Below are 57671 nucleotides of genomic sequence, written 5' to 3'. Positions count from 1 at the left end.
CAGTCCGGATTATGCCGAGCGCATCGAGCCGCTCGGCGACAAGGCGCGCATTCTCCGCATCGACGCCGGTCCCGAGGAGTACATCCCCAAGGAGCAGCTCTGGGACCATCTCGACAGCTTCATGGACAACCTGACCGCCTTCCTCAACGAGCAGGGCCGCTGGCCGGACGTGGTCCACAGTCACTACGCGGACGCCGGCTATGTCGGGGTGAGACTGTCCAATCTGATCGGCGCGCCTCTAGTCCACACCGGGCATTCGCTGGGTCGGGACAAGCGCCAGCGCCTGCTCGCGGCCGGGCTGGACAGTGACCAGATCGATGCCCGCTACAACATGCTGCGCCGCATCGACGCGGAGGAAACCGTGCTGGCGAGCGCCGAACTGGTCATCACCAGCACCCACAACGAGATCGAGGAACAATACGGCCTCTACGACTACTACCTGCCCGAACGCATGCGGGTCATCCCGCCCGGTACGGATCTTAAGCAGTTCCACCCGCCGTCCGGGGAAGATCCACCGATTCGCTTCGCCTCCGAGGTCGAACGTTTCCTCGGCGCGCCCGACAAGCCACTGATCCTGGCGCTTTCGCGCGCCGATCATCGCAAGAACATCGTCGCCCTGGTGGAAGCCTACGGAGACTGTCCGCGACTCCGCGAACTGGCCAATCTGCTGATCGTCGCCGGCAACCGCGACGACATTCGGGATCTGGAAGAGGGCGCGCGCACGGTGCTGACCGATATCCTCATCACCATCGACGCCCACGATCTCCATGGCCGGGTCGCCATCCCCAAGCATCACGCCGCCGACGAGGTCGCCGAGATCTACCGTCTGGTCGCGCGCTCGGGCGGCCTCTTCATCAACCCGGCCCTGACCGAGCCGTTCGGTCTGACCCTGTTGGAGGCCGCCGCGAGCGGACTGCCGCTGGTCGCGACCGAGAACGGCGGACCGGTCGACATCATCGGCAACTGCGAGAACGGTCTGCTGGTCGATCCGCTCGACCGGGGCGCGATCGCCGAGGCGCTCCTGCGCATCCTGGAGGATCGCGACACCTGGCGGGCCTACTCGGAGAATGGCCTCGCCGGGGTGCGCGAGCATTATTCCTGGCAGGCGCACGCCGAAACCTATCTGGGTCTGATCGGGCCGCTGAGCGAGCGCCGCGAGACCATCCCCGACACCCCGCCGATGCGTCGCCGCATGGTCTATCGCGACCGCGCGCTCTTCACCGATCTCGATCAGAGCCTGCTCGGTGATCCCGAGGGCGTCGAGCAATTCGTGGCCATGATGCACCAGAACAAGCGCTGCTCGAACTTCGGCATCGCCACCGGACGGCGCCTGGACTCGGTCCTGATCGAGCTGAAACGCCACCGCATTCCGGTGCCGGACGTGCTCATCACCAGTCTGGGATCGGAGATCCATTACACCGCGCGCCTGGTTCCGGACGACTTCTGGAACGAACACGTCGACCATCTCTGGAAGCCCGGCGTGGTGCGCCGCGCGCTGGCCGAGGTGCCGGGGCTCGTGCCCCAACGCAAGCTCCAGCAGAGTCGTTTTAAGATTTCCTATCACTACGACCCCGTGGTCGCGCCCTCGGTCGAGGAGATCGCGACCCGGCTGCGTACCTGGGACCTGAGCGTCAACGTCATCCACGCCTTCGGTCAGTTCCTGGATATCGTCCCGATCCGCGCCAGCAAGGGCCAGGCGGTGCGCTACGTCACGCACCGCTTCGGCATCCCGCTGGAGCATGTACTGGTGGTCGGCGGCTCCGGGGCCGACGAGGACATGATGCGCGGCAACACCCTGGCGGTGGTGGTCGCCAACCGCCATCACGAGGAACTGTCCCAGCTCTCCGAGATCGACAACATCTATTTCGCCGAGCAGGCGCACGCCAAGGGCATCCTGGAGGCGATCGAACACTATGATTTCTTCCACAGTTGCCGCGTTCCGGAGTCGACCACATGAGCCGCCCCCTGCTGCTCTGCACCGACCTGGACCGCACCCTGATCCCGAACGGGCGCGAGCCGGAGTCGCCCGAGGCGCGACCACTTTTCCGTCGTCTGGTCGCCGACAAGGCCGTGACCCTGGCCTATGTCACCGGCCGCCATCGCGCGCTGGTCGAGGAGGCCATAGCCGACCATGAACTGCCGCGGCCCGACTATGTGATCGGCGATGTCGGCACCAGTCTCCATGCCTTGGAGGAGGGCGTCTGGCGCCCGGTTCACGCCTGGGAGGACGCGATCGGTGGGGCCTGGGCCGGCGCCGGCGCGGCGCGCATCCAATCGCTCCTGACCGATCTCGCCGAACTCAGGCTCCAGGAGCCGGACAAGCAGGGGCCATTCAAACTGAGCTACTACACGCCGGCCGACCTGGATCCGGAGGCGCTGCGCGCGCGCATTCGGGAACGCCTGGCCCCGCGCGCGATTCGCGCCAACCTCATCTGGAGCATCGACGAAGCCGCCGAGGTCGGGCTGCTCGACGTCCTGCCCGAGAACGCCTCCAAGCTCCACGCCGTCGAATTCCTGATGAACCGGCTGGGTCGGGATACGACCAGCACGCTATTCGCGGGCGACAGCGGCAACGACCTGGAGGTTCTCGTCAGCCGCATCCCCTCCGTGCTGGTCGCCAACGGGCACCCGGACGTGCGCGAGCAGGCCCGGCGGCGTTCCCATGAACAGGGACTGGAAGATCGACTCTATTGCGCCGTCGGCGGCTGGCGCGGAATGAATGGCTGCTATGCGGCGGGAATCCTGGAAGGCGTCGCCCACTTCCGGCCGGATCTGGCGGAGCGGCTGACGAGTGAATCGGGCTGAGCTCTTCCGAGGGTCGCTTGGCCGAGACGGCCGAACCCCGATGCGTAGGATGGGCAAAGCGAAGCGTGCCCATCCTCTACGCTCCGAGGCTCAAGATTCAGGGATCGTCACGAGGTTATTTCATCCTTTTTGCTCTTACCCATGATGAATCTCCTTCGTGAAAATAGATGGTTCCATGAATTTCATCGTCACTGATCACTTCAAAATCTCCTCGCCCGCCAACCTCATCCATTTCATCCTGGCCCATCCATGAATATTCGATTCTCGGATTCTTTTCCCCCTTAGATTCCTTGAAATCCATATCGCCTTGCACGTAACCAAACATGAATGAACCGTGATTATTCGCGTCGAATTCGAAATAACCAGGGCCTTGCTCGTCAATAAAGTGCAAGTCCCATTGTTCCATTTCGGTGATTTTCCATTTGCCAAGAATCTGTTTCATTATGCGATCCCCAATGTAAATGACGGGTGTCGGATCGAATGACAAACTCGGTCGGCCTGGAGATGCCGGGGAGAGAAGGGGCCTGTGACGGCCCCGCGATACACGCCGGGCACGAGGCTTCGCCCGATCAGGTGACGACGTCCGGCTCCTCGCGTCCGGTGCGGGCGACGATCTGGGCCAGCTCACGGGCGATCAGGACCAGGGGCCGCATGGCTTCCTGGGTTTCCTGCTGATGGCGCGCCGGGTCGGGCTCGAAGTATTCGAGGTAGACCCTCAGGGTCGCGCCGGCCGTGCCCGTGCCGGACAGGCGGTAGACGATGCGGGCGCCGCTCTCGAAGCCGATGCGGAGGCCCTGGTGCTCGGAGACGCTGCCGTCGATGGGGTCGGTGTAGGCGAAGTCATCGGCATAGCTGACGGTCTGGTCGCCGAGTTTCCGGCCAGGGAGGTCGGGGAGCAGGCGACGCAGATGGTCCATGAGTCCCTCGGCGCCGGCCAGCTCGACCGCTTCGTAGTCGTGACGGGTGTAGTAGTTGCGTCCGAAGCGGCGCCAGTGGTCGATAACGATCTCGGCGACCGATTGCTGGCGCACCGCGAGCAGGTTGAGCCAGAAGAGCACCGCCCAGAGTCCATCTTTTTCACGCACATGATCGGAGCCGGTGCCGAAGCTCTCCTCGCCGCAGAGCGTGATGCGGCCGGCGTCGAGCAGATTGCCGAAGAATTTCCAGCCGGTCGGAGTCTCGAAGCACTCCACGCCCAGGAAGTCGGCGACCCGGTTGGCGGCCTGGCTGGTCGGCATGGAGCGCGCGATCCCGCGGATGCCGCTGTGATAGCCGGGCGTGAGGTGCGCGTTGGCGGCGAGCACGGCGAGGCTGTCGCTGGGGGTGACGAAGAAATCCCGCCCGAGGATCATGTTGCGGTCGCCATCGCCATCGGAGGCGGCGCCGAAGTCGAGCCCGTCCGGTCCCAGGGTCAGCGCGACCAACTCCTGGGCGTGGGCGAGGTTGGGGTCCGGATGGTGACCGCCGAAATCCTCCCTGGCGATGGCATTCATCACGGTGCCCGGCGCGGCGCCGAGGCGGTTCTCCAGGATCGCGACCGCGTAGGGGCCGGTGACGGCGTGCATGGCGTCGAAACGCATGCGGAAGTGACCGGAGTTGAAGAGCTGGTGGATGGCGTTGAAGTCGAACAGCGCCTCCATCAGCTTCGCGTAGTCCTGCACCGGGTCCATGACCTCGACCGCCGCGTCGCCAAGCTGGAGGGTGCCGAGCTTGTCCAGATCGATCGCCGGGGCGTCGAGCGTCAGATAGCGGTCGATGGTGCGGGTGCGCTCAAAGATGGCATCGGTGACCGACTCCGGCGCGGGTCCGCCGTTCGCGGAATTGAACTTGATGCCGAAGTCCTCGTCCGGACCGCCGGGATTGTGGCTCGCGGACAGCACGATGCCGCCCTGGGTCTTGTACTTGCGGATGACGCAGGAGACCGCCGGGGTGGAGAAGATGCCGCCGCGCCCGACCAGGATCTTGCGCACGCCGTTCGCGGCGGCCATGCGCAGGATGATCTGGATCGCCTCGCGGTTGAAGTAGCGGCCATCGCCGCCGACGACCAGGGTGCCGCCATTCAGCTCGGTCTGGGTGTCGAAGATGGCCTGGACGAAATTCTCCAGGTAGCCCGGCTGCTGGAAGACCTTGACCTTCTTGCGTAGCCCGGAGGTACCGGGGCGCTGGCCCTCGAACGGGGTGGTGGCGATGCTGTGCGTTTCCATCTTCAAACCCTTGACTTATGGTCGAATAGCCTTCACTGAGCGGCCAGCGTAAGGCTTCGGGAGTTGGCAACGCGCGCCAGTGGTTTCGGCGTCACCGAACAATGGGTTCGGCCGCGCCCTGAACCCGGACGGCCGCGCGGCCCAAGCGGATGATTGTATCCCCCATGGCCCATGCGACAATAGCGGATCACCTCAAGCGAGGCGGCCAGGCGCCGCCTCATCATCAATCCTTTTCGTCAGAACCCAAGGTAACGACACAAGATGACAATCGAAGCGCACAAGGAAACATTGGAATTCAAGGCCGAGGTGAGTCAGGTGCTGGATCTCGTGATCCGCTCGCTCTACTCGAACAAGGAGATCTTTCTGCGCGAGTTGGTCTCGAACGCCTCCGACGCGGCCGAGAAGCTCCGCTTCGAGGCGCTGAGCGACGACGGGCTCTACGAGGGCGACAGCGAGCTGCGGATCCGGGTGACCATGGACCGCGAGGCCGGCACCCTGACGATCTCCGACAACGGCATCGGGCTGGGTCGCCAGGAGGTCATGGAGACCATCGGCAGCATCGCCAGCTCCGGCACCCGCCGCTTCATCGAGAGCCTGTCCGGCGACCAGGCCAAGGACAGCAAGCTGATCGGCCAGTTCGGCGTCGGCTTCTATTCCGCCTACATCGTGGCCGACAAGGTCACCCTGACGTCACGCCGCGCCGGCCTGGGCGCCGAGCACGGCGTGCGTTGGGAGTCCGACGGGCGCGGCAGCTACACCCTGGAGACGGTCGAGAAGGCCGGACGGGGCACGGATGTCACCCTGCATCTGAAGGAGGACGAGAAGGAGTTCCTGGATAGCTGGCGGCTGCGCTCCATCATCGGCAAGTTCTCGGACCACATCGCCCTGCCGGTCGAGATGGTCAAGGAACTCTATGGCGAGGAGGCCGAGCAGAAGAAGGACGAGCCGCCCGAGTTCGAGCAGGTCAACCGTGGCACCGCGCTCTGGATGCGCAACAAGTCCGAGATCACGGAGGGGGAGTACCACGACTTCTACAAACACGTCTCGCACGACTTCGAGCCGCCGCTGTCCTACGCCCACAACCGGGTCGAGGGCACCAACGAATACACCACACTGCTGTTCGTGCCCAAGAAAGCCCCCTGGGATCTCTTCGACCGCGAGCAGAAGCACGGCGTCAAGCTCTATGTGAAGCGCGTCTTCATCATGGACGAGGCCGACAAGCTGATGCCGCACTACCTGCGCTTCGTCAAGGGCGTGGTGGACTCCGACGACCTGCCGCTCAACGTCTCGCGCGAGCTGCTGCAACACAACCGCAAGATCGACACCATCCGCCAGGCCAACACCAAGCGCATCCTGGGTCTGCTGGAGACACTGGCGAGCGATGAGCCGGAGAAATACGGCGCCTTCTGGGACGAATTCGGCAAGGTGCTCAAGGAAGGGCCGGCGGAAGACTTCGCCAACAAGGAACGGCTCGCCGCGCTCATGCGCTTCGCCACCACCCACAGCGACTCCAACGACCAGCGCGAAACGCTTGACGGTTACATCGAGCGCATGAAGGAAGGTCAGGACAAGATCTACTACATCACCGCCGACACCCCGGTCGCCGCCCGCTTCAGCCCGCATCTGGAGGTCTTCCGCAAGAAGGGCGTCGAGGTGCTGCTGCTCTCCGACCGGGTCGACGAATGGCTGGTCAACCATCTGAGCGAGTACAAGGGCAAGTCGCTGCATTCGGTGGCCAAGGGAGATCTGGACCTGGGCGAACTGGCCGACAAGGAGGAAAAGGAAGCCAAGGAAAAGGCGGCGGCCGAGCACGGCAGCCTGCTCGAACGCCTGAAGACGGCGCTTGGCGAGCGGGTCGAGGCGGTCCGTCCCAGCACCCGGCTGGTCGACTCACCCGCCTGTCTGGTGGTCGGCGAGGACGACATGAGCGCCAATCTCGCGCGGGTACTCAAGGCCGTCGGTCAGAGCGCCCCGAATACCAAGCCGACCCTGGAGATCAACCTGGATCATCCGCTGGTCAGGCGTCTGGAGTCCGAAGCCGACGAGGCGCGTTTCGGCGATCTCGGCCTGATCCTGTTCGACCAGGCGCAATTGGCCGAGGGTGGTCAACTCGACGATCCTGCCGGTTTCGTCGGGCGGCTGAATAAGCTGATGTTGAATATGATGATCGCTGGCGGCTGAGGCGGGAGGCCGGGCGTCCCCGGCGTCTTCGGGGACGCCTTCATCCCGAACCCGGCTGGTCGACGCGCCTGACGATGAGTCTCGCGCCTTCCGCTGGCCGCGGCCGTGCCGAAACCCCGCGGCTCGGCCAGGGAGGGTCGTTAGGGGACGATTGACGGCGAGCGCTTATGCCGCGCTCATGTATCGAAAGCGACTCGAATCGCGGATGAGCCCAATGGCATGGGATGCCCGGAATGAGTAGTCCCGCCCAAGAATACCGTGGCACACTCCGGTCGCGATCATTTTTCACTGATGGAGAACACATTATGCGCATCGTCCTACTCGGCGGCCCCGGCGCCGGCAAGGGAACCCAGGCGGGTTTCATCAAGGCCCACTTCGGCATCCCGCAGATCTCGACGGGGGATATGCTGCGCGCGCACGTCAAGCAGGGTACCGAGCTGGGCCAAGCGGCCAGGAAGATCATGGATGAGGGCGGCCTGGTGTCCGACGAGATCATCATGGGCATGGTCAAGGAGCGGATCACGGACGACGACTGCCGTAACGGTTTCCTGTTCGACGGCTTCCCGCGCACCCTGCCGCAGGCGGATGCCTTGAAGGATGGCGGCGTCATGGTCGACGCGGTGGTCGAGATCGATGTCCCGGACGAGGAGATCATCAAGCGCATGTCCGGCCGACGGGTGCATCTCGCCTCCGGTCGTACCTATCACCTGGTCTTCAATCCGCCGAAGGTCGAGGGTCTGGACGACGAGACCGGCGAGCCCCTGATCCAGCGCGAGGACGATCGCGAGGACACCGTCATGGCCCGGCTCCGGGTCTATCACGATCAGACCGAGCCGCTGATCGGCTACTACTCGTCCTGGGCGACGCGGGGAGGCGAGGGCGCGCCTCACTACATCAAGGTCCAGGGGATCGGTACCGTCGAGGAAATCCGGGCGCGCATCATCGATCAGCTCGACGCGCTCTAGGCTTCCGTGATCGGCCCCTCCGGCGACTGGCCGACCCGCGCCGGTCCTGGTCGGGCCACCGGGGGCCGCTGTTTCTGTTAGTATCCCGCGCCAATATTCATTTACGGGGAGCCGCCATGGCCGTCGTCGAGCTTGATACCGCCAGCTTTGAACAGACCATTCAGGACAACGACTTCGTCATTGTCGATTTCTGGGCGCCCTGGTGCGGTCCCTGTCGGTCCTTCGCGCCGGTTTACGAGAAGGTTTCGGATGATTTCGGCGACATCCTGTTCGCCAAGGTCAACACCGAGGAACACCAGCCGATCGCCGCGCACTTCCAGATTCGTTCGATTCCGACCCTTATGATTTTCCGCGAGCAGGTCATCATCTTCTCCCAGGCGGGCGCCCTTCCGGAGGGTTCCTTCCGCGATCTGCTGACCAAGGCGAAAGAGCTCGACATGGCCGATGTCAAGCGTCAGATCGCCGAACAGGCCAGCACTCAGGCCTGAGCGACCAGGATCGCCGGGCGTCACGCGCCTCGGTCCCGAGTGGGATCGGGCGGGGCGCTCCGCTCCGGGCGGCGGAACCAGATCATGTATCGCATGCTTACCTGAACGACGATGCAGCGCGCCTGTCACCCCTGGGCGACCGCGAGCCTGCTCTCGGGGCGCCCGGACGTGGGTGCCCTGATGAGTTTGTGCGAGGAGAATTTCACCTTCATGGGGCGCCTGGCGCCCGGTCTGCGTCATTATCGCGGGGAGCTTGTCTCCCGCCAGCGTGGGGCCATCGATCTGCATCTGGAGATTCAGGAGCAGGCGCGCTACACCACCCAGGTGCGTCTGACTCACATCTTCGTGGCCCAAGGGTGTTTGGAACCCCGTCCAGATCCCGACGCCTGCCTGCGTGTCTACCATGATGCTCGACAGGTCGAGGTTCTGAACCTCAAGCAATCCGTCCTGCCGTTGCGCAAGGACTACGCGCATCCGGCCCTGGCCGACAAATGGCAGGCCAATCTTTTTCTCTCCAAGTGGCTATTCTTTTGCCTGCGTCAGGGGCATCGGTTCGGCCAGCGTCCGGCCAGCGGACTCCAGTCCGCTCCGGATGTTCCGCCGACTCCCTGCTTCGTTCGATCCTAGCCGTCCGACCGCGCCCATTGATCCAGAGATTCAAGCGCGTGGTTGAAATGGGAAAAATGTTGACTAATTTAGTGTGATAGGGTTCAGGCGGTCCCAGCGCCGATTCGCTCGATCACCATCAACATCCAGCAGGCACCAGAACGATGAGACTATCGACCAAAGGCAGATACGCGGTCACCGCCATGCTCGACTTGGCGTTGCATTCCGGCAAGGGCCCGGTCACCCTCGCGGACATATCGGTCAGCCAGGGGATCTCGCTCTCCTACCTTGAGCAACTGTTCGCGGCTCTTCGAGCCAAGAAACTGGTGCGGGGGGTGCGTGGCCCTGGAGGCGGATACTATCTGGGCCGGACTCCGGAGGAGATCTCGATCGCCAACATCATCTGCGCCGTGGATGAGTGGGTGGAATTCACCCGCTGCGGCGGGCGCGAGAATTGCCGCGAGGGGCAGCGCTGCCTGACCCATCATCTCTGGGATCAGTTGAGCGACGAGATCTTCCGTTTCCTGAGCGATATCACGCTTCAGGATCTGGTCGATCGGGGCGGCTGTTCCAAGGTCGAGGTGGCCGCCCCTGGCCTCGCTCAGGAAGGTGTGCGGCGCAGACAGGCGGCCTGATGTGGCCATCGGCTGGCTGATCCAGGGAAGGTTCCTCGCGCGCGATCCCGCGCCATTCGGGCGCGCCCGGCCTTCGACGGCGCGCGCGGACTCTCACTGAAAAAAAACCACCGTCGGTGGTATGCTTCGCAGCTTGATCCCAGGCGGCCAGGCATCCTATCGGTCCCGACGCCCCTGTCAACCAACCCTTGGCCAGATAATTGATGGGCGCCATGGCAGAGCAGCCGGACGGTTTGATTTCGATTCAAGACTTCGTGCGCTGGGGCGCGAGCCGCTTCAACGCGGCCGGTCTCCACTTCGGGCACGGCACGGACAACGCCATCGACGAGGCAGCTCAACTGGTGTTGAGCAGCCTGCGTCTCGATCCCGGCTTGCCCGCGAGTTTTCGCGACTGCCGCCTTACGCCGGCCGAGCGTGTGCGGATTTCCGAGCTGATCGAGCGCCGGGTCGTCGAGCGGGTTCCCGCGGCCTACCTGATCGGTCGTGCCTGGTTCGCCGGTCTGGAATTCCTGGTCGACGAGCATGTGCTGGTTCCTCGGTCGCCGATCGCCGAGTTGGTCGAGGCCGGCTTCGATCCCTGGATCGATGCCGAGCGGATCGGCCGCGTGCTGGATCTCTGCACCGGCAGCGGCTGTATCGGGATCGCGGCGGCGGCTTATCTTCCGGACGTGGATGTCGATCTGGTGGATATTTCGCCCGAGGCCCTGGCGATCGCCCGCCGGAACGTGGAGCGGCACAAGCTCGAGGATCGGGTGCGGGTGCTGGAATCCGATCTGTTCGACGGGCTAGGCAGCCATCGCTATGACGTGATCGTCTCCAATCCCCCCTATGTCTCGCGCGCCGAGTTCGATGGGCTCCCGGCCGAGTACCACAACGAGCCTCGGCTTGGCCTGCTCGGCGGCGAGGACGGTCTGGATCTCGTGATCCGGATCCTCGACGAGGCTTCCCGTCACTTGAACGAGGGCGGGATCCTGGTCCTCGAGGTGGGCAATTCGGCTCAATTCCTGGACGCCCGTCTGCCGGGCGTGCCCTTCACCTGGCTCGAATTCGAGCGCGGCGGCGAGGGTGTTTTCCTCCTGACGCGCGAGCAGCTCGTCGAGTACCAATCCCAGTTCGAGGAGGCGCTCGCCTCATGAGCCCGAGACGGGCGCGCCGCGTCGACGAGTACGTCGAATGGGTGCGTCTGGCCGTCTTCGAGGTGGACGACCTGCGTGACTGCCTGGAATTCGAGCTGGAAGACCTGACCAGGTTCCCCGCCTTTCTCGACCCGCTCGAGGAGGGGATCAAGGCGGTCCATGCCGCCATGAAGGATGGAAGTTACGTCTTTGGTCGAGAGGATCTGCCGTTCATGGACCTGGCCGGTAAGTACGCGGAAGAGATTCCATTCCATACCCTGCTCAACCGGATCAACGAGACCCATCGCCGTGGGCTCGACCTGGGTGGGGATGATGCCTGAACAGGCTTTACGTGATGTGCCGTTCGGGGGCCGGATGCGCGCCCCGCGGCTGGAGGATTGAACGGTGGAGCAAGGCGTTTCCTTCGACCTTGAGTTGATTCGTCGCTACGACCAGAGTGGTCCGCGCTATACCTCGTACCCGACCGCGGTCGAGTTCGACGAGTCCTTCGACCAGACCGCCTATCAGGCGGCCTGCGCGCGCAGCAACGAAAGCGGACGGCCGCTCTCGATCTATTTCCACATCCCATTCTGCGACACGGTCTGCTTCTATTGCGCCTGCAACAAGATCGCGACCAAGGATCGCTCGCTCGCGCCGCCCTATCTGGAGCGGGTTTACCGCGAGCTGGAGATGCAGTCCGCGCTCTTCGACAAATCGCGTCAGGTGGAACAACTGCACTGGGGCGGCGGCACACCGACCTTCCTCAGCGACGCGCAGATGATCGAGCTGATGGAGGTGACGCGCCGTCATTTCACCCTGGCGGGCGACGATGTCGGCGAGTTCTCGATCGAGATCGACCCGCGCGAGGCCGATGCCGACACGGTCAAGCTGCTGCGGCGCATCGGCTTCAACCGCATGAGTCTGGGCGTGCAGGACTTCGATCCGCGCGTGCAGGAGGCGGTCAATCGCTTCCAGACCGAGGCGCAGACCATGACGGTGCTGGAGGCGGCGATCGCCGAGGGCTTCCGCTCGACCAGTATCGATCTGATTTACGGCTTGCCCTTCCAGTCGGTCGAGAGCTTCGGCAAGACCCTGGAGCGCGTCATCGAGGTCAATCCACAGCGGCTGTCGATCTTCAACTATGCCCATCTGCCGGATCGCTTCAAGCCGCAGCGGCGCATCAACGACGCCGATCTGCCAGCCCCCGAGGTGAAGCTCGACATCCTTCAGTCGACCATCGCGCGGCTGACCGAGGCGGGCTACATCTATATCGGCATGGACCACTTCGCGCGCCCCGATGACGAGCTGGCGCTGGCCCAGCAGGCCGGCACCCTTTATCGCAACTTCCAGGGTTACTCGACCCATGCCGACTGCGACCTGATCGGCATCGGCGTGACCTCGATCGGCATGATCGACAACACCTACGGCCAGAACCGGCGCGAGTTGGCCGAGTATTACGCCGATCTCGACGCCGGGCGTCTGCCGGTCTTTCGCGGCATCGAGCTGAATCGCGACGACCTCATCCGGCGCGACGTCATCACTCGCCTCATCTGTCACTTCCAGCTCGACAAAGGTTCGGTCGAGTCCAAGTGGGGCATCCAGTTCGACGACTATTTCGCCGAGAGTCTGGGCAAGCTCGCTGGCATGGCCGAGGACGGACTGGTCGCGCTCGACGCCGACAAGATCCGCATCCTGGCGCGCGGGCGGCTGCTGGTACGCAACATCTGCATGGCCTTCGACGCCTACCTGGCCGCCAAGACGGGTCCGATCGGGTTCTCCAAGGTCATTTGACGACCCGCCGCGCGATGGATGACTCGCAATCCGTCGACCTGGACATCCCCGCGTGCTTCCGCCACATGGCCAAGCGTCGCGGGGATGCGGTCTGCCTTTTCCATGACGAGGGAAACTGGACCTTCGAGGCCCTGGACCGGGCCTCCGATGGCCTCGCCGCCGCTCTGGCGGAGGCGGGTATCGCCGCCGGGGATCGGATCGCGCTCCTGTGCGGGAATGGTCCCGAGTTCGTCATCGCCTATCTCGGCATCCTCAAGGCCGGCGCGACGGCGGTTCCGCTGAATCTTCTGCTGAACCCCAGGGAAATCGCCTTCATTCTCGATGACTGCGGCGCCAGAGGGCTGGTCTACCAGCAGGCTTTCGCGACCGTCGCCGACTCGGCCATGGAGGGTTTGGACGGGATCGGGTTGCGGATCCGTATCGGCGAGGCGGATGAGTCGGAAGCGGTCCCTTTCGCGGACCTGATCGAGCATCCGGGACCGCCGCCCGAGCGCGCGCTTGGCTCGGGCGCGGGCGAGGGGCTGGCGGTCATCCTCTATACCTCGGGCACGACCGGGCACCCCAAGGGGGCCATGCTCAGCCATGCCAATCTGCTCGCCAACGCGGCCAGCGTCGCGCAAGCCCTGGACTTCACCCAGGACGACCGGGTGCTGGTGGTGCTGCCCATGTTCCATGCCTTTGCCGCGACCGTGGGGATGTTGACACCCCTGTTGCATGGCTTCGCCCTGGTGCCGGTCGCGCGCTTCGAGCCCAGGCTGGTCACCCAGGCCATCGTCCGGCACGGGGCGACGGTCTTTCTTGGCGTGCCCAGTATGTGCGGTCTGTTGCTGCGTCTCGACGAGGAGATGACCGCGCTCTGGCGCGGTGTGCGCATCGGCGTGAGCGGGGGCGCGGCCATGCCCCTGGCCATCATGTCGGCCTTCGAGGCACGTTTCGGTGTGCCCCTGCTGGAAGGGGATGGCCCGACCGAGTGCGGTCCGGTGACCTGCGTCAACCCGGTCCGGGGCGAGCGCAAGCCAGGATCGGTCGGACCGCCGATTCCCAATGTCGAGATGCGGATTCTGAATGCCGAGGGGAGTTCGGTCGCGGCTGGCGAGATGGGCGAGGTCTGCGTCCGTGGTCCCAACGTGATGAAGGGCTACCTCAATCAGCCCGAGGCGACCCGCGAGAGCTTCTTCGGCGACTGGTTCCGGACCGGCGATCTGGGATATCGCGACAGCGAGGGCTACTTCTATCTGGTCGATCGGCTCAAGGATCTCATCATCACCAATGGGATGAACGTCTATCCGCGGGCGATCGAGGAGGTGCTCCACGCGCATCCCGAGGTCGCGGAGGTCGTGGTCGTGGGCGATCCCGACCCCCGCCACGGCGAGGTGCCGGTCGCTCACCTGGCGCTGAAGCCCGGCGCCACCGTCACGCCGGCGGGCCTGCGCGCCTGGTGCCGCGAGCATCTGGGTCAGCATGAGATCCCGCGTCGGTTCGAATTGCGAGAGGCGTTGCCCAGGAACGCGGCCGGCAAGATCCTCAAGCGTGAGCTGCGCCGTTCGGGCGAGCGCGAGCGCGGATTCTCGTCCGCGTCGGCCGACACGGACGAGGGCGCCTCGGACTGATGGTGCTTGGAGCCCCATCGGGCGGCAGGCTATACTGAACGGCTTTTGAGGGTGCGGGCAAGCTGCCCACGCCAGGATTTCGTAACAGGCGGGCTGCTACATCTGGTTGGCGTCCGCGGGAGAGAACCAATGCAAGTGTCGGTGGAAGCGGGCGAAGGACTCGAGCGACGGATGAGGATCGACCTGCCTTTCGAGGAGGTCACCAGCGAGGTCGAGAAGCGTTTGCAGCAGCTCTCGCGGCGGGCCAAGCTGCCCGGCTTTCGCCCCGGCAAGGTTCCGATGAAGTTGCTCCGTCAGCGTTACTCCGAGCAGGTGCATCAGGAAGTCTTCGGCGACATGCTCCAATCGAGCCTCACCGAGGCGTTCACCCAGCAGTCGCTGCGCCCGGCCGGCATGCCCCGGATCGAGCCCGATCTGGATATCGAGGGCGGGCGCGTTGGCTTCACGGCCATCTTCGAGGTGATTCCGGAGTTCGAGCTGGCGTCGGTGGCCGACCGGGTCGTCAAGCGTCCCGTGAGCGAACTCGCCGACAGCGATCTGGACGAGATGCTGGAGCGGCTGCGTGAGCAGCGCAAAACCTGGGAGCCGGTCGAGCGCGCCGCCCAAACCGGCGATCAGGTGATGGTTTCCTTCGTCGGCACGGTCGACGGCGAGTCCTTCGAGGGTGGATCCACGTCCGGGCTCAAGGTCGAACTGGGCGCCGGTCGCATGATTCCTGGCTTCGAGGATGGTCTGATCGGCGTGGGCGTTGGCGAGTCGCGCACACTCGATCTCACCTTTCCGGACCCCTACCAGGCGGCGCATCTGGCCGGCAAGCCGGTCCGTTTCGAGATCACCCTGGATGCGGTGGCCGAGCCGAGCCTGCCCGAGATCGACGCGGAGTTCGTCAAGAATTTCGGGGTCGAGGACGGCGATGTCGAGCGCTTCAAGGCCGATGTGCGACGGAACATGGAGCGCGAATTGAAAGACCGCCTCAAAGCCCGCATCAAGGAGAGGGTGATGGACATGCTCGTCGAGGCCAATTCGATCGACCTGCCCGCCGCCTTCGTGCGCAGCGAGATGGAGTCGATGGCGGGTCAGATGCGCGAGGCCCTCGGCGGCTCCCGGATGCAGTTGCCCGTCGATCTGTTCGAGGTGGGCGCGCGTCGGCGCGTCGCGCTGGGTCTGATCATCGGCAGGATCGTCACGGAGAACAGTCTCGAGGTCGATCCGGCGCGGGTGCGCGAGGAGATCGAGCGGATGGCGTCGACCTACGAACATCCTCAGTCCGTGATCGATTATTACTATGCCGATGCCACGCGGCTCGGGGCGGTCGAGAATCTGGTGCTCGAGGAACAGGTCGTCGATCTCGTGCTGGAGCAGGCGCGGGTGGAGGACGAGCCCGTCCCCTTCGCTCAACTGACCGATCAGGCGTCGTCGAATCCATTCGCCGCGGCCTAGTCCGGCCATCCGTGTGCCCGGTTGTAACGGACTGGGCACGAGGTCAACAACAGAGGTGAAGATCCAATCCATGAGCACACCCCTAAGTCACACCGACTGGCAGCCGCAAGGGTTGGGACTGGTGCCCATCGTCGTCGAGCAGACCGCGCGCGGCGAACGCTCCTACGACATCTACTCGCGGCTGCTGAAGGAGCGCGTCATCTTCCTGGTGGGGCCGGTCGAGGACCACATGGCGAATCTGGTGGTGGCCCAGCTCCTGTTCCTGGAGTCCGAGAATCCGGATAAGGACATTCACCTCTACATCAACTCCCCCGGCGGTTCGGTCACGGCGGGGTTGGCGATCTACGACACCATGCGTTTCGTCCGCCCCGATGTCAGCACCATGTGCATCGGGCAGGCGGCCAGCATGGGCGCCTTGCTGCTGGCCGGCGGGGCCGCGGGCAAGCGCCATTGCCTGCCCCATTCGCGCATGATGATTCATCAGCCCCTGGGCGGCTTCCAGGGACAGGCGACCGACATCGAGATCCACGCGCGCGAGATTCTCTATATCCGGGAGCGCCTGAATCAGATCCTGGCCCAGCATACGGGTCAGCCGATCGAGAAGATCGCCGAGGATACCGACCGCGATCGCTTCATGGATGGCGAGACGGCTTGCGAGTACGGCCTGATCGATAAAGTCATCACCGAGCGTGGCCCCGTCCCCCCCAAGGCTTGATCCCTCCCTTCACCCTGCCGGGGTCGCGGCCTCCAGGATGCCGCGATCCACGCGGATCGCGCGCATCGAATGTGTGATGCCCCGCAAAGCCCTTGCTTAACCGCCTTGCCATACATGTCCAAATGGTTATGATTGAAATGGCCCCGCTTGGGAATGCAGGATTCGCATCCCTTACTGCCCCCCCGGAGACCTATCCCCGATGAGTGGAAACAATCACGGCAAGAGCGAAGAAGGTAAATTGCTCTATTGCTCATTCTGCGGTAAGAGCCAGCACGAAGTCCGCAAACTCATCGCCGGTCCTTCCGTGTTCATCTGCGACGAATGCGTCGAGCTCTGCAACGACATCATCCGCGAGGAGATGCAGGAGAGCGTCGGAGAATCGACCAACCATCTGCCCAAGCCGCGCGAGATCAATGCCCGGCTGGACGAGTTCGTGATCGGGCAGGAGAAGGCCAAGAAGGTTCTCTCGGTCGCGGTCTATAACCACTACAAGCGTCTCGAAGTGGCCGAGGCCAAGGAAGACATCGAGATCGCCAAGAGCAACATCCTGCTGATCGGGCCGACCGGCTCGGGCAAGACGCTGCTTGCCGAGACGCTGGCCCGGCTGCTGAACGTGCCCTTCACCATCGCGGACGCGACCACGCTCACCGAGGCGGGCTATGTCGGCGAGGATGTCGAGAACATCATCCAGAAGCTCCTGCAAAAGTGCGACTACGATGTCGAGAAGGCACAGACCGGGATCGTCTATATCGACGAGATCGACAAGATCTCGCGCAAGTCGGACAACCCCTCGATCACTCGCGATGTGTCGGGCGAAGGGGTCCAGCAGGCGCTGCTCAAACTGATCGAGGGCACCGTCGCCTCGGTTCCGCCCCAGGGCGGGCGCAAGCACCCTCAGCAGGAATTCCTGCAAGTCGATACCTCCAACATTCTCTTCATTGTCGGAGGCGCCTTCGCCGGCTTGGATAAGGTGGTCCAGAATCGCTCCCGCAAGACCGGGATCGGGTTCTCCGCCGAGGTTCACAGTCAGACCGATAGTCGGCAGGTGAGCGAGCTGCTCAGCGCGGTCGAACCAGAGGATCTGATCCGTTACGGCCTGATTCCTGAATTCGTCGGCCGCCTGCCCGTCATGGCGACCCTGGAGGAACTCGACGAGGCCGCCCTGATGCGCATTCTGACCGAGCCCAAGCATGCCCTGGTCAAGCAGTACGCGCGGCTGTTCGAGATGGAAGGCGTGCAACTGGAGATCCGCGATGACGCCCTGCGCCAGATCTCGACCAAGGCGATGGAGCGCAAGACGGGCGCGCGCGGTCTCCGGACGATCATGGAGCAGGTGCTGCTCGACACCATGTATGACCTGCCGTCCATGGACCATGTGGGCAAGGTCGTGATCGATGCGTCGGTCATCGTCGGAGAGAACAAGCCTTTCCTGATCTACGATGGGGTCGAGAAACAGGCGGTGGCGGCGGATTGATCGCTTCCCTGGATCGGGGCTCGGCCGCGACCTTCCCGAGCCTTCTCGCCTGGCGTCGAACCGCCCGCGGGGGGCGTTGAAGAAGATGGCTCTGGCCCCGATTCTGTAAGTATTCCCACCACAGCGACATCCCCGCGTCTTCCCTCGCCGTCGAGCCGTTCCAGGCCGCTCGCGACACCCGGAGGAGTGGGTGTCGACCCAACGAGAACCGGTTTCCATGGCGCACAACGATCCAGCTTCCGATTTCGAGTCACTCAGTCCGCAGGAGGTCCCCGTCCTTCCTCTGCGTGATGTTGTCGTCTATCCGCACATGGTGATTCCGCTGTTCGTCGGGCGGGATAAGTCCATCCGTGCCCTCGATGGGGCCATGGCCAGCGACAAGCAGATCCTGCTCATCGCTCAGAAAAGCGCCGACGTGGACGATCCGACCGTCCGGGATCTCCATGAGATCGGCACCCTGGCCAATATCCTTCAGCTCCTCAAGCTGCCCGATGGGACAGTGAAGGTCTTGGTGGAAGGCAATCAGCGCGCCAGCATCGAGCGCTTCGTGACGACCGAGGATTCCTTCTCGGCGATCATTCGGCCCATGGCGGAGACGCTTGAGATGGACGATCGCGAACAGGATGTCCTGATGCGCTCGGCCATGGCCCTCTTCGATCAGTACGTGAAGCTCAACAAGAAGGTGCCGCCGGAGGTGCTGACCTCGCTGGCCAGCATCGATGACGCCGGTCGGCTCGCCGACACCATGGCGGCCCACATGGCGCTCAAGCTCGACGAGAAGCAGCGCGTCTTGGAGATCGTCGACGTTCAGGCTCGGCTCGAACACCTGATGGGGTTGATGGAGTCCGAGAACGACATCCTGCAGATGGAGAAGCGCATCCGCGGCCGCGTCAAGCGTCAGATGGAGAAGAACCAGCGCGAGTACTATCTGAACGAACAGATGAAGGCGATCCAGAAGGAACTGGGCGAGCTTGAGGATGCGCCCAACGAGATCGAGGATCTCGCCAAGCGCATCGAGGCCGCGGGGATGTCCTCCGAGGCCAAGAACAAGGCGCTGGGGGAGTTGAATAAACTCAAGCTGATGTCGCCCATGTCGGCCGAGGCGACCGTGGTGCGTAACTATATCGACACCCTGGTGAGCGTGCCCTGGAAGAAACGCACCCGGATCCGCAACGACATCAAGGTCGCCGAGGCGGTCCTGGACAAGGATCACTACGGTCTGGAGCGCGTGAAGGAACGCATCCTTGAGTATCTCGCCGTGCAGCAGCGCGTGCGTAAGCTCAAGGGGCCGATTCTCTGTCTGGTCGGACCTCCGGGCGTGGGCAAGACCTCGCTCGGACAGTCGATCGCGCTCGCGACCAACCGTAAGTTCGTGCGCATGTCGCTGGGCGGCGTGCGCGACGAGGCGGAGATCCGGGGGCACCGTCGGACCTATATCGGCGCCCTGCCCGGTAAGATCATTCAGAATCTGTCCAAGGCCGGTTCGCGCAACGCCTTCTTCCTGCTCGACGAAATCGACAAGATGGCCATGGATTTCCGCGGCGATCCGGCCTCGGCCCTGCTCGAGGTGCTGGATCCGGAGCAGAACCACACCTTCGCCGACCACTACCTTGAGGTGGATTTCGATCTGTCCGAGGTCATGTTCGTCGGTACGGCCAATACGCTGAATATCCCGCCCGCGCTGCTCGATCGCATGGAGGTGATCCGTCTGTCCGGCTACACGGAGGACGAGAAGGTCGCGATCGCCGAGCGCTACCTGGTGCCCAAGCAGATCAAGAACAACGGCCTCAAATCGTCCGAGTTGGTGATTCGGGAAAGCGCCCTGCGCGATATCACGCGCCATTACACGCGCGAGGCGGGCGTGCGCAACCTGGAGCGCGAGATCTCCAAGATCTGCCGCAAGGTCGTCAAGGAGGTTCTGCTCAAGAAGCGGGATAGCGCGACGGTCGTCTCATCCAAGTCGCTTGAGAAGTACCTCGGCGTGCAGCGCTATCGCTATGGTCGCGCCGATGAGCACGATCAGATCGGGCAGGTGACGGGGCTGGCCTGGACCGAGGTCGGTGGCGAGTTGCTGCGAATCGAATCGGCGCTGGTGCCCGGCAAGGGCAAGTTCACCTATACCGGCCAACTGGGCGACGTGATGCAGGAGTCCATTCAGGCGGCGATGACGGTGGTACGCTCGCGCGCCGACGCGCTGGGCGTACCGGCCGACTTTCATAACCAGTTCGACATCCACATCCACGTTCCGGAGGGGGCTACGCCGAAGGATGGTCCGAGCGCGGGCGTGGCCATGTGCACGGCCCTGGTGTCCGCCCTGACGAAGATTCCGGTCCGCTCCACGGTCGCCATGACCGGAGAGATCACCCTGCGCGGCGAGGTGCTGCCGATCGGCGGTCTCAAGGAGAAACTGCTCGCGGCCCATCGGGGTGGCATCGAGACGGTCATCATTCCGCTTGAGAACGAGCGCGATCTGACCGAGATGCCGAAGAACATCAAGCAGCATCTCAAGATTCATCCGGTGCGCTGGATCGATGAAGTGCTGGATCTGGCCCTGACGAAACGTCCGGCGCCCATCGAGACCAAGATCGAGGGCGAGGAGCCGGTCAAGGACAAGGAGGATGGGCACGAGGCCGCGGCCGACGGAACCCGCGATCAGAGCGCGAGATTCCATCACTGATGATTGTCGGGGCGCGATCCGTCGCGCCCCCTTTGTTCCAGACCGGGGATTCCCTCGGTCAAGCGACGCTGGCAAGAGCCCCGGCGACTGGTTTTCCGATCGGTCGTCGGGATGTCCAGTGTCGAGATCGGGTCGCGCGACAGCGCTCCGCGACCGGCGGTCTCAATTCGCGGTTGCCTCCCGTGGTCTCTCCGAATAGGATGCTTGGGCGCGATTGAGGCGCCTCTCGGCGGGGGTTTGGCTCGCGTCTCCAGCGTGAGAAACGAAGGGTCGCGATCAGCATGAAGCCGCGGATTCGACGGTGACCAATCAGGCATTAACAGGGGATTTACAGGGGAACTAAATGAATAAATCGGATCTCATCGAAAAAATGGCGGACGCCGCCGACATCTCGAAAATTGCTGCGGCTCGCGCGCTGGATGCGTTCACGGATTCGATCGCGATTGCCTTGAAGGAAAAGGATACTGTATCCTTAATCGGCTTTGGGACCTTCTCCATTAAGGAGCGTGCCGCGCGCACTGGCCGGAATCCCCAGACTGGCGAGGCCATCGAGATCAAGGCATCGAAAACGCCGTCATTTAAGGCTGGCAAAGCACTGAAAGACGCCGTACAATAGTTGCTCGCTTGAAGGGGTGCTTAGCTCAGATGGGAGAGCATCGCCCTTACAAGGCGAGGGTCGCAGGTTCGATCCCTGCAGCACCCACCAGAATTTTGGAGCGGTAGTTCAGTTGGTTAGAATACCGGCCTGTCACGCCGGGGGTCGCGGGTTCGAGCCCCGTCCGCTCCGCCATCTAGCTTGAAATAACGGGGTATCCAATTGGATACCCCGTTCTTTTTTCTACATCCTGTTCAGACTATCGGCCAATCGCCATGCTTCAGACCATCCGCGACCGTGCTCAAGGCTGGATTGCTTGGGTTATCGTCATTCTGATCAGCATTCCTTTCGCCTTGTGGGGCATTCAGTCCTACATGGGGGTTGGCGGAGAGCCGATCGCCGCCACGGTCAATGGTTTCGAGATTCCCGCGCGGGATCTGGACCGGCAGGTCCAGGAGGCGCGATTCGAGCTTCGCGAGCGTCTGGGCGCCGCCTACGATCCGGCTGAATTCGACGACAAGCGTCTCCGTGCGGAGGTGCTCGACAACCTGATCCAGGAAGCCCTGCTGATGGATGTCGTCAGGCGTCTTGGTCTGCGCGCCTCCGATCAGGACGTGCAGATGCAGATCCTGAGTGATCCTTCCTTTCTATCCGACGGACGCTTCGATAAGGAGATCTACGAGCGCTTGCTGGGTTTTCAGGGGATGACGCCCGCGATGTACGAGGCGCAACTGCGTCAAAAGATGACGGCGACGCAACTGCTGCGTGCCGTCTCGGCCAGTGAATTCGCCACGCGTTCGGAACTGGCACTCCATCAACGGCTGATGGGTCAGAAGCGCGAACTGTCCTATGTCCGGTTCCCGATCGCGGATTATCGCTCGGACGCACCGATCGACGAGGCCGAGGTCACCGCCTACTACGAAGCTAACGCGGGGCGGTTCCAGACACCCGAACAGGTCAAGGTCGACTATTTGCTGCTCGATACCGACTCCTTGATGTCCAAGGTCGAGGTAAGCGAGAAGGATCTGCGCGACTTCTACGACGCGGACCGGTCCAGGTTCGTCCAGCCCGAGCGGCGCGGTGTTCGGCACTTGCTGATCAAGGTGGCCGCGGACGCCGACGAGGCCGGCGCGAACGCCGTTCTGGAAGAGATCAAGGGGATTCGCGAGCGGATTCTGGCGGGCGAGTCCTTCGAGGAACTGGCCCGGACCCTGTCGCAGGATCCCGGCAGTGCCGCCAATGGCGGCTCGCTGGGGGTCATCGAGTCCGGGATCATGGTTCCGGCGTTCGATCAGGTGGCGTTCTCGCTGCCGACGGGCGAGGTCAGCGAGGCTGTTCGGACACCCTTCGGATATCATCTTATCCAGGTCACCGAGGTGCTTCCGTCCGAGGCGAAACCCTTCGAGGCGGTACGCGACGAGTTAAGGAGCGAGCTTTCCAAGCAGCGGGCGGAGGGACTCTTCTACGACTTGGGCGAGCGGTTGGCCAACATCTCCTACGAATCGCGCGACAGTCTGGAACCGGCGGCCGAGGAGTTGGGGCTGACCATTCAGCAGAGCGATTGGATCGGCCGCGAGGCGAGCGGTGAGGGCATCCTTGCTCAGCCTAAGGTAATCGCCGCCGCTTTTAGCGAGGACGTCCTGGTCGCGCGGCATAACAGCGACCTGATCGAACCGGAACGCGATCGGCTGCAGGCCGTGGTGTTGCGCGTGGCGGAGCACCGCGAGACGTCCACCAAGCCTTTGTCGGAGGTTCGCGACGAGATCGTCGCGGAATTGAGGGACGAGAAGGCGAAAAAAGAGGTCATGGCGGCGGCCGAGTCCCTGGCGGAGAAACTGCGGGGTGGCCTGGACTGGGCCGAGGGTTCCGCGTCACTGAAACCGGAGGCGCCCGGACTGGTTGACCGCGAGGCCGCCGAGGTTCCGGGAGCCGTGTTGGATACGGCTTTCAAGCTGCCGATTCCGGCCGAGGGGATGGCGAGCGTCGGTACGACGATGATCGACACTGGCGACGCGGCGGTCGTGCGCGTGACGAAGATCCAGGATGGCGAGGTCAAGACGCCCGGCGAAGGCGTTGTCGCGCCCGAGGCGTTCATGCTCACTCAGGTCATGGGACGCCAAACCTATACGAACATGTTGAGGGACTTGGAAGTTCGAGCCGCGATCAAGCGCAAGGCGATCGACGCGGATGAAGCGCTCTGAGCGCTTCCTAAAGGAGCACTAAACCAACTCCCTGGCCACAAGACCAGTTCAGCCAGGGTTTCCCTCATCCTGGCGTTCCCCCCGCGCCGGCTTTGACCCAGGCGCTTCTGGCCAGGCACTTGTCCCGATTGGGCCAGATCGTCTGGGTGCCCCGCGCATCCCTGGCCGTCCAACAGTCCGCCGATGCTTCCGCCCTCACGGCTCCGCGACTTCGATCTGAAGATGTCGTGGGGCCTTGGTTCCAATGCCTGAACAGCCTCCCGCCTGGCTCGTACCGGGCTACAAGAAATAGAGTAAGATTGCCCGTCGCCTTTCCCGGCTGGTCATTGGTGTCAAGGTTCAGGCCGTCCCGAGACGGCGGATTCCCAGGGTCCGGCCGAGTTTCGACAGCCATCACCTTCCGGGTCATGTCGCCGCCTCGGCCCACGGTCTCCGATCGTTGGGCTTCGCCGTGGCCGCGTCCCCAACTATTCCAGAAGAATATGACAAGGCAGAGCATGAGCTACCATTCCATCGTAATGGTCAAACAGGTTCCCGACACGGCCAACATCTCCGGTCAGGTGATGAAGCCGGACGGCACCGTCAATCGCAGCAAACTCCCCACCATCTTCAACCCCGAGGACAAGGTCGCCCTCGAACTGGCGCTCCAGTTCCGGGACCGTTTCGGCGGCACCGTGCGGGTGCTGACCATGGGGCCATTGAAGGCGTCGGATCTGCTGCGCGACTGTCTCTACATGGGCGCCGACGAGGCGATCCTGGTCAGCGACCGCAAGTTCGCCGGCGCCGACACTCTCGCGACCTCCTATGTGCTGTCGGAGGCGCTGCGCAAGCTGGCTCCCTACGACATCATCTTCGCCGGCCGCCAGGCAATCGACGGCGACACCGCCCAGGTCGGCCCGCAGACCGCCGAGAAACTGGGTCTGCCGCAGATCACCTATGCCGAGGCGATCATCGAGGCTCGGGGGCGTCAGATCACCGTCAAGCGCAAGGTCGACCAGGGTTTCGAGGTACTGGAAGGCACGCTGCCCCTATTGATCACGGTGATCAAGGACGCCGCCACGCCCCGGCCCTTCCGCGCCAAGCGGGTCATGGCCTACAAGAATGCCCACACTCTGCTGGAACTGGAGAAGATGGCCGAGGCCAATTCACTGCTCTACGTGGATCAGCTCAAGGATGAGTATGTCTCCAAGGGGCTCTTCATCCCCACCCTGACCGCCGACGACCTGGACATCGACGTCGAGCGTTGCGGTCTCAGCGGCTCGCCGACCAAGGTTCACAAGATCGAGTCGGTGATCCTGGGTGGCGGCGCGCATGAAACCATCCCGGCGACGAAGGATGGCATGTACGCGCTGATCGATCGATTGATGGAAGACCATATCTTCGGATAAGCCCCTATGAGCGACAAACAACAAGAAGTCTGGGTGTTCATCGAGCAGCGTGAGGGCAAGCCCGCCGATGTGAGTTTCGAGCTGCTCTCCAAGGGCCGCAAGTTGGCGGAGAGCCTGAGCGGTACCTTGAAGGCGGTGCTGATTGGCCACGACATGCAGGAACTGGCCGCGGAGACCTTCCGCTACGGCGCCACGGAGGTTCTGCTCGCGGATCATCCGGAACTCAAGCATTACAATACGCTGCCCTACAGCCGCATCCTCAGCGGACTGGTCGACCAGCATCAGCCGCGCATCGTCCTGTTCGGCGGCAGCTTCATCGGCCGGGATCTGGCCCCACGGGTCGCCTCCCACACCCGCAGCGGCCTGACTGCCGACTGCACGGATCTGCAGATCTCCGACGTGACCTATCTGCGCAAGGACTACTCGCAGCTCCTGCTCCAGATCCGTCCGGCCTTCGGTGGCAACATCATCGCCACCATCATCTGCCCGGACTCGCCGGTGCAGATGGCCACGGTGCGCGAGGGGGTCATGGAGAAGGCGCCCCTGGCGCAACCGGTCGAGGGACGCATCATCCAGGTGCCCTATTCGCCCGACGAGGTCGACCACCTGGTGCGCATCATCGACCGGCACCATGAGGAGAGTAAGGTCAATCTCAAGGCCGCCCCGATCATCGTCTCCGGCGGCTACGGCATGGGCAATTTCCAGAACTTCCAGATCCTCTACGAGCTGGCCCGCGTCATCGGGGGCGAGGTCGCCGGCACGCGCGCGGCGGTGGACGCCGGTTTCATCGATCATCCCCGGCAGGTCGGTCAGACCGGGGTCACCGTGCGGCCCAAGCTCTATATCGCCTGCGGTATCTCGGGCGCGATCCAGCACCGCGCCGGCATGAGCGACTCCAACAAGATCATCGCCATCAACGATGATCCCGACGCGCCGATCTTCGGTGTCTGCCACTACGGAATCGTGGGCGACGTGATGCAAGTCATCCCGATGCTCATCGACGCCTACAAGCACAAATTAAAGTAGTCGAGCCATGGCCAACTATTTCACCGACAACACCGATCTGCTCTTCCATTTCAACCGCCTGAAGCTCGAGGAAGTGGTCGAGATCGCCGAGCACGGCTATACCGAGGCCAAGGAATATGACTTCGCCCCGGTCGACTATCAGGACGCCCTGGACAACTACCGCAAGGTGCTGGAGATCGTCGGCGACATCACGGCGAACAGCGTCGCCCCGCAGGCCGCCGCCGTGGACGAGGAGGGGAGCCATTTCGTCGACGGCAAGGTTCAGTATGCCAAGGGCATCCAGGAGGCCCTGGGGCTCCTGACCCAGGCCGAACTGATGGGCTTCACCCTGCCGCGACGTTACGGCGGTCTCAATATCCCGACCACCCTCTACACCATGGCGATCGAGATGGTCTCGCGCGCCGAGGCGTCCCTGATGAACCTCTTCGGTTTGCAGGACATCGCCGAGACCATCAACAAATACGGCACCGAGGAGCAGCGCCAGGAATTCCTGCCGCAGTTCGCCAGCGGCGCGGCCACGGGGGCGATGGCCCTGACCGAGCCGGACGCCGGCTCCGACCTCCAGGCCGTCAACATGCTGGCCTATCAGGACGCGGACGGCCAGTGGCGGCTCAAGGGCGTCAAGCGTTTCATCACCAACGGTAACGCCGAGATCGTCCTGGTCCTGGCGCGCTCCGAGCCGGGCACCAAGGATGGCCGGGGCCTGAGCCTCTTCGCCTGCTACGGCAAGGACAACATCGTCATCCGTCGCATCGAGAACAAGCTCGGCATCCACGGCTCGCCGACCTGCGAAATGCAGTTCAACGACACCCCGGCGCAGCTCATCGGCAAGCGCAAGTTCGGCCTCATCAAATACGTCATGGACATGATGAACGGCGCGCGCCTGGGCGTCGCCGGCCAGGCCCTGGGCATCTCCCAGGCCGCCTACGAGGAGGCCCTGCGCTACGCCAAGGCGCGCGAGCAGTTCGGCAAGAGCATCTACAAGATCCCGGTCATCACCAATATGCTGATGGACATGCGGGTGACACTGGAGAGCGATCGCTCACTGCTCTACGCGGCCTGCCACTGGGTCGACTTGCGCAACAAACTGGAAGAGAAGGCCGACCTGCTCAAGGCCGAGGGCAAGGATTCCACCGCGGAGAACGCCAAGCTCAAGGAGGCGACCCGAGTCGCGGCACTGCTTACCCCCATGGCCAAATATGTGCTGAGTGAGAATTCCAACAGGATCACCTATGACGCCCTGCAGATTCATGGCGGCACGGGATACATGAAGGAGTTCAATGCCGAGCGCCTGACCCGCGACGCGCGGATCACCAACATCTACGAAGGTACCTCGCAACTGCAAATCGTCGCGGCGACCGGTGGGGTCATCAACGACATTTTCGCCGACGACTTCACCGCACGCGAACAAAAGGAGACGTCCGGCAGTCTCGCGCGGCTCGCGGATGAGTTGAAGGAAATGCGGGTACTGTTCCTTGATGCACTGAAATATGTCACGGACAAGACCGACAAGCACTTCCAGAGCATCGCCGCCAAGGAACTGGTCGAGATCTATTCCTATCTCTACACCGGCTGGCTGTTGATGGACGAGGCCGAGGAAGACAGCCGCAAGGTCTTCATCGCCCGCCGCTACATCATCGGCGCCGCGGCCAAGACGCGCCGGAATTGGGACACGATCAAGAAGGATCTGTTCGCCGACCTGCTGCACGCCGAGGATATCCTGATCTGATCCCTAATGACCGGGAGGCGTGGCGTGCCTCCCGGACAATCGACAGCATTAAGCCGGGTACATATCACGTAGCTTACTCCTCGAAAAAGATGTTGCAGAGGTGAGGGTACGCGATGCGTACCCTATTTTGCTGAGTCGGAGCGGTCAGGGTCGGCTTCGACGGGGCCATCGAGCGCCAGCCGGAAGCCGATGAAGCTGTAGCGCGCTTCGGGGAAGTTGCGGTTGCGGTAGGCGGCGCGCACGAGGGCGGGGCCGCTGTTCCAGGCGCCGCCGCGCATGACCCGGGGCGCGTCGATGTGGCCGGGGGCGCAGAGTTGCTCGGCGCCAGCGTAGTCGGCGTCGTATTCCGAGCAGGTCCATTCCCACAGATTGCCGAGCATGTCGAACAGACCCCAGGGGTTGGGCTGGAAGCGGCCGATCGGGGCGACCCACTCGTGGCCGTCACCGCAGGGAAAGCCGACGTCCCATCCCTGTTCCTTGTCGGCTGAATTCGAATACCGGCAGGCGAGCGCGTCCGAGGCGTCGCCCCAGAAACGGGCGGTTTCGGAGCTGGCGCGGGCGGCGTATTCCCACTCAGCCTCGGTCGGTAGACGAAAGGCGTGCCCGGTCTCCCGGCTCAGCCACTCGATGAAGGCGCGGGTGTCGTTCCAGCTCACGCAGCCGACCGGATCCTGGTCGCGCGTGGCCTGATACTTGTTCGGCTTGCGCCAACTCGCCCAGTTCTTCATTCCCCAGGGGTTGACCGTGTCGCTCCGGTCCAGGGCCTCGCAGCCCTTCATGTCACCGGTGCCGGTCTCCGAGTCGGTCCGGTAGCCGCTGGCCTTGACGAAACGCTCGAACTCCCGGACCGAGACCTCGAAGCGCGCGAGCCGGAAGTCCTCGACGCAGACCTGGTGCGGGCGCTCGTCCGGCTCGCGCCCGGCTTCCGTCTCCGGGCTTCCCATCCGGAAACAGCCGCCCGCGATCCCCACCATCGACGGAAAGACCTCGCGACGCGCCTTCAGATCCTCGTTCAGGCCGGCGAGCCCTGGGTTCTCGGGGTCGATCGTTCGCAGCGCGTTCAGCGCCGCCTCGGCCTCGTCGAGCCGATACCCGTCGAGCCGGGCGCGGACCGCTTCCGCGACCTGGCCGGCGAGGCGCGCGATCCGCGCCAGCGTCTCCCGATTGGCGGGATCGAGCGACAGGATCCGCGCGTAGCAGGCGTGCGCGTCCTGGCTCGCGTCCACATCCAGATCGGCGGGCGCGAACCGGGCGTCGCAGTCGCGAAGTCCCTCGGCGATGCGACGTTCCTGATCCTGATGGCCGAGAATCCGCGCGCGCAGCTCCGACAGACCCTTATGATCCGGGTCGAGCCGCCGTCCCTCCTCGATGAGCGCGAGGCTGGCCACCAGGTCGCCCTGGTCGAACAGTGGTCGAGCCCGTTTCAGGATCTCGTCCGCCTGGCGCTGGCGTTCGCGCGCCTGGGCGGCCATGACCTTGTCGCGCAGGGAGGTCAAACCCGGATGGCCCGGCGCCAATCCGAGACCCTCGGCGATCAGCCCAAGCGATTGCGGATATTCGCCCCGGTCATGGCGGAGGATGGCCTCCTCATGTAGACGAGCGACCCGGTCCTCGCGCTGGCGCTTGGTGATCTCCTGGATCCGAGGCTCGAACGCCAGTAGTCGCGGTTCGTTCGGGTAGGCGAGGCGCGCGCGTTCGATCGCCTCCTGGCTCGCGCTCGCTTGTCCGGCGTTGATGAGATCCTCGATCCGGCGCAGGACGCCGGCGAGGTCTTCCGCTTGCTTCAGCTCTCCGCTGATCCGCTCCTGGAGCGCCAGCAGCTCGGGATGATCCGGCACCAGCCCCAGTCCCTGTCGCGTCAGCCGCATCGCCTCGTCGAGATCGCCGGCCTGTCGCGCGTCGCGGGCGAGTTCCAGCGAGCGCTCGGCCGCGAGCCGCTGGCGCTGATGGATCCGCTCCCCGATCTCGGCCTTGAGCGCCACGAGATCCGCTTGCCTGGGGACCAGGCCCAGACCCTCATCGACCTGCTCCAGGGCCTCGTCGAGCCGGTTCTCGGACAGCGCCCGACGCGCCTGGTCGAGCCTCCGTTCGGCCTCGATCCGCGGCTCGATCAGGCTCTGGAGCGTCTTGAGCCGTTCGTCGTCCGGCGAGATGGCGAGCCCGAGCCGGAGGATCCCGAGACCTTGATCGAACTGGGCGCGCTGAACGTGCTCGATCGCCAGGGCCTCGTACTGGACGACCGTCCTCGGCCGATTCGGCTGGGGCGGTGGGAGTTGGTCGAGGATCTCGATCGGATCTGGCTCGGTTCCTGGCCGTTGACTGGCGATGTAGGCGGCCAGGGCGAGGATCAGGACGAAGCCGATCAGCGCGAGGTAACGTCGCTTGTCGGATCGCCTGGGTTGGGATTGGGAGGCGGTCGGGTTCTTGTCGCCGCGCGTGACCAGCCGGGTCGCGTCGTCGCCGACGCCGGTCGCCAGCGTCGCGGCCTCCATCGTCTCCAGCGCTCGGATGAGCTGGCCCGCGCTCGCGAAGCGATCCTCCGGCTTCTTGGCGATCAGGCGGTCGAGGATCGGCTGATAGAGCGTCAGGTGCTCCGGCAGACGCGGAATGGGGTCGTTGCAGTGCTTCATCGCGAGACTGACCACGTCGTCCGCCTCGTAGGGCAGTCGATTGGTCAGCATCTCGTGAAAGACCACGCCCAGGCTGTAGAGATCGGAGCGCGGGTCCAGCGCCTGGCCGGTGCTCTGTTCCGGGCTCATGTAGCGCGGGCTGCCGATCACCATGCCGTAGCTGGTGAGCTGCATCGAATCGGCGTCGCGGGTCGCGGCCCTGGCGATGCCGAAATCGGTGAGCACGGGCGTGCCGTCGGCGCGGAAGAGGATGTTCTGCGGCTTGACGTCGCGGTGGATGACGCCCCGCGCATGGGCGACCGCGAGCGCCTCGGCGATCTTCCTGGCGATGGAGAGGGCGCGCGGGACCGGGAGTCCTCGCTTGATCTCGTCCGCCAGGGTGCCGCCCGGCAGGTACTCCATCGAGAAATAATGGTAGCCGTCGGTCGAGTCGAAATCGTAGATGGTGACGATCTGGGGGTGCTGGAGTTGGGCGATGATCTGCCCTTCCTTGACGAAGCGGGAGGTGAAGTCGTCGCCGGCCATGGCGATGGGTTTCATCACCTTGAGCGCGACGTCGCGGGTCAGCCGGTCCTGGCGGGCCAGGTACACGGTGGCCATCCCGCCACGGCCGAGTTCGCGAATGATGGTGTACCCAGGGATCTTCACTGATGCGCGGCTTCCGGAAAGGGGTGGGGATCGGTCCGTTTCGAGACTCGCCGCATCCTAAACCGCCTCAGGCATGCCATGCACTCTGGATTTAGCGCGGCCCGACGAGATTCAATCCTCGTCTCCGTGCGTCTGGCGGGCTTCCGTCGGGGCGGGCGCGCGGCTCTCCCGGTGTCCCTGGCGCTCGGCGAGATACCGGATTAGATCCGGTATCTCCTCCACCGGAACCGCCTTGCTGAAGAGAAACCCCTGTGCCTCCCCGCAGCAGTTGGCGCGCAGAAAGTCCAACTGCTCGCTGGTCTCGACCCCCTCGGCGGTGACATGCAGCGACATGGTATCGGCCATGGCGATCACCGCTTGGGCGATCGCGGCGTTGTCGCGGTCGCGCTCGATGTTGACGATGAAGGAGCGGTCGATCTTGAGTCGATCGATCGGAAAACGTTTGAGGTAGCTCAGGCTCGAATAGCCGGTCCCGAAATCGTCGATGGCCAGTTGCACCCCCACGGCCTTGAGACGATGGAGCATCTCGACCGACTCCTCGGCCTGGTCCATGAGGAGGCTCTCGGTCAGCTCCAGCTCCAGACAGTCCGGCGCGAGGCCGGACTCGGCGAGGATGCGCTCGACCTTATCGGGAAAGTCCGGCTGCTTGAACTGGTAGGCGGAGACATTGACGGCGACCCGCGCGATCGGGTGACCCGCCGATTGCCAGGCCCGCAGTTGCTCGCAGGCGCCGCGCATCACCCATTCGCCGATCGGGACGATGAGCCCCGTCTCCTCGGCGATCGGGATGAAGGTGACCGGGGACACCTCGCCAAGCTCGGGGTGAGTCCAACGCAGCAGAGCCTCCAGGCCCCGCATCTCCCCGGAGGCGAGGTCGAGCAGCGGTTGGAAGTATAGGCGCAGCTCGTCGTTGTCGATCGCGTGGCGCAAGGCGGTCTCGGTGCGCAGACGCAACAGCGCCGCGTCGTTGAGCGAGGCATCGAAGAACTTGAAGGTGTTCTTGCCGGCGCGCTTGGCGTGGTACATGGCCATGTCGCCATTGCGCAGCAGGTCCGAGGCGTGGCCGCCATCCTGGGGAAAGACCGTGATGCCGATGCTGGGGGTGATCACCACTTCATGCCCGGCAAGCAAGAAGGGTGGCGCCAGGGCTTCGAGCAGACGCGCGGCGACCCGGGCCGCGTCGCGCCCATTGCCGACCTCCGGCAGCAGCAGCGCGAACTCGTCGCCCCCCAGCCGTGCCAGATGCTGATGCTCATCGCCCTCGTAGCGCGATACCAGGTCGATGGAGCGCAGGCTGGCCACCAGACGCTTGGCGACCGCCTGCAGCAGCAGGTCGCCGGCCTGGTGGCCGAGGGTGTCGTTGACCTGCTTGAAATTGTCCAGGTCGAGAAACAGGAGCGCGCCGGTACGCTGGTGGCGTGGAACCAGCTTCAGGGTCTGCTCCAGGAATTGCAGGAACAGCACCCGGTTCGCCAGCCCCGTGAGGCTGTCGAAGAAGGCGAGCCGCTGGATGTGGTCCTCGGCCTCGCGGATCGCGGTGATGTCCTGAACCGCCCCGTACAGCCTGGCGGGTCTGACCGCGTCCTCGATACCGACTTCGACGAACTGACGCAGGTGGCGCTCCCGGCCGTCCGCATCGATGACACAATGACTCAGCTCGGACGATTCATGGCTGTGCGCGAGCTGCTCGAACCAGAGTGCGACCCGCCGTTTGTCGCGCGGATGCACCAGCGAGAGGAGGCGATCGAGACCAGGGGTGGCTGCGGTCGCGGCGCGGTCGCCGATGATCTCCAGCGACAGTTCCGACCACTGGATGGCGCCCCGTTCCAGATCCCACTCCCAATGCCCGATCCGGGCCATGCGCTGAGCCGCGTCCAGCCGATGCCGGCTGTGATGAAGCGCCTCGGTCGTCGCCCCGGAGCGCACCATGTAGCGAATCCGGTGCGGCAGGATCCGGGCATTCAGGGGCTTGACCTCGAAGTCCGTGGCGCCGGCCTCGTAGGCCCGCTCGATCGACTCCTCGTCATCCAGCCCGGTCATCATGAGGATCGGCAGGTGGGCGCCGCCCGGCCGCGCGCGAATCCGCCGGCAGGTGGCGAAGCCGTCCAGGACCGGCATGAGGACGTCGAGCAGCACGATGTCCGGCCAGCCCTGATTCGATCGCTCGGCGCTCGCCAGCAAGGCCAGCGCCTCCTCTCCGTGGTCGGCCTCCATGACCTCAAGGCCCGCCCGCTCCAGGGCCGCGACCAGGAGGTAGCGTGAAGTGATGTCGTCATCGACGATCAGCACCCGCAAGCCGCCCTCGTCCTGTCTTGCTGTCATGGGGTTCTCTTCTTATCGTGATTGGGCCAGCCGCCCAAGTTCGGCGACCAGCCGCCTGAACTCGCGATCGGTTTCGGGTAGGGCGGCGCGACCCGCCTCCAGTCGGCCGTCGCGGGCCAGGATCTCAAGCCTCGCGCATAGGCTGGAGAAGGTCCGCGCGCCCAGGTTCAGGCTGCTGGACTTGAGCGTGTGGGCGGCCAGACGCGCCGAGTCCCCGTCGTCCGTCGTTAAACCGCGCCGCAGTTGATCCATCAGGGTGTGCGCGGAATCCAGATAGAGCGCGATGACCTTCGGCAGTGGATCCGGACGGTCCGGCCGCGCGAGCGCGCGGATGCCGTCGAGCGTGGCGGCGTCCAGCATCGCGTCCCCGGCTGTCGCGGCGTCGCTCGGTGCTGGCTCCGTCGCTGGATGCTGGCTCCGAAGCTGTCCGGGGGCGAGCCAGGGCGCGATCTTCTCCCGCAGTTGGCTTTGCTTGAACGGCTTGCTGAGATAGTCATCCATCCCAGCTTCATGGCACCAGGTTCGCACGTCCTTACGCACGTCGGCGGTCAGCGCGATGATGGGGATAGGCATCGCGTCCGGGCGCTCCGTCTCCATCCGGCGGATCTCGCGGGTGGCGCTGAAACCATCCATCACGGGCATGTGGCAGTCCATCAGGATGAGGTCGAACCCGCCATCCGCGAAGGCCCGCGCCGCCGCCTCGCCGTTGTTGGCGACGCTGACTTCCAGACCCAGCTCCTCCAGCAGCAGCGAGGCCATCTCCTGGTTCACGGGGTTGTCCTCGACCAAGAGGATGCGTCCGCCGAGAGTCCGCTCGGGGTCTTGCTCCGGCGCATGGATCCCGGCCGCGCCCGGCGGTAGGGCGCGCGCGCGCCTGTTCCTGGCGGTCGGGATGGTCGCGGGCGCGAGTCGTGCCCTCAGGGTGAAGCAGGCCCCCTGGCCCGGCTGACTGTTCACCTGGATGTCGCCATCCATCAAGAACGCGAGCTGTCGGCAGATGGCCAGTCCCAACCCGGTACCGCCGTAGTTACGGGTGATGGAGCTGTCCGCCTGCTCGAAGGGCTGGAAAAGTCGGCCGATCTCCTCGGCGCTCATGCCGATGCCGGTATCGGTCACCTGGAAAACCGTTGTCTCGTTCTGAAGCGCGATGCGCAGGCGGATCTCTCCAAGCTCGGTGAATTTGATGGCGTTGCCGACGAGATTGATCAGGATCTGACGCAGCCGGGCCGCGTCGCCATGAACCTGGCCTGGAAGATCGGCTGGAAGGTCCGCCCGCAGTAGTAGTCCCTTGGCACTGGCGGCCTCGGCGAAGAGATCGATGATGTCCTCGATCAGCGCGCGCGGATCGAAATCGTGCGGATCCAGCGTCATCTTGCCGGCCTCGATCTTGGAGAAGTCGAGGATGTCGTTGATGATGGAGAGCAGCGCCTGGCCCGAGCGTTGGATGGTCTCGGCGAAGCGCCGTTGGCGATCCGCCAGCCCGCTCTTGAGCAGGAGTTCGGCCATGCCCAGGACGCCGTTCATGGGGGTGCGGATCTCGTGGCTCATGGTGGCCAGGAATGCGCTCTTGGCCCGGTTCGCCGCCTCCGCGCGATCGCGCGCCTCGCCGAGCGCCGCCACCGTGCGTTCGAGTTCCTGGGTACGGTCGGCGACCTGACGTTCCAGATCGTCGTTGTAGCCTTCCAGCGCGCTATCGCGCTGCTGGATCTGATCGAGCATCTCGTTGAAGCCGCGCATCAGCGCGCCGAGTTCGTCGCCGCGGTCGGTCTCGACCCGGATACCGTAGTTCTTCTCTCGCGCCAGGAGATCCATGGCCGAGGTGAGCGACATGATAGGTCGCGAGACGACCCGCTGGAGCGCCTGCGCCAGGATCATGGCCGTGATCACGGCGATCGCGAAGATCGTCAGACTCACCCAGAGCGAGCGGTTCAGCGCGGCGCGCACGCGCCCCAGTCCCTCGACGAGATGGACATGGCCAATCGTCTCGTGATCCACCTCCATGGTCCGGATGACATGCATCCGACCCTCGGCGATAGCGACGCCGTTGGTGGCCAGGTCGAGTGGGGGCGGCTCGGCGTTGTCGGGGCCATCCGGGTAGGCCGCGAAGAGTCGACCCTGGGTGTCGTGGACATGGACCGCCACCAGATCCGGTCGATCCGCGAGCGCGGCCAGGGTCTGGCGCGCCGAATCGGCGTCGTTGAAGGCCAGGGCCGAGGCGACGTTGTAGGCCAGCATGTCCGCCAGGGCCTGGAGTTCGCTGAGCGCGGTGCGTTGCAGATTCTGCCGCTCGTTGAGCACATGGATCAGGCTCGACAGCCCCAGCACGATGGTGGCGACCATCAGCATCATGAGCATGAGCTTGTAACGGATGGAAAGCTGTCCGAGCCAGCGCATGGGTTTCATTCCCGCACCACCCGCGTCGCCAGTTTCAGAACCTGGGAGCTGATGGTCAGGCCAGCCGCCTCGGCGCTCTGGCGATTGATCTCGAAGCGCAGCCGGTTATCCACCATCACCAGACCGATCATGCCGCCCGCCGAGGCGAACCCCGGAATATCGCTGACCGTCAGCGCTGGCTGGTTGGCCAGCGTGCGCAGCAAGGGCGATAGAAAGGGTCTCTCTGAATCGCTGACATAAACGATCTGGCAGCCCTTGAACGTATCACCGCGCGCGAGCCGTTCGACGCGGATCCGATGTCCCTGAGCGGGTTTGCCGTCGAGCGCCCCGATCGCCTCGCCCGCCGATCCCGGTCGGCCGTAGACGCAGAGAACCAGCGCGTTGGAAGAGTCCGAAAGCGCGGTCGCCGGCCAATGGACGAACTTGCTGAAATTGTAGAGATAGGCCGCCGAAAGCTCGGCCTCCTCCACCTGCGCGAGTGCGAGGGCGGGCGCCAAGGTCGCGAGCCAGGCGAGCAGCAGACCCGCGACGGCACCGACACGCCGTCGGAACCTGTCTCCTTGAGTCCTCGGGGGCATCCCGTCCGCTCCCTAGAAGGCCAGGCGGATGGTGCCGTAGAGGCCGCGCTGAACCTCCAGCGGGATGGATCCGTAGGCATCGGAATAGCCCTCCTGATGCGATGGACTCAGGAGGTTCTGGCCGACGATGGCCAGCTCGAGTCCGGCGCGCGGGCGCCACGCCAGACGCAGGTCGAGCGTCCAGTAGGCGGGGATGAGCTGGTTGCTGTAGCGGCTGACGTCGAAGGCGGGGTAGGTCTGGTCGACATAGCGGACCCAGAGGTCGAGGTCGATGTCCGGGCGCGGATTCATCAGCGAGCGAAACGAAATCTGCTGGCGCGGATCGGTGCGGGCCTGGGTGTCGTTGCTGATGTCCAGGGTGTCGGCGCTCGCCTTCAGATCCAGATCCAGATAGCTGTAGGCCAGAACCAGCCGCCACCAGTCGCGCGCCTGGAAATCGGCCGACACCTCCAGTCCATAGCCATGGCCGCTGGCGTCGTTGCCAAAGGGCATTTCGAGATCCAGATAGCCGTCCGCGAGGGATAGCTCGAAATCGCTGATCTTGCCGGAAGTTCGCAGTCGGTCATAGTCGTTGTAGAAGAGGGCGATATCCAGACTCAGCCGCTTCATGGGCGCGGTGCGCAAGCCCAGCTCGTAGGCGATCAGCGACTCGGATTCGTACCCGGTGTCACCGACCGAGCTGACCAGGATCGGCAAGGGGTAGGGCGCTCCGGTCGCTTTGACCCCCGTGGTGACACTGGCGCTCAGCTCCGCCCGCGAGGGGGTGCGCACCGCGCGCGAGATCGCGCCCCACAGCGAACTCTGCTCGGACGCCTTCCACAGGAGCCGCAGGTTCGGTTGGATCTCAAGACCCGTGTAGTCGTTGTGCTCGACCTTGGAGCCCAGGGTGAGGCGCAGGCGCTCGGGCACCAGCTCGATCTCGTCCTGGAGGAAGCCGCTCCAGAGATTGCGATTCTCCCGGCTCGGCGTGAGAACGGCCAGATCCGTGTTGTCGAAGCGATCGTCGATGTTGCGGTAACCCAGACCCCAGACGAGGTCGTGCCGTTCTCCGGCCTTGGCGCGCTGCTGGAAGTCCAGGTCGATGACGTCGCTGCGCTGCCCGACGTAGCGCTCCTGGCGATCGGAATGGTCGAAGTAGAACTGAAAGGAGGCATTGGAGCTCACCGAGAGCGCGCGCTCCCAGCGTCCGAGCAGATTCCAGCCCTCGGCGGTCATCCTGTCGTCGACCGACTCGGTGTATGTCGGTGCGGCCAGCGGATCGGGAACTTCCAGTTGCTGGCGCAGACGGCTACGGTAGAGATCGCCCTTGAAGGTGACGCGGTCACCCGAGGCGAAGGCCGAATCGACCCGGAATCCGCCCTGTCCCAGATCCCAGTCGTCGCCTCCATCCTCGCCCAGGGTCGTGATCAGGGCATCACGCTCGTTGTACTTGGCATGGAACCTGGCATAGGTGTCGGGGGCCAGCTTGCCGCCGTAGCGCAAGGCGCCGATCGCCCGCTCCTCGCTGCCGCCGCCGACCTCGGCCAGTCCGCCCTGGGTCTCGGCCGCCGACTTGGTGATGATGTTGATCACGCCATTCACCGCGTTGGCCCCCCAGAGGGTGGCCCCAGGGCCGCGAATCACCTCGATCCGCTCGACATCGGCGAGCATGACGTCCTGGTACTCCCAGTAGACGCCCGAGAAGCTGGGGGTATAGAGGGTGCGCCCGTCGATCAGGACCAGCAGCTTGTTGGCGAAGCGCCCGCTGAAGCCGCGCGCCGAGATGGCCCATTTGTTGGCGTCGAGACGCTTGACCTGCAGGCCGGGCACCATCCGCAACGCCTCGGGAATGGAGGTGGCACCGCTGCGGCGGATATCCTCGTTGCTGACCACGAACACCGCGGCGGCGGCATCGCTCAAGCTCTGGGTCTTCTTGCCCACCGAGGTCACCTTGACGTCGAGCAGCTCCTCGATGCTGAGCTCGGTGAGATCCCCATCGCCCCTGGCCGCCGTCGCCCCCGCGAGGAGCAGGATGATGCCTATCAGGGTCGCCGCTGGATCAGGTTGGGGACGGGCGCGCATGTCGTGACTCCATCGCTCGCCTCCCTGGCCTCGGGAATCCAAGGCGGCAATGGCCGAGCGCAAGAACGAACCCGCGAAGGGTTGTTGTGGTTGTTGTGGATGGTTGCCGTCGATCCTCGCGATCTGCTCCATGGCCCCTGGAGGATCCACGATTCCGGAATACCGTTAGCGTTAAACGCGCGTGGAGTTTAACGCAACGGTGGGCGCTCGATCTGTTGTAACCATCACGGATCGCCGCCGCTCCTCCGGGGTGTGCCCGGTCTCTATCCTGGCGCCGCGTCGCCCCATGGCCCCGTCTGGCCTCGGCCCTCCGATCCCCGGCTGGTTGCTTGTCTAATCCGCCCGAATGCGCTGCAATGGGCTCGAACCTTATCCGGAGCGTCGGATCTCGCCTTGGGCGGGCCAGACCTCGTCACCGCTCGCGGCGACCGGGGTCGCGGATTCGACGATCAAGCACATAATCATCCGAGCCGCGCCAGCGGCGCGGTTCACGATCGGACGTGGCCGAAACATTGGGACGCCAACGAATGGAGCTGACACTTCGCGTCATGAGCCGCCAGGACCAGCGCCAGGAGCGCCAGGTCGAGCTGACGCTGACCGAGCGGGGCATCACCATCGGGCGTGGCCTTGGTAATGATCTCTGTCTGGAGGATCCCGAACGGGTCGTCTCGGGACAGCATGCGCGGATCGACCCGCGCGACGGCGGTGTCTGGGTGACGGATACCAGCCGCAACGGCACCTATCTGAACGATGCCGAGGATCCCATCCCGGCGCATCAGGCGGTCGCGCTCTATGCCGGCGACCGGCTCGGTATCGGCCCCTATGACGTACTCGTCTCCTTTGGCGTCGAGACCGTGCCCGCCCGACACCCTGAATTCGAACTCCAGTCCGACGCGCTGGACGCTGACCGCGCGGGGCTGGCCCCCGTCGGCGCGGCGACCGATATCCTGGATCTGCTGGATCCAGGCAGCGGTCATGCCGACCTGCTCCCGGACTTGCCGCCCGATACGGGCCAGTCATCGAACCGGCTCGACGACCCCTTCGCCGACGCCTCCGCGCTCGACGAGCATCTCGCCGGACCCGCCCCCGAGGCGCCGCCGCGCGGGGCGCCGCATCACCACACCCCGGTCGAGCACGTTTTCTACCGTCCCGCCGATCGGCAAGGGGTTCCGGAAGACTATGACCTTCTGAACGACGTCTGGCGGGAGCCGGATCCCGAGCCAGTCGCGATGGCGTTCGAGCCCGCGCCTGGCGAGCCGGAGCCCGAACTGGAGCTTGAACCAACACCGCCGCCGGAAACCCCGCCGCCCTGGGCGTCGGATCGCACCGACCCCATGCCGGTGCTCGGAGAGCCCGAGCCCGTCGCGCCGCCGAGGCGCCCCGAGCCGCCACGTCCCAAGCCCTTCGCGGTCGGCGCGCCGGCCGGTGGCGAGTTGCGGGCGTTCCTCGACGGGCTGGGCTGCGCGCGGGCGCCCGTTCCCGAGGATCCCGAGGCGTTTCTGCGCGATTCCGGCGAGCTGCTGCGCGCGCTGGCGAACGGACTGGTCCAGACCATGATGGTGCGCGCCCGGTTCAAGAGCGAGTTGCGCCTGGGCGTGACCACCATCCGCGCCGCCGAGAACAATCCCTTCAAGTTCTCGGTCGGCGCGGACGACATCCTCGATCGCCTCCTGTTTCGGCCGACGCCTGGCTTCATCCCCCCGGTCGCGGCGGCGCGCGAAGCCTTCGAGGACATCCAGGCGCATGAAATGGCGATGACGGCCGGGCTCCAGGCCGCCCTGCGCGCGCTCGTCGCCCGCTTCGAACCCGGTGCGCTGGAGCGCCGTCTCGCCGGCAGATCCGGACTCGACCAGGTCCTGCCGATGGCGCGCAAGGCCAAATACTGGGATCTCTTCACCGAAGCCTACGAGCAGGTGGCCGCCGACGCCGCCGAGGATTTCATGCAGCTCTTCGACGACGCCTTCGCGTCCGCCTACCAGGAGCAGATCGAGCGTCTGCGCGCGGCGCGGGGAGCGCCAAGGCCTCGCGGCTGATCGGCGAGCGTCGTCGAGAAGTCTTCGCCTCACCCGAGAAGGAGGGCGGCCAGGTTCCTGGCCGTCGCCACGCCCGTCACATCCGGCGTTTTTTCCTGTAAGTCTATGTATTAAATATGTATTTCTACTCTTTCGGATTCTTCTCGGAGAAAATTGGCACTCCTCTTGACAGAGTGCCAATCGGCTACTAATTTACATAATGCAAGCGGTCGCCCATTCGGGGACCGTGGAAACCGGCGGTTCGAACGAACGCCATCGCTTGATTCATATTGCTCATGTGGAGGATATGTCATGACCACTCTCGACTTCTCACCGTTGTTCCGCTCCATGATCGGTTTCGACCGGCTGGCGAGTTCCCTGGAGACGGCCTACCGGACCGAACCGGGCGGCTATCCGCCCTACAACGTCGAGGTTCAGGATGAAAACCGCTACCGCATCACCCTTGCCGTGGCGGGCTTCACCGAGGGCGAACTCGACATCGAGGCCAAGGAGAATCTGCTGACCGTCACTGGCCAGCGTCGGGCGATGGAAGCGGAGGGGAATTTCCTCTATCGCGGCATCGCCAACCGGAGCTTCGAGCGCAAGTTCCAGCTCGCCGACTACGTGAAGGTGGTCGAGGCCAAGCTGGAGAACGGCCTGCTGCACGTCGATCTGGTGCGCGAGGTGCCCGAGGCGATGAAGCCGCGTCGGATCGAGATCCATGGCGGTGCCACCAGCCCGGCGATCGAGCACGACGCGGTTCCGCTGGAGCCAGCCAAGGCCGCCTGATGCCTCGGCATCGAGGCTTGGCGTTTGAGTGAATGAAGGCCGGGTGAAAACCCGGCCTTTTGCATTTGGGGAAGATCCGTAGGATGGGCAGAGCGAGAGCGATGCCCATCGTTCAAGCCACGGCGAATTCAGGATCGGGCCGGATGGCATCAGCGGGTTCGATGGGCCTCGCGGCGTTCGGCCCATATCCTTCTATCTTGAGCCTCGGAGCGTACGGGATGGGCATCGCTGCGCTCTGCCCATCCTACGAGGGGTTTTTCACAAGCGCTGGGGCCTCGGTTTCGAGGCTTGGCATTTGAGTGAATGAATGAAGAAAGGCCGGGTGCGAACCCGGCCTTTTGCATTTGGGGAAGATCCGTCCCCATGTGGAGCCTGCCGGTTTCCTGGATGTTGGCGTGTATGGCTGTTTCAATGCGATTGAGGCAAGCTTGGACATCGGACAGGGCGTGCCAGAGGGGCTCGAACCAGTGGGCCGCGCCAAATGCCGCCGAGCGTCCTTAGGGCCGGTCGGCGGTTTTGAGCCATAATCAGAGACCTGTTCAAACAGGGGAGGACACCGTCTTGATCATGACCACGAGCCAGCGACGCCGAGTTTTTCTGGTGGCCCTCCTCGCCACGGCGATCCCATTCGCCGGGGGCTGCGCCAAGAAGCCGGAGGTGAAGGAGGTAAAGGAGGTCAGGGAGCTCAAGGCGGAGGAGAAGAAGCCGCCGCCAAGGCTGAGTATCGAAATCAGGGCCGCGAACGACGCCAATCTGGGACCGGGTGGCCGGGGGCTGCCGGTGGTGGCGCGGGTCTATGAACTCAAGAGCCTGGGTGTCTTCGCGAGCGCCGATTTCTTCAGCCTCTACGATCATGAGACCGAGGTGCTGGGCGGCGACTTGCTCGCGCGTGACGAGGTGACCCTGGCACCGGGCCAGTTCCTGCCGCTGGAACGCCTGCTGGACACCGACGCCGCCTATGTCGGTGTCGTCGCCGCCTTCCGCGACATCGACCAGAGCCAGTGGCGCGAGTCGCTGCGGCTCAAGCCGGACGTCGACAACAAGATCCTGATCGAGATCGGCGCCAAGGCCGTTTCGATCCGCCACCAGTAGGAGCGCGCCGTGTCGCTGGACAACAAGGTGCTCTGGTCGGAGGGGCTGTTTCTCCAGCCCCATCACTTCCAGCAGCATGATCGCTACCTGGAGCGACTGGTCGCCGGCAAGTCCGGACTCGGCGTGCCGCATCCCTGGGGGCTGCGTCGGCTGCGGATCGACGAGGAACTGCTCGCCTTCGGCAAGGTCGCGCTGACCGAGGTCGCCGGCGTGCTGCCGGACGGCACCCCCTTCGACGCGCCGGCGAGCGATCCATTGCCCACGCCGCTGGAACTGGACGAGAACCTGACGGCCCAGACGCTCTATCTCGCCTTGCCCCTGCGCCAGCCGGGCGCGCCCGAGAGCGGCGGTCCGGATGAGCGCGAGAGCAGTCTGCGCTATCGCGCGAACGAACTGCGGGTGCGCGACAACAGCCTTGGCTCGGAGACCGAGGCGCTGCTGGAGGTCGGACGGCTGCAACTGCGCCTGATGCTGGGGAGCGAGGCACGCGACGGCTACGCCTGTTGCGGGATCGCCCGGGTGCTCGAATGTCGCGCGGATCGTCAGGTTCAGCTCGATGCCGCCTTCATCCCGCCCTCGGTCGATTTCCATGTGTCGCGGCGGCTCGGCGACTTCATCGAGGAGCTGACCGGTCTCATCCATCGCCAGGCCGAGTCGCGGGCCGGCCGGGTGCGCGGCGTGGGTCGCGGCGGCGTGGCGGACTGGGCGGATTTCCTGTTGCTCCAACTCCTGAACCGCGCGGAGCCGGTGGCCCAGCACCTCGTACAGGTGCGCGGACTGCATCCGGAGGTTCTCTACCGGTTTTTCCTCGGGCTGGCCGGTGAGTTGGCGACCTTCGCCAGCGAGACCAAGCGTCCGCCCGATTTCCCGACCTACCGGCACGAGGATCTCGACGCCAGTTTCTCGCCACTGATCGAGCGCTTGCGCGACTATCTGAGCCGCGAGTACGTCGAGCGCGCCATCGCCATCCCGATCAAGGAGCGCCAGTTCGGCTTCCGCATCGCCCTGGTGGACGATCGGTCACTGCTCGCGGGTTCGCGTTTCGTGCTGTCGGCCCAGGCGAATCTGGACTCCCAGACCTTGCGCAATCGTTTCCCCACGCAGGTGAAGATCGGTCCGGTCGAGAAGATCCAGGAACTGGTCAAGCTGGCGCTGCCGGGCATCGCTCTGCGGCCCATGCCGACCGCGCCACTGGAGATCCCCTACCATGCCGGCTTCGACTACTTCGAGCTGGATCGCAAGAGCGACTACTGGTCGCAACTGGCGGGCGGCGGCGGCTTCGGGATGCACATCGGCGGGGAATTCCCCGACCTCAAGCTGGAGCTTTGGGCCATTCGGGAGTAATCCGTGACCGATGACGACCCCTTCTTGACGCCCGGCGATGCCGGTCCGACCGTGATCCGTCCCATTCCCGGCGGTCGGCGGGTCCCTGGAACGGCGCCGCCGCCCGCGGGAGCGCTACCCGCCGACGCGGGCCTGCCGCCCAGCTTCCAGGTCGGCGACCTGCCCGCCCGCTCGGACAATCCGCTGGTGTCCTGCGCGACCGGGCTGCTCACCATCGCGGCGCAATTGCGCGGCACCCCCTCGCATCCGGACCCGGAGGGGTTGCGCGAGGGGCTGACCCGTCAGATGCGCGAGTTCGAGACCCGAGCACGGGCCAAGGGCCTGCCGGATCCCGTTGTCCTGCCGGCTCGCTATGTCCTCTGTTCGCTGGTCGACGAGTCCGTGCTGGATACCCCCTGGGGAAGTCAGAGTGTCTGGGCCAACCGGGGCTTGCTCATTGGCTTCCACAACGAAGCCTGGGGCGGTGAGAAATTCTTCTCCGCGCTCGATCGTCTCATGGCCTATCCGGCCGGCAATCTGCATCTGCTGGAACTCATGTATCTCTGTCTGGCGCTCGGTTTCGAGGGCCGTTACCGGGCGCGCGAGGGCGGACGGACGCAGCTCGATCGTGTGCGCGAGCAGCTTTTTCAGACCATCCGCGCCCAGCGCGGCGAGCCCGATTCCGAGCTGTCGCCGCGCTGGCGGGGCATCAGCCAGCGGCGTGATCCGCTGATCCACCAGATGCCGCTCTGGGTCTTCGGCTCCATCGCCGCCGCGCTTCTGCTCGCGCTCTTCGCCTATTTCACCTTTTCGCTCAATCGCGCCTCCGATCCGGTCTATCTGGCGCTCGGCGGACTCGACAAGGGTCTGCCGACGCTTGCTGATCGGCCCCAGGCGCGCCTCCCGGACGCGCCGGACAGCCCGAGCGCGACCCCGGCGCTGACGCTGCGCCTCCTGCTCGCCAGGGAGATCGCGGCCGGACAGCTCGAGGTCGTCGATCGGCCCCAGGGTCAGGTGGTCATCATCCGGGGCGATGATCTCTTTGCCTCGGGCAGCGGCTCGGTCCGGCCACTCTATCTGCCCTTGCTCAAGCGCATCGCCGAGTCCCTGGCGCAGTTGCCTGGCGCGGTGCTGGTGACGGGTCATACCGACAGCGCCCCGATCAAGACCCTGCGCTTCCCCTCCAACTGGCATCTCTCGCAGGCGCGGGCGACGCAAGTGCGCGACCTGCTGATCCAGGTCGCCGGGACGCCCTCGCGCTTCACGGCCGAGGGACGCGCGGATACCGAGTTGCGGGTTCCCGAGAACCCAAGGGATGCCCGTAACCGGCGTGTCGAGGTCATGCTGATGACGCCCGCGTCACCTCCGGGTGGCGCGGCCTCGTCGATCGCGGAGGGCGGGCGATGAAGTCCTTTCTCAAGTTTTTCGTCTCCGTCCGCTTCCTGGCCCTGATCGGGCTGGTCGCCCTGGCGGTGCTGATCTGGTATCTGGGGCCGCTGATCCGTGTCGGCGGCTTCGAGCCGCTGGTTTCGAGCACGCACCGCTGGATGCTGATCGGTGCGCTGATCGGGGTCTACGGGCTGTCCCAGATCGGTTCGGCGGTGCGCTCGCGCATCCGCAACCGCAAGCTGATGGAGCAACTCGCCGCCGGTCCCGAGGCGGACCGGGATCCCGCCCACCAGGCCTCCGAGGAGGAACTGGCGGTGCTGCGCGAGCGCTTCGACGCGGCCCTGGCCACCCTCAAGCAGTCCGAGGGCAAACATAAGCTAGGCGGGCGCTGGGTCTACCAACTGCCCTGGTATCTCATCATCGGTCCGCCGGGCTGCGGTAAGACGACGGCGCTGGTCAACTCGGGTCTGCGTTTCCCGCTCGCCGACCAGTTGGGACAGGACGCCATCCACGGCATCGGCGGCACCCGCCACTGCGACTGGTGGTTCACCGACGAGGCGGTGCTGATCGACACCGCCGGGCGCTATACGACTCAGGACAGCTACGAGCAGGTCGACAAGGCCGCCTGGCGCAATTTCCTGGATCTGCTCAAGAAACACCGTCCGCGCCGCCCGATCAATGGGGTGCTGATCGCCGTCAGTCTGTCCGACCTCATGCAGCTCACCCAGGTGGAGCGCGCCGCGCACGCCAAGGCGATCCGGGCGCGGGTCCAGGAGCTGTGCCAGGCGTTCGGCATCGCCGTGCCCGTCTATGTGCTCTTCATGAAGTCCGACCTGGTGGCCGGTTTCAACGAGTTCTTCGCGGATCTCGGCAAGGAGGGGCGCGAGCAGGTCTGGGGCGTGACCTTTCCGCTTGATCAGAGCGAGGGCGCGCCCTCGCCGCTGACGACCTTGCCGGGGGAACTGGCGGCGCTCGCCGAGCGGCTCGACCAGCGTCAGCTCGCCCGCATGGAGCAGGAGCGCGAGCCAGGCAAGCGGGCCTTGCTGTTCAGCTTTCCGCGCCAGTTCGCCACGCTCGCCGAGACGCTCGGTCGCTTCCTCAATGAGGCCCTGGCCCCCTCGCGTTTCGAGATCCGTCCGCTGGTGCGCGGGGTTTATTTCACCAGCGGCACCCAGACCGGCACCCCGATCGATCGTGTCCTGAGCGCCTACGCCGCCAACTTCGGCCTGGGTCGACAGGGGCCGATGCCCTTCCGGGGGACCGGCAAGAGCTTTTTCCTCACCCGTCTGCTGCGCGATGTCGTCTTCCACGAGGCCGGAATCGCCGGTCTCAATCCGCGTCTGGAGCGTCGCCGGCTGTGGCGCCGCCGCGGGGCCTACGCGGGCGTGGCTGGTCTCTTCCTGATCGCGGCGGCGGCCTGGGCGACCAGCTATTCGCGCAACCATCTGTTCATCGATGAGGTCGAGCAGCGGGTCGTCGAGATCGAGGCGCGGATCGACGCGCTCGCGCCCGAGGAGCGTAATCCGCTCGGTGTGCTGCCCCTGCTGGACGCCGCGCGCGAGATTCCGCGCGGTTACGCGCAGCGCGAGGATCCGGTGCCGCTGACCCTGGGGCTCGGGCTCTATCAGGGCGAGAAGCTGGGCTCGCAGGCCGAGCGCGCCTATCGGCGGATCCTGAACAAGGCCCTGTTGCCGCGTGTCATCCTGCGTCTGGAGGAGCAGATCCGCCAGTCCGGCGGCGAGCCGGACTATCTCTACGACGCCCTGCGCGTCTATCTGATGCTCGACAGCGACGAGCATTACGACGCCGAGGCGGTGCGACTCTGGGTCGGACGCGACTGGCAACGCAGCCTGCCGCGCGAGACGACGAGCGAGCAGCAGGAGTCGCTGCGCGATCACCTCGCGGCCCTGCTCGATCGCCGTCCCACGCCGCTGCCGATCGCGCTCGATGGCGCCCTGATCGACCAGGCGCGGAGCAGCCTCACCCGCGTGCCCCTGTCGGAGCGCGTCTACGAGCGGCTCCGGCGTGACGGGGTGGACGAGGGGATCCCCGAGTTCACCATCAGCGAGGCCGGTGGCGACGTCGCCAAACTGGTCTTCGTTCGGCGCAGCGGTCGTCCGCTCAACCAGGGTGTCCCCGCGCTCTATACCTATGACGGTTACCATCGCGGCTTCGCCGACGCGCTCGACCGGCTGATCACGGCGAGCGCTGAGGAGAGCTGGGTGTTGGGGCCGGGAGCCCGTTTGAAGGCGGGCTCGGAGGAGGCGACACGCCTGCTCGTGGAGGTTCGTGAGCGCTATCTGCGTGACTATGTGACGGTCTGGAACGAGCTGCTGGAGGACATCGAGCTGGTCGCCGTGCGCGACCTCTCGCACGCCTCCGAGGTGGCGCGTCTGCTCGCCGATCCGGCGGAGTCGCCGCTGCGCCGACTGCTGATCGCCGCCGCGCGCCAGACCGAGCTGGATCGTCGGCCGGACACGACCCCGGCGGATACCGCTCGGGAAGGCGCCGGTTCGGACGGCTTTCGCGAGCGTGTCGAGCGCTATTTCGGCTCGGAAACTCCGGCCGCCACAGCGACCGAGGCCCCCGAGAGCTATGTCACTCGCCGCTTCGCCTGGCTGCATGCGCTGACGCGCGCCAACGAGCAGGGGCAAGCGCCGATCGATGGAGTCCTCACCAATCTCGGCAAGCTCCAGCTCCATCTGGCGTCCGTCGTCGCCGCCGTCACCTCGGGGCGGGGCGTGCTGGTCGCCGGCGAGACCGCCGAGATCCAGGAGGCCAAGACGCTCGCCCGTCAGCTTCCCGCGCCCCTGGGCGGCTGGGTCGGCACCCTGGCCCAGGACAGCGCCAACCTGTCCGCCGGCGGCGTGCGCGCCCAGCTCAACAACATCTGGACCGCCGAGGTGCTGACCTTCTGCCGGGAGGCGATCCACGACCGCTATCCCTTCGCCCGGGGCAGCGCGCGCGAGACCACCCTGTTCGACTTCGGGCGTCTGTTCGGTCCGGGCGGTCTGATCGACAGCTTCTTCAAGCAGAACCTGGCGCCGATCGTGGACACCGCCCGCCCGACCTGGCGCTGGCTCGACGACAACATCGGCATCCCCGACGCGGCGCTGGCCCAGTTCCAGCGCGCGGCCATCATCCGCGAGGCCTTCTTCATGAGCGGCGGCAAGACCCCGGACGTCGAGTTCGAGATCAAGCCGCTGAGCATGGATGCCCGTGTGACCCAGTTTCTCCTGGACCTGGGCGGCCAGATCGTCGATTACCGTCATGGTCCGCCGCGTTCGCAGCGGCTCAAGTGGCCCTCGCCGGACAACCTGGAGCGGGTGCGGCTGGTCTTCGTCGACCAGACCGGAACGGGTCCGAGCACGACGGAGGAAGGCCCCTGGGCCTGGTTCCGGGTACTCGACCGCTCCTCCATGCGCTCGACCAACCAACAGGAGAAGTATCTGCTGACCTTTTCGCTGGGCGGATTGTCAGCACGCTTCGAGCTGCGCGCGATCAGCGTGCGCAATCCCTTCGAGCTGGAGGCGCTGCGCGCCTTCGCCTGTCCGGGGCGGCTCTGATGGGCCGGTCACGGATGTCGCCCGGTTTCCACGGCAAGCTGCCGGCGCTCGGGGATTTCGTCACCCGGCGCCTGCCGGGCGAGTTTATCCAGCCCTGGGATCTCTGGCTGCGCGAATCATTGGCCGCCAGTCAGGCGCGGCTCGGCGACGGCTGGCTCGACATCTATCTCACCAGCCCGCTGTGGCGCTTCGCGCTCGCCCCCGGCCTGGCCGGGCAGGGCGCCTGGGCTGGGGTGCTGATGCCGAGCGTCGACCGGGTCGGGCGCTATTACCCGCTCACCCTGGCCGCGCCCCTGCCCCCCGGCACCGATCTGATCGCGCTCATGAGCGATCCGGACTGGTTCGAGCGCGCCGAGGTTCTGGCCCTGTCCGGGCTGGAGGATAGCTGCACGGTCGAGACCTTCGACGCTCGGGTGATCGATCTGGGCGCGCCGCCCGGCGCCGCCCGCGAGACCGCGTCGCCGGTGGCCGCGGGCGTGACGGCGCGCTCCAACGCCTGGCGTCTGGAGGTCCAGTCGCTCGCCGGACTCCAGCGCGCCAGCCAGCTCCTGCTCGCGCGGGCGCTGGAGCAGATGTATTGCGCCTATAGTTTCTGGTGGTCGAGCGGTTCGGAGCGGGTAGCGCCATCCTTGCTGACCTGCCAGGGGCTTCCCCCGGCGGACGGCTTCAGCGCCCTGCTCGATGGTGACTGGACCCGCGGCGGCTGGTGGGAACTCCAGGACTAGCGGGAGCCTTAGGCGATTTCCGGGAAAGTCCATACCCAACCTCAAGCTCCGGAAATGGACAGGATTTACAGGATTCTTCAAGATTTACAGGATTAAAAACAGAGCGTTATAAATCCTGTCAATCCTGCGAAATCCTGTTAATCCTGTCTATGACGGGGTGGATCGCGGGTACAGGGTTTCCCGGAAATCACCTTAAGAAGCGGCGAGTGGAGAAATCCGGATGACGAGCGATATGGCACCATTCCGCTGGGACTCGGGCGGTCTGACCGACCAGGGTCGGGTCCGTCAGGTCAACCAGGACGCCTTTCTTGATCGCCCAGACCTGGGGCTCTGGGTCGTCGCCGATGGCATGGGCGGGCACAGCTCGGGCGGGCTGGCGAGCCGTCTGATCGTCGAGCGGCTCGGCCTGATGGGGCATCCGCGTCTGCTGGGCCTCGCGGTCGAGCAGGCGAGCGAGATCCTCGCGGACGTCAACCATCGTCTGGTCGAGGAGGCGGCCCTGATACAGGGCGACATCATCGGCAGCACCGTGGTCGCGCTCCTGGCCGTCGGCGATCACGGCGCCATCCTCTGGGCCGGCGACAGCCGCGCCTATCGGCGGCGACACGGCGAGCTGGTCCAGCTCACGCTCGATCACACCCAGGTCCGCGAGCTGGTCGAACAGGGCGTCCTGAGCCCCGAGCTGGCCGACGGACACCCTCTGTCCAACGTCCTGGTACGCGCCGTCGGCGGTGATATCGATCTGGAGGTGGATCGCCGGGTCGAGGCCCTGGCCGACGGCGACCGCTATCTGCTCTGTAGCGATGGGCTGGACAAGGAACTGTCGGCGGAGCGTCTGGCCGCCATCCTGGCCGAGCCGCGACCGCCGGCGGAGGTCGCCCGAGCGCTGGTCCAGGCCGCCCTGGAGGCCGGCGGACGGGACAATGTCACCGTTCTGGTGGTGGATTTCCGCCGGGCTTGAGTCGGAGTCCGACCCTATCGGGGCGGGATTCGTCCGACCATCGGCGTATCGGAGTGGTTCGGCGTAGATGGCCGGTAGCATCACTTTTGGTAGCAACCGCGTATCGGAGTGGTTCAGTGCGAGAAACCGCGTTCAAACTGCTGGCCCTGTTCGGCGCCTCGGAATTGCGCCGGATCGCGCTCCTGCTGGCCGTGGCGGCGGGGGATGGCTTCACTCAGGCGCTGGGCATCGCCTCGATCATGCCCTTCATCGCGATTCTCGCCGATCCGTCCCTGGCCGATACCAGCCCCTTCTTCCTGATGCTCAAGGGCTGGTTGCCGCTGGGCCTGCGCGAGCATCTGGCCTGGGTCATGGGGGCCTTGGCGCTGGTCATCCTGATCGCGAGCAACGCCCTGAGCGTGCTCAACTACTGGCTCTCGCTGCGTCTGTTCAACGAGCACGGCTATCGGCTGTCGACCCGTCTGCTCTCGATCTATCTGGATCGGGAACTGCTCGACTTCAACCGTCACAAGGTCGCCGAGATGTCGACCAGCATCCTCTCGGAGGTGGAGCGGGTCGTGATCAACACCCTGATGGCGGGGGTGGGTCTGGTCGCCGATTTCATCGTCGTGATCGCCATCATCGGTTTGCTGCTGTTCGTCAATCCCTGGGCCACGGTCGGCGTCGCGCTGGTGCTGGGATCCGGCTATCTCCTGGTCTACCGGCTCATCGGGCGCGAGGTGGAGCGGCTCGGACAGGCGCATGCCGAGGCCGAGGCGGGCATGTTCTCCGGACTCTCCCAGGCGCTGGCGCTGTTCAAGGAGATCCGGATCGCCGGCACCGGGGGCTATTTCGTGGATGGCTTCGCGCGGCCGGCCCGGCGGGTAACGCGGATCTCCAACCGCTACGAGATCCTGAAATTCGTTCCGGCACAGATCATCGAGGTGTTGGCCTTCGCCATGATCCTGATGGTGGCGCTCTATTTCGCGAGCGGACAGGGACAGACGGATTTCAACGCCATGGCCCTGATCGCCTTCTATGCCTTCGCCGCCTATCGGCTGGTCCCGGTGCTCAAATCGATCCTGGACGGCTTCGAGGAGATCCAATACGGCAGCGGCATGGTGCCAACGCTTCTGGCCGAACTGGCCGAGGAGTCCCATGGAAGCCGGCGCGGCGAGGTCTCGGATGTCCGCTTGCCGCTGGTCGAGGGGATCCGGCTCGAAGGGCTCGCCTTTCGTTACCCGGACGCGCCTGGGGATGTCTTCGGCGGTCTCGACGCCTGGATTCCGGCCGGTCGGCTGACCGCTATCCTGGGTCCGTCCGGTGCCGGCAAATCGACCCTGCTCGATATCCTGCTGGGTCTGATCGAGCCGACCTCGGGACGCTGTCTGATTGACGGGAAGCCCCTCTGTCCCGCGAACCGGGGGGCCTGGCAGAACGGCGTCGGTTATGTCCCGCAGCAGGTGCAACTCATCTCCGACTCGCTCGCCCGCAATATCGCCCTGGGCGAGAGGTCGGTCGATCCGGCGCGCGTCGAGGCCGCCGCGCGGGCGGCCGGGATCCATCGGCTCGCCACCGAGCAACTGGCGCTGGGCTACGAGACGCCCGTGGGCGACGGTGGCCACAACCTGAGCAGCGGCGAGCGTCAGCGCGTGGGGATTGCCCGCGCCCTCTATCGCGATCCGCATATCCTCATCCTGGACGAGGCGACCAATGAGCTCGACGCCGCGACCGAGGAGGCGGTGCTCTCCCATCTTCTGGGACGGCCGGGCCTGACCATCGTCTTCGCCAGCCACAAGACGACGATTCGCGAGCGGGCCGATGTTCTCATCGAATTGGCGGGGCGATTCGCATGACCTCCTTGACCTTCGAGGCTTACGAGTCGCCCGAGGCGGTCGCGGCACTGGAGCCGGTCTGGCGCCAACTGCACGCGGACTGCACCTACCCGTCCGTCTTCAACGGCTTCGATTTCTTCATGGCCTCGACCCTCGCCTTTCCGGCGCCGGACAGCGCTCCCTACGTGCTGGTGGCGCGGGATCGGGAGAACCTGGTCGCCATCTTTCCCTTCCAGTCCGCCGGCATGCGTCGTGGCGGCCTGCGTTTGCGCCTGCTCGAATACGCCGCTCAATGGGAGACCGACAAGCCCTATCCGCTGATTCGGCGCGGCTATGAGCCACATGCCTGGCGCGAGCTCGCCCGCTTTCTCGCGGCCAACCGAAAGCACTGGCATCTATTCGATCTCGTGGAGATGCGAGAGGGATTGACGGGGTTGTCGGAGCTGCCGCGTCTGTTTCGGCTGCCCCGCTATTGGGTCCGGGTGCGGGACGACTTCAGCACGCCCCTGGTCGCGCTCGATGGATCCTGGGAGGCGCGCTGGCGGGCGCATCCCAAGATGCGCAAGAAGGTCGCGAGGATGGAAAACGCCTTCGGCGATCGTCTGCGCTTCGAGGTCCGCGCGGGGCCGGATGACTGGGAAGCCTGTCTGACCGCCTACCGGGTGCTCGAAGCCAAGGGCTGGAAGGCGGGTAGCGTCGGCATTGGCCGGGACGAGCCCACCCTGTCGTTCTATCGCGATCTGTTTTCGCGCCTGGCGGTTCGCGACGGGCTGCGGTTTGGGCTCCTGTTCGTCGACGAGGCGCTGGTCGCGGCCGAGATCGCCTATGTCGAGGGTCGCACGGTCTACTTCGCTCACGGAACCTATGATGAAGGTTACGCGAAATACTCGCCTGGCATGGTCAGTACCTCGCTCTTTCTGCGTCATTTCCACGAGAGCGATTGTCTGGAGGGTGACTATCTGGCCGGCTTCACCGGCTATCTCTTGCCCTGGGCGGACCGCGTTCTGCCCAGCCATCATTTGACGGTCGTGCGGCTTTGCGCGCCCGTGCTCTATGTGTTCGTGCTCAAGGCGTTCCATCGGCTTTTGAAACGGCGCGAGAAGGGTGGTCAGGTGGCGGACGGCTGGATGCCCAGCTCATGGCGACAGCCTCGGTGAAGACGAGGCTCATCCGCCGCCGAAGCCTTGGGGTTTCCCGATGGACGCACGGTCCTTGAGCCCCGAATACCTCTAACCCTGGTTTTCATCAAACACGACTGATGCAGGCGCGCGGCCATCGGATGGATATACGCATTCTTGATCGAGAAGAGGCCGCGACCATCGATCCGGTGGCCTGGGATCGTCTGGCCCGGACCTCGGGCACGCCGAATCCATTCTATGAGCGCTGGCATCTATTGCCCGCGCTCGGACATCTGGACCGGCGCGACCCCGTGTTCGTCGTGGTCCTTTCCGAGGCCGGGCGACTGGTGGGGCTCTTTCCTTTCTGCTTGAGAAAAAAGGCGGGGATGCTGCGTTATCTGACGCTCTGGGAGTTCCGCGACTGCCGGATCTGCGATGTGCTCCGCGAACCTGGCGTGGAGCTTGGGTCGGTGTTTCAGGATCTCATGGATCGTTTTCGGGCTCCGATCATGCTCTTGCCAGCCCATGCGAGCGCGGGCCTCGGCTTGGGTATGGCGTCCAGTTACTGTCGGTTAAGGCTAACCAGGAGGGCGGTCACGCGGTTCGTGGGCTGGGACGACTACCGGCAACGGCTTCCCAGAAGGGATCGACTGGAAAACGCGCGCGTGCTCAGGCGTTTGCTCGACAGGGAAGGCGTGGAGTACGTCACCTCCAGCCGTGAACTGGTCAGGCACTGGTTGCCGCTCTATAGCGACCTGGAGCGGCAGGGCTGGAAGGCGCGGGAGGGTCGTGTGATCTCCGGAGACGACGCCAGAATGCGTTATTTCCAAGAGGCGATGACGCAGGGTGAACTGGAGGGGAAGGTGGAGTTCCAGGCGCTCCTCAAGGGCGATGAGGCGTTGGCGATCTCCTTCCGTTTCAGAACCCGAAACAACGCCTATGAAATCAAGACCACATACAACGAGAAGTACAGACATCTGTATCCAGGCGTCGCTCTGGAACTGCTGAATGTCGGGGACGCACTCAACGGCGGCTATGCGCTGGTGGATTCCTGCTCCGAGAAGAACCGGGTCGTGGAGCGCGTCTGGCCGGACACCATCACGATGTACCGCACGGTCGTGTTCAAGGGTTCGTTGCTCGGCGCGCTGGCCAGGCTGGTTTATGGATCATTCAAGCGGTTCGTCACGAGGCACGATCCCGGCGCCTTCGTCTGTCACCGATCGACCCGCGCCGCGCCGCCGTCCGGCCGGCGTTGAGTCCAGGGCTCGGGATCCGGCGGGTGCGACCAAAAGTGAGGCGTACCGGCCATCATTCGTGGATGGGCAGAGCGCCGCGATGCCCATCCTGTACGCTCCGAGACTCAAGCCACGCCGTTTAGATCGCCGTCAGGAGGTCGGTTTGGGAAAAGTCGTTGCCTTTGAACAGCAGCGGTTCATGTCGGTGCTTGGCCAGGGCATAGGAAAAGCAGTCGCCGAAGTTCAGCCCGGCAGGGTGCCGCCCCTTGCCATACTCCAGCCAGGCGCGATAGGCGATGTGCGCTAAGTCGGCGTCCACTGGCAGAATGGTGACACCGGCAAGGTCGAGCAGTTCGGCCAGACTCTTGCGGCCCACGTCGCCGCGCCGCGCGGTGATGACGAGCAGGGTTTCGAGCCAGGTCACCGCCGACATGACACTGGCCTCCGCTTCGACCAAACGCCGGGCGTGCTGTTCGGCCTCGGGTTCGTTCAGCAGGATGCAGATCAATGACGAGGTATCGATCACCATGCGCGTTACCGCGGGTTCACGCGGGCCAACCGTTGGCGTCATAGCCGATGATCTCATCCATGCTACGCGGATCGCGTTCCGGCGACGCCGCGCACCGGCGGCTAATGCGCAGCATCGCCGCGAGCCGTTCCTCACGGGTGGGCGTGGCCGGCGTCACGGGGCCATCAAGCAGGGTTTCCAACAACACCATCACCTCGCGGTCAATGGAGCGGTGGTGCTGCCTCGCCTGCTGCTGCAAGCGCTGATGCAGGGGTTCCGGGACATCGCGCAGGGTGATCGTGGGCATGGCTGTTGGCCTCAAGCGTTGGCGATGAAAGATTCGGGATTCGGGTAGGTCTCCCATGGCACATTCTTGCACATTCGCAATCCAACAAGTCCGGGTTAGCTCGTTGGGGTGAGCGAGAGCGAACCCCAACGATTGGTGGACGCCGTTGCCGGGGTTTCCCGGCCAAGCATCCGTTATGGTCGCCCCCGGATCCGGCCCCCAACCCTTGGTTCCCCTTCCCGCCTCTGGTAGTGTTGCGCGCTGATCCGCCGACGGGCGGTCGCGCCGCTTCGATGCAAGCTCCGGCTCGCTGATCGCCAGGCCCACGGCCCCGCCTGATCGAGGGCGGAGCGGGGCGCATCGATTCCCCGTGGCGCGGCGTTCACGGTCATTCACGAGCCCGGAGCCGACCGAGGATGGACGCACTGTTAGGTCTCTCGGCGATCATCGATCGCCTCAACCAACGCATCGGGCGGATGGCCTTCTGGCTGGTCCTGCTCAGCGTGCTGCTCAGCGCCTTGACCGCGACCCTGCGCTACACCATCGATTGGGGCTCCAACGCCATGATCGAGGGGCAGTGGTTCATGTTCGGACTGATTTTTCTGCTCTGCGCGCCCCTGACCCTTCAGGAGCGCGGGCATGTCCGGGTAGATATCCTCTATAACCTGTTGTCTCCGCGCGGACGGGCGATGGTCGATATCCTGGGTGGTCTGCTGTTCCTGCTGCCTGTCTGTCTGCTGATCCTGATCGACTCCTGGGGCTATTTCCTCATCTCCTTCCATCAGAACGAGGGCTCCATGAACCCCGGTGGATTGATCTGGTGGCCGATGAAACTGGCCATCCCGGTCGGCTTCGGGCTTCTGGCAGCGCAGGGGATCTCCGAGGTCATCAAGGGGCTGGCCGTCCTGACCGGCCATCGGCCACTGTCCGACGTCGCGGGAGGACACTGAGATGAGTGTCTGGCTCGCGGCGAACATGGCGCCGGTGATGTTCACGGCGCTGGTGCTGTTCCTGCTGATCGGCTACCCGGTGGCCTTCTCGCTGGCCGCCGTCGGCATGCTCTTCGGCTGGATCGGGATCGAACTGGGGATGCTCACCCCCGCGCTCCTGCAAGCCTTGCCGGATCGCGTGTTCGGCATCATGCGCAACGAGATCCTGCTCGCGGTGCCCTTCTTCACCTTCATGGGGCTGATCCTGGAACGCAGCGGCATGGCCGAGGAACTGCTGGACACCGTCGGCCAGCTCTTTGGCGGCATCCGTGGCGGACTCGCCTACGCGGTCATCTTCGTCGGTGCCCTGCTGGCCGCGACCACGGGCGTCGTCGCCGCGTCGGTCATCGCCATGGGGCTGATTTCACTGCCCATCATGCTGCGCTATGGCTATCACCCGAGACTGGCGACCGGCGTCATCGCCGCGAGCGGCACCCTGGCTCAGATCATCCCACCCTCGCTGGTGCTGATCGTCATGGCCGACGTGCTCGGCCGCTCCGTGGGGGATATGTACAAGGGGGCCTTGCTCCCCGGTCTGCTGCTGACCGGGTTCTATGTCCTCTACGTGCTGGGCACCACCATCCTGCGGCCCGAGATGGCGCCGGCCCTGCCGCCGGAGGCCCGCACACTGCATGGTCGCGCCCTGGCGGCGCGGGTGATCCTGACCCTGATCCCGCCGCTGGCGCTCATCTTCCTGGTCTTGGGAACCATCTTCATCGGCTGGGCCACGCCCACCGAGGGCGGCGCCATGGGCGCGGTCGGCGCCATGCTGCTGGCCATCGCCAAGGGCCGGCTCAAGCTCGGCATGCTCAAGGAGTCCATGGGCTCCACCGCCCGCATCACCAGCTTCGTGATCTTCATCCTGATCGGTTCGAGCGTCTTCAGCCTTATCTTTCGAGCCGTCAATGGGGATCTCTGGGTGGAGCATCTGCTCACCTCGCTGCCCGGCGGGGTGATCGGCTTCCTGATCTTCGTGAACCTGCTGATTTTCTTTCTCGCCTTCTTTCTGGACTTCTTCGAGATCGCCTTCATCATCCTGCCCCTGCTCGCGCCCGTGGCGCAGACGCTCGGCATCGATCTGGTCTGGTTCGGGGTGCTGATCGGCGTCAACATGCAGACCAGCTTCATGCATCCGCCCTTTGGCTTCGCGCTCTTCTATCTGCGCTCGGTCGCCCCGCCGAAGGTCCGAACGGCGGACATCTACTGGGGCGCCGTACCCTTTCTTTTCATCCAGCTCGCGATGGTGTTTCTCATCATCGCCTTCCCCCAACTCGTGAGTTGGGGCCTGGACGGACCCTCGACCATGCCCGCCCCGACCGAGATCAGCGTCCCCGAAACCGGCGGCTCCAGCCTGCTGGACAGCCAGGATTTCGATGGACTCTTCCTGCCGCCGCCAGCGGACACCAACCCCTAGATGATTTCCAGGAAACCTTATACCCCTAATCCACCCGCTCATTTCGTAGATACCGTCTTTCCTGTCAAGTCGCGGGGGCATAGTCAGCTTGGTAGGGGAGACGGGTTTTGAAGACGCCAAAGCAAAGATGGACGAGTTTGCGCATGGCCGCGCCGAGAGCCGCCATTTTGGC

General features: G+C 64.9%; 42 protein-coding genes, 2 tRNA genes and 1 pseudogene (1 of these 45 running past the window's edge). 35 read left to right on the top strand and 10 right to left on the bottom strand.

The features are described from left to right. Together CKO27_RS09290 and CKO27_RS09285 are read left to right on the top strand one after the other, a co-directional pair. A protein-coding gene (locus CKO27_RS09290; RefSeq protein ID WP_200374605.1) for an HAD-IIB family hydrolase crosses the window boundary here: on the top strand, window positions 1-1957 show its 3' portion. 179 nt of this gene lie to the left of the window's left edge; the window shows 1957 of its 2136 coding nt (coding positions 180-2136); its start codon lies beyond the left edge, outside the window; the stop codon is at window positions 1955-1957. Further along, window positions 1954-2805, top strand: coding sequence for an HAD-IIB family hydrolase (locus CKO27_RS09285; protein ID WP_200374604.1), 852 nt, complete (start codon window positions 1954-1956; stop codon window positions 2803-2805). The genes CKO27_RS09290 and CKO27_RS09285 overlap by 4 nt, the downstream gene beginning before the upstream one ends. A 115-nt stretch (window positions 2806-2920) precedes the next feature. Here CKO27_RS09285 and CKO27_RS09280 read toward each other — a convergent pair whose 3' ends face one another. Together CKO27_RS09280 and CKO27_RS09275 are read right to left on the bottom strand one after the other, a co-directional pair. Beyond that, on the bottom strand, window positions 2921-3247 hold the full coding sequence (locus CKO27_RS09280) for a hypothetical protein (RefSeq protein WP_200374603.1): 327 nt from the start codon (window positions 3245-3247) through the stop codon (window positions 2921-2923). A 127-nt stretch (window positions 3248-3374) separates the two neighbouring features. Then, window positions 3375-5009, bottom strand: a complete 1635-nt coding sequence (locus CKO27_RS09275; RefSeq protein ID WP_200374602.1) for an alpha-D-glucose phosphate-specific phosphoglucomutase — start codon at window positions 5007-5009, stop codon at window positions 3375-3377. 261 nt (window positions 5010-5270) lie between these two features. Here CKO27_RS09275 and htpG point away from each other — a divergent pair, with 261 nt between their 5' ends. The 20 genes from htpG (at window position 5271) to CKO27_RS09175 (ending at window position 27645) form a co-directional block, all read left to right on the top strand. Then, a complete protein-coding gene (gene htpG / locus CKO27_RS09270; protein WP_200374601.1) occupies window positions 5271-7190 on the top strand; it encodes a molecular chaperone HtpG in 1920 nt (639 codons plus the stop codon). 305 nt (window positions 7191-7495) lie between these two features. Continuing rightward, window positions 7496-8155 (top strand): adenylate kinase, encoded by a 660-nt coding sequence (gene adk, locus CKO27_RS09265; RefSeq protein WP_200374600.1) that lies wholly within the window; start codon window positions 7496-7498, stop codon window positions 8153-8155. 116 nt (window positions 8156-8271) lie between these two features. After that, entirely contained in the window at window positions 8272-8643 is a 372-nt protein-coding gene (trxA, locus tag CKO27_RS09260) for a thioredoxin (RefSeq protein ID WP_200374599.1), read from the top strand. 111 nt (window positions 8644-8754) lie between these two features. After that, window positions 8755-9270 (top strand): DUF1249 domain-containing protein, encoded by a 516-nt coding sequence (locus CKO27_RS09255; RefSeq protein ID WP_200374598.1) that lies wholly within the window; start codon window positions 8755-8757, stop codon window positions 9268-9270. Between the two features lie 143 nt (window positions 9271-9413). Continuing rightward, window positions 9414-9884 (top strand): Rrf2 family transcriptional regulator, encoded by a 471-nt coding sequence (locus CKO27_RS09250; protein WP_200374597.1) that lies wholly within the window; start codon window positions 9414-9416, stop codon window positions 9882-9884. A 212-nt stretch (window positions 9885-10096) separates the two neighbouring features. Next, a complete protein-coding gene (gene prmB, locus CKO27_RS09245; protein ID WP_200374596.1) occupies window positions 10097-11020 on the top strand; it encodes a 50S ribosomal protein L3 N(5)-glutamine methyltransferase in 924 nt (307 codons plus the stop codon). Then, window positions 11017-11340 (top strand): general secretion pathway protein GspF, encoded by a 324-nt coding sequence (locus CKO27_RS09240; protein WP_200374595.1) that lies wholly within the window; start codon window positions 11017-11019, stop codon window positions 11338-11340. Before prmB ends, CKO27_RS09240 begins: the two co-directional genes overlap by 4 nt. Window positions 11341-11404: 64 nt before the next feature. Next, window positions 11405-12790 carry an oxygen-independent coproporphyrinogen III oxidase gene (gene hemN / locus CKO27_RS09235; RefSeq protein WP_200374594.1) on the top strand — a complete coding sequence of 462 codons (1386 nt, stop codon included), beginning with the start codon at window positions 11405-11407 and terminating at the stop codon, window positions 12788-12790. Window positions 12791-12804: 14 nt separating this feature from the next. Further along, window positions 12805-14400: a long-chain-fatty-acid--CoA ligase gene (locus CKO27_RS09230; protein ID WP_200374593.1), complete on the top strand. Its 1596-nt coding sequence runs from the start codon at window positions 12805-12807 to the stop codon at window positions 14398-14400. Window positions 14401-14529: 129 nt separating this feature from the next. After that, window positions 14530-15840, top strand: a complete 1311-nt coding sequence (tig, locus tag CKO27_RS09225) for a trigger factor (protein WP_200374592.1) — start codon at window positions 14530-14532, stop codon at window positions 15838-15840. Window positions 15841-15910: 70 nt separating this feature from the next. Then, a complete protein-coding gene (gene clpP, locus CKO27_RS09220; protein ID WP_200374591.1) occupies window positions 15911-16555 on the top strand; it encodes an ATP-dependent Clp endopeptidase proteolytic subunit ClpP in 645 nt (214 codons plus the stop codon). Window positions 16556-16754: 199 nt separating this feature from the next. Continuing rightward, the gene (clpX, locus tag CKO27_RS09215) at window positions 16755-18029 is read left to right on the top strand and encodes an ATP-dependent Clp protease ATP-binding subunit ClpX (protein WP_200374590.1); all 1275 of its coding nucleotides are present in this window, start codon (window positions 16755-16757) and stop codon (window positions 18027-18029) included. A 217-nt stretch (window positions 18030-18246) separates the two neighbouring features. Continuing rightward, a complete protein-coding gene (gene lon / locus CKO27_RS09210; protein WP_200374589.1) occupies window positions 18247-20706 on the top strand; it encodes an endopeptidase La in 2460 nt (819 codons plus the stop codon). A 343-nt stretch (window positions 20707-21049) separates the two neighbouring features. Then, window positions 21050-21322, top strand: a complete 273-nt coding sequence (locus tag CKO27_RS09205) for an HU family DNA-binding protein (protein WP_200374588.1) — start codon at window positions 21050-21052, stop codon at window positions 21320-21322. Between the two features lie 14 nt (window positions 21323-21336). Continuing rightward, window positions 21337-21412, top strand: a tRNA-Val gene (locus CKO27_RS09200). A 7-nt stretch (window positions 21413-21419) separates the two neighbouring features. Next, window positions 21420-21496 (top strand) — tRNA-Asp (locus tag CKO27_RS09195). A gap of 80 nt (window positions 21497-21576) precedes the next feature. Then, a complete protein-coding gene (locus tag CKO27_RS09190; protein ID WP_200374587.1) occupies window positions 21577-23502 on the top strand; it encodes a SurA N-terminal domain-containing protein in 1926 nt (641 codons plus the stop codon). 497 nt (window positions 23503-23999) lie between these two features. Further along, entirely contained in the window at window positions 24000-24890 is an 891-nt protein-coding gene (locus CKO27_RS09185; RefSeq protein WP_200374586.1) for an electron transfer flavoprotein subunit beta/FixA family protein, read from the top strand. Between the two features lie 6 nt (window positions 24891-24896). Beyond that, on the top strand, window positions 24897-25916 hold the full coding sequence (locus CKO27_RS09180) for an electron transfer flavoprotein subunit alpha/FixB family protein (RefSeq protein WP_200374585.1): 1020 nt from the start codon (window positions 24897-24899) through the stop codon (window positions 25914-25916). Window positions 25917-25923: 7 nt separating this feature from the next. Next, entirely contained in the window at window positions 25924-27645 is a 1722-nt protein-coding gene (locus CKO27_RS09175) for an acyl-CoA dehydrogenase family protein (protein WP_200374584.1), read from the top strand. Window positions 27646-27767: 122 nt separating this feature from the next. Here CKO27_RS09175 and CKO27_RS25170 read toward each other — a convergent pair whose 3' ends face one another. The 5 genes from CKO27_RS25170 to CKO27_RS09150 all read right to left on the bottom strand — a co-directional run bounded on the left by CKO27_RS25170 (window position 27768) and on the right by CKO27_RS09150 (window position 38278). Further along, complete coding sequence (locus CKO27_RS25170; protein WP_200374583.1) at window positions 27768-30923, bottom strand: SUMF1/EgtB/PvdO family nonheme iron enzyme; 3156 nt, start codon at window positions 30921-30923, stop codon at window positions 27768-27770. A gap of 111 nt (window positions 30924-31034) precedes the next feature. Beyond that, on the bottom strand, window positions 31035-33245 hold the full coding sequence (locus CKO27_RS09165; protein ID WP_200374582.1) for a putative bifunctional diguanylate cyclase/phosphodiesterase: 2211 nt from the start codon (window positions 33243-33245) through the stop codon (window positions 31035-31037). 12 nt (window positions 33246-33257) lie between these two features. Then, window positions 33258-35639, bottom strand: a complete 2382-nt coding sequence (locus tag CKO27_RS09160; RefSeq protein ID WP_200374581.1) for an ATP-binding protein — start codon at window positions 35637-35639, stop codon at window positions 33258-33260. A gap of 5 nt (window positions 35640-35644) precedes the next feature. Beyond that, a complete protein-coding gene (locus CKO27_RS09155; RefSeq protein ID WP_200374580.1) occupies window positions 35645-36217 on the bottom strand; it encodes a TOL_0243 family YfiR-like periplasmic protein in 573 nt (190 codons plus the stop codon). 12 nt (window positions 36218-36229) lie between these two features. Beyond that, entirely contained in the window at window positions 36230-38278 is a 2049-nt protein-coding gene (locus CKO27_RS09150) for a TOL_0244 family TonB-dependent receptor (protein ID WP_200374579.1), read from the bottom strand. 527 nt (window positions 38279-38805) lie between these two features. Here CKO27_RS09150 and tagH point away from each other — a divergent pair. From tagH to CKO27_RS09095, 11 genes are all read left to right on the top strand, one after another. Next, on the top strand, window positions 38806-40311 hold the full coding sequence (gene tagH, locus CKO27_RS09145; protein WP_200374578.1) for a type VI secretion system-associated FHA domain protein TagH: 1506 nt from the start codon (window positions 38806-38808) through the stop codon (window positions 40309-40311). A 291-nt stretch (window positions 40312-40602) separates the two neighbouring features. Then, a complete protein-coding gene (locus tag CKO27_RS09140) occupies window positions 40603-41079 on the top strand; it encodes an Hsp20 family protein (RefSeq protein WP_200374577.1) in 477 nt (158 codons plus the stop codon). 567 nt (window positions 41080-41646) lie between these two features. Continuing rightward, a complete protein-coding gene (gene tssJ / locus CKO27_RS09135; RefSeq protein WP_200374576.1) occupies window positions 41647-42171 on the top strand; it encodes a type VI secretion system lipoprotein TssJ in 525 nt (174 codons plus the stop codon). Between the two features lie 9 nt (window positions 42172-42180). After that, window positions 42181-43515: a type VI secretion system baseplate subunit TssK gene (gene tssK / locus CKO27_RS09130; protein ID WP_200374575.1), complete on the top strand. Its 1335-nt coding sequence runs from the start codon at window positions 42181-42183 to the stop codon at window positions 43513-43515. A gap of 3 nt (window positions 43516-43518) precedes the next feature. Further along, a complete protein-coding gene (icmH, locus tag CKO27_RS09125; protein ID WP_200374574.1) occupies window positions 43519-44901 on the top strand; it encodes a type IVB secretion system protein IcmH/DotU in 1383 nt (460 codons plus the stop codon). Further along, the gene (tssM, locus tag CKO27_RS09120) at window positions 44898-48449 is read left to right on the top strand and encodes a type VI secretion system membrane subunit TssM (protein ID WP_200374573.1); all 3552 of its coding nucleotides are present in this window, start codon (window positions 44898-44900) and stop codon (window positions 48447-48449) included. The genes icmH and tssM overlap by 4 nt, the downstream gene beginning before the upstream one ends. After that, window positions 48449-49174 (top strand): type VI secretion system-associated protein TagF, encoded by a 726-nt coding sequence (gene tagF / locus CKO27_RS09115; protein ID WP_200374572.1) that lies wholly within the window; start codon window positions 48449-48451, stop codon window positions 49172-49174. The genes tssM and tagF overlap by 1 nt, the downstream gene beginning before the upstream one ends. Before the next feature lie 220 nt (window positions 49175-49394). Further along, on the top strand, window positions 49395-50135 hold the full coding sequence (locus CKO27_RS09110) for a PP2C family protein-serine/threonine phosphatase (RefSeq protein ID WP_242470821.1): 741 nt from the start codon (window positions 49395-49397) through the stop codon (window positions 50133-50135). Window positions 50136-50251: 116 nt separating this feature from the next. Beyond that, window positions 50252-51970: an ATP-binding cassette domain-containing protein gene (locus tag CKO27_RS25165; protein ID WP_200374571.1), complete on the top strand. Its 1719-nt coding sequence runs from the start codon at window positions 50252-50254 to the stop codon at window positions 51968-51970. After that, on the top strand, window positions 51967-53106 hold the full coding sequence (locus CKO27_RS09100; protein WP_200374570.1) for a GNAT family N-acetyltransferase: 1140 nt from the start codon (window positions 51967-51969) through the stop codon (window positions 53104-53106). Before CKO27_RS25165 ends, CKO27_RS09100 begins: the two co-directional genes overlap by 4 nt. 122 nt (window positions 53107-53228) lie before the next feature. Then, on the top strand, window positions 53229-54323 hold the full coding sequence (locus CKO27_RS09095) for a GNAT family N-acetyltransferase (RefSeq protein ID WP_200374569.1): 1095 nt from the start codon (window positions 53229-53231) through the stop codon (window positions 54321-54323). 118 nt (window positions 54324-54441) lie between these two features. On the opposite strand, the gene CKO27_RS09090 is transcribed toward CKO27_RS09095, so the two are convergent. Together CKO27_RS09090 and CKO27_RS09085 are read right to left on the bottom strand one after the other, a co-directional pair. Then, window positions 54442-54831: a type II toxin-antitoxin system VapC family toxin gene (locus CKO27_RS09090; protein WP_200374568.1), complete on the bottom strand. Its 390-nt coding sequence runs from the start codon at window positions 54829-54831 to the stop codon at window positions 54442-54444. Window positions 54832-54847: 16 nt separating this feature from the next. Further along, window positions 54848-55117 carry a FitA-like ribbon-helix-helix domain-containing protein gene (locus tag CKO27_RS09085; protein WP_200374567.1) on the bottom strand — a complete coding sequence of 90 codons (270 nt, stop codon included), beginning with the start codon at window positions 55115-55117 and terminating at the stop codon, window positions 54848-54850. 395 nt (window positions 55118-55512) lie between these two features. Here CKO27_RS09085 and CKO27_RS09080 point away from each other — a divergent pair, with 395 nt between their 5' ends. Both CKO27_RS09080 and CKO27_RS09075 read left to right on the top strand, forming a co-directional pair. After that, on the top strand, window positions 55513-56046 hold the full coding sequence (locus CKO27_RS09080) for a TRAP transporter small permease subunit (RefSeq protein WP_200374566.1): 534 nt from the start codon (window positions 55513-55515) through the stop codon (window positions 56044-56046). Window position 56047: 1 nt separating this feature from the next. Continuing rightward, window positions 56048-57499 (top strand): TRAP transporter large permease, encoded by a 1452-nt coding sequence (locus tag CKO27_RS09075; RefSeq protein ID WP_200374565.1) that lies wholly within the window; start codon window positions 56048-56050, stop codon window positions 57497-57499. A gap of 64 nt (window positions 57500-57563) precedes the next feature. On the opposite strand, the pseudogene CKO27_RS09070 reads toward CKO27_RS09075, so the two are convergent. Next, window positions 57564-57671: pseudogene (locus CKO27_RS09070) on the bottom strand (IS110 family transposase); the annotation flags it as partial.

This window comes from Thiocystis violacea (assembly GCF_016583575.1).
Classification (GTDB): Bacteria; Pseudomonadota; Gammaproteobacteria; order Chromatiales; family Chromatiaceae; genus Thiocystis; species Thiocystis violacea.
This window is presented reverse-complemented; position numbering and strand designations above follow the sequence as displayed.

What these genes read in the sequence shown, in the direction of transcription:
- CKO27_RS09285 (WP_200374604.1), top strand. Translation starts at nt 1,954, where the DNA reads ATGAGCCGCCCCCTGCTGCTCTGCACCGACCTGGACCGCACCCTGATC.
- CKO27_RS09280 (WP_200374603.1), bottom strand. Translation starts at nt 3,247, where the DNA reads ATGAAACAGATTCTTGGCAAATGGAAAATCACCGAAATGGAACAATGG.
- CKO27_RS09275 (WP_200374602.1), bottom strand. Translation starts at nt 5,009, where the DNA reads ATGGAAACGCACAGCATCGCCACCACCCCGTTCGAGGGCCAGCGCCCC.
- htpG (WP_200374601.1), top strand. Translation starts at nt 5,271, where the DNA reads ATGACAATCGAAGCGCACAAGGAAACATTGGAATTCAAGGCCGAGGTG.
- adk (WP_200374600.1), top strand. Translation starts at nt 7,496, where the DNA reads ATGCGCATCGTCCTACTCGGCGGCCCCGGCGCCGGCAAGGGAACCCAG.
- trxA (WP_200374599.1), top strand. Translation starts at nt 8,272, where the DNA reads ATGGCCGTCGTCGAGCTTGATACCGCCAGCTTTGAACAGACCATTCAG.
- CKO27_RS09255 (WP_200374598.1), top strand. Translation starts at nt 8,755, where the DNA reads ATGCAGCGCGCCTGTCACCCCTGGGCGACCGCGAGCCTGCTCTCGGGG.
- CKO27_RS09250 (WP_200374597.1), top strand. Translation starts at nt 9,414, where the DNA reads ATGAGACTATCGACCAAAGGCAGATACGCGGTCACCGCCATGCTCGAC.
- prmB (WP_200374596.1), top strand. Translation starts at nt 10,097, where the DNA reads ATGGCAGAGCAGCCGGACGGTTTGATTTCGATTCAAGACTTCGTGCGC.
- CKO27_RS09240 (WP_200374595.1), top strand. Translation starts at nt 11,017, where the DNA reads ATGAGCCCGAGACGGGCGCGCCGCGTCGACGAGTACGTCGAATGGGTG.
- CKO27_RS09230 (WP_200374593.1), top strand. Translation starts at nt 12,805, where the DNA reads ATGGATGACTCGCAATCCGTCGACCTGGACATCCCCGCGTGCTTCCGC.
- tig (WP_200374592.1), top strand. Translation starts at nt 14,530, where the DNA reads ATGCAAGTGTCGGTGGAAGCGGGCGAAGGACTCGAGCGACGGATGAGG.
- clpP (WP_200374591.1), top strand. Translation starts at nt 15,911, where the DNA reads ATGAGCACACCCCTAAGTCACACCGACTGGCAGCCGCAAGGGTTGGGA.
- clpX (WP_200374590.1), top strand. Translation starts at nt 16,755, where the DNA reads ATGAGTGGAAACAATCACGGCAAGAGCGAAGAAGGTAAATTGCTCTAT.
- lon (WP_200374589.1), top strand. Translation starts at nt 18,247, where the DNA reads ATGGCGCACAACGATCCAGCTTCCGATTTCGAGTCACTCAGTCCGCAG.
- CKO27_RS09205 (WP_200374588.1), top strand. Translation starts at nt 21,050, where the DNA reads ATGAATAAATCGGATCTCATCGAAAAAATGGCGGACGCCGCCGACATC.
- CKO27_RS09190 (WP_200374587.1), top strand. Translation starts at nt 21,577, where the DNA reads ATGCTTCAGACCATCCGCGACCGTGCTCAAGGCTGGATTGCTTGGGTT.
- CKO27_RS09185 (WP_200374586.1), top strand. Translation starts at nt 24,000, where the DNA reads ATGAGCTACCATTCCATCGTAATGGTCAAACAGGTTCCCGACACGGCC.
- CKO27_RS09180 (WP_200374585.1), top strand. Translation starts at nt 24,897, where the DNA reads ATGAGCGACAAACAACAAGAAGTCTGGGTGTTCATCGAGCAGCGTGAG.
- CKO27_RS09175 (WP_200374584.1), top strand. Translation starts at nt 25,924, where the DNA reads ATGGCCAACTATTTCACCGACAACACCGATCTGCTCTTCCATTTCAAC.
- CKO27_RS09165 (WP_200374582.1), bottom strand. Translation starts at nt 33,245, where the DNA reads ATGACAGCAAGACAGGACGAGGGCGGCTTGCGGGTGCTGATCGTCGAT.
- CKO27_RS09160 (WP_200374581.1), bottom strand. Translation starts at nt 35,639, where the DNA reads ATGCGCTGGCTCGGACAGCTTTCCATCCGTTACAAGCTCATGCTCATG.
- CKO27_RS09155 (WP_200374580.1), bottom strand. Translation starts at nt 36,217, where the DNA reads ATGCCCCCGAGGACTCAAGGAGACAGGTTCCGACGGCGTGTCGGTGCC.
- CKO27_RS09150 (WP_200374579.1), bottom strand. Translation starts at nt 38,278, where the DNA reads ATGCGCGCCCGTCCCCAACCTGATCCAGCGGCGACCCTGATAGGCATC.
- tagH (WP_200374578.1), top strand. Translation starts at nt 38,806, where the DNA reads ATGGAGCTGACACTTCGCGTCATGAGCCGCCAGGACCAGCGCCAGGAG.
- CKO27_RS09140 (WP_200374577.1), top strand. Translation starts at nt 40,603, where the DNA reads ATGACCACTCTCGACTTCTCACCGTTGTTCCGCTCCATGATCGGTTTC.
- tssJ (WP_200374576.1), top strand. Translation starts at nt 41,647, where the DNA reads ATGACCACGAGCCAGCGACGCCGAGTTTTTCTGGTGGCCCTCCTCGCC.
- tssM (WP_200374573.1), top strand. Translation starts at nt 44,898, where the DNA reads ATGAAGTCCTTTCTCAAGTTTTTCGTCTCCGTCCGCTTCCTGGCCCTG.
- tagF (WP_200374572.1), top strand. Translation starts at nt 48,449, where the DNA reads ATGGGCCGGTCACGGATGTCGCCCGGTTTCCACGGCAAGCTGCCGGCG.
- CKO27_RS09110 (WP_242470821.1), top strand. Translation starts at nt 49,395, where the DNA reads ATGACGAGCGATATGGCACCATTCCGCTGGGACTCGGGCGGTCTGACC.
- CKO27_RS09100 (WP_200374570.1), top strand. Translation starts at nt 51,967, where the DNA reads ATGACCTCCTTGACCTTCGAGGCTTACGAGTCGCCCGAGGCGGTCGCG.
- CKO27_RS09095 (WP_200374569.1), top strand. Translation starts at nt 53,229, where the DNA reads ATGGATATACGCATTCTTGATCGAGAAGAGGCCGCGACCATCGATCCG.
- CKO27_RS09090 (WP_200374568.1), bottom strand. Translation starts at nt 54,831, where the DNA reads ATGGTGATCGATACCTCGTCATTGATCTGCATCCTGCTGAACGAACCC.
- CKO27_RS09085 (WP_200374567.1), bottom strand. Translation starts at nt 55,117, where the DNA reads ATGCCCACGATCACCCTGCGCGATGTCCCGGAACCCCTGCATCAGCGC.
- CKO27_RS09080 (WP_200374566.1), top strand. Translation starts at nt 55,513, where the DNA reads ATGGACGCACTGTTAGGTCTCTCGGCGATCATCGATCGCCTCAACCAA.
- CKO27_RS09075 (WP_200374565.1), top strand. Translation starts at nt 56,048, where the DNA reads ATGAGTGTCTGGCTCGCGGCGAACATGGCGCCGGTGATGTTCACGGCG.